The organism is Arthrobacter halodurans, assembly GCF_041877255.1.
GTDB lineage: Bacteria > Actinomycetota > Actinomycetes > Actinomycetales > Micrococcaceae > Arthrobacter_N > Arthrobacter_N halodurans.
The window spans coordinates 57,502-114,634 of the sequence record NZ_JBHDLJ010000003.1 but is presented as its reverse complement, the minus strand read 5'-3'; the positions used below and the strand labels follow the sequence as shown (position 1 = coordinate 114,634).

Annotated in this window: 48 protein-coding genes (1 of these 48 cut by a window edge); 35 read left to right on the top strand and 13 right to left on the bottom strand. The window is 71.1% G+C overall.

The features are described from left to right. Positions 1-195: 195 nt before the first annotated feature. Complete coding sequence (gene galE, locus ACETWP_RS05035; RefSeq protein ID WP_373971123.1) at positions 196-1,239, bottom strand: UDP-glucose 4-epimerase GalE; 1,044 nt, start codon at positions 1,237-1,239, stop codon at positions 196-198. Between the two features lie 599 nt (positions 1,240-1,838). Between galE and ACETWP_RS05030 the strand changes: the two genes are divergently transcribed. Both ACETWP_RS05030 and ACETWP_RS05025 read left to right on the top strand, forming a co-directional pair. Beyond that, positions 1,839-2,819 (top strand): LCP family protein, encoded by a 981-nt coding sequence (locus ACETWP_RS05030; RefSeq protein ID WP_373971122.1) that lies wholly within the window; start codon positions 1,839-1,841, stop codon positions 2,817-2,819. 77 nt (positions 2,820-2,896) lie between these two features. Continuing rightward, a complete protein-coding gene (locus ACETWP_RS05025) occupies positions 2,897-3,667 on the top strand; it encodes a response regulator transcription factor (RefSeq protein WP_373971121.1) in 771 nt (256 codons plus the stop codon). 287 nt (positions 3,668-3,954) lie between these two features. Here the strand turns inward: ACETWP_RS05025 and ACETWP_RS05020 are convergent, their stop codons facing one another. After that, positions 3,955-4,077 carry a hypothetical protein gene (locus ACETWP_RS05020; RefSeq protein WP_373971120.1) on the bottom strand — a complete coding sequence of 41 codons (123 nt, stop codon included), beginning with the start codon at positions 4,075-4,077 and terminating at the stop codon, positions 3,955-3,957. 306 nt (positions 4,078-4,383) lie between these two features. Here ACETWP_RS05020 and ACETWP_RS05015 point away from each other — a divergent pair, with 306 nt between their 5' ends. Beyond that, complete coding sequence (locus ACETWP_RS05015) at positions 4,384-6,405, top strand: ATP-binding protein (RefSeq protein WP_373971119.1); 2,022 nt, start codon at positions 4,384-4,386, stop codon at positions 6,403-6,405. A gap of 25 nt (positions 6,406-6,430) precedes the next feature. On the opposite strand, the gene ACETWP_RS05010 is transcribed toward ACETWP_RS05015, so the two are convergent. From ACETWP_RS05010 to ACETWP_RS05000, 3 genes are all read right to left on the bottom strand, one after another. Then, positions 6,431-7,981: a putative bifunctional diguanylate cyclase/phosphodiesterase gene (locus ACETWP_RS05010; protein WP_373971118.1), complete on the bottom strand. Its 1,551-nt coding sequence runs from the start codon at positions 7,979-7,981 to the stop codon at positions 6,431-6,433. Continuing rightward, positions 7,974-8,444, bottom strand: a complete 471-nt coding sequence (locus ACETWP_RS05005; protein ID WP_373971117.1) for a hypothetical protein — start codon at positions 8,442-8,444, stop codon at positions 7,974-7,976. Before ACETWP_RS05005 ends, ACETWP_RS05010 begins: the two co-directional genes overlap by 8 nt. Positions 8,445-8,661: 217 nt before the next feature. Further along, on the bottom strand, positions 8,662-9,651 hold the full coding sequence (locus ACETWP_RS05000) for a tetratricopeptide repeat protein (RefSeq protein WP_373971116.1): 990 nt from the start codon (positions 9,649-9,651) through the stop codon (positions 8,662-8,664). A gap of 190 nt (positions 9,652-9,841) precedes the next feature. Here ACETWP_RS05000 and ACETWP_RS04995 point away from each other — a divergent pair, with 190 nt between their 5' ends. The 4 genes from ACETWP_RS04995 to ACETWP_RS04980 all read left to right on the top strand — a co-directional run bounded on the left by ACETWP_RS04995 (position 9,842) and on the right by ACETWP_RS04980 (position 12,176). Then, positions 9,842-10,000 carry a hypothetical protein gene (locus tag ACETWP_RS04995; protein ID WP_373971115.1) on the top strand — a complete coding sequence of 53 codons (159 nt, stop codon included), beginning with the start codon at positions 9,842-9,844 and terminating at the stop codon, positions 9,998-10,000. A 173-nt stretch (positions 10,001-10,173) separates the two neighbouring features. After that, entirely contained in the window at positions 10,174-11,313 is a 1,140-nt protein-coding gene (gene alr / locus ACETWP_RS04990) for an alanine racemase (protein ID WP_373971319.1), read from the top strand. Further along, complete coding sequence (tsaE, locus tag ACETWP_RS04985; protein ID WP_373971114.1) at positions 11,306-11,842, top strand: tRNA (adenosine(37)-N6)-threonylcarbamoyltransferase complex ATPase subunit type 1 TsaE; 537 nt, start codon at positions 11,306-11,308, stop codon at positions 11,840-11,842. The genes alr and tsaE overlap by 8 nt, the downstream gene beginning before the upstream one ends. Positions 11,843-11,954: 112 nt before the next feature. Then, entirely contained in the window at positions 11,955-12,176 is a 222-nt protein-coding gene (locus ACETWP_RS04980) for a hypothetical protein (RefSeq protein ID WP_373971113.1), read from the top strand. A gap of 594 nt (positions 12,177-12,770) precedes the next feature. Here the strand turns inward: ACETWP_RS04980 and ACETWP_RS04975 are convergent. Beyond that, positions 12,771-15,152 (bottom strand): glycosyltransferase family 2 protein, encoded by a 2,382-nt coding sequence (locus tag ACETWP_RS04975; protein ID WP_373971112.1) that lies wholly within the window; start codon positions 15,150-15,152, stop codon positions 12,771-12,773. A gap of 205 nt (positions 15,153-15,357) precedes the next feature. Here ACETWP_RS04975 and ACETWP_RS04970 point away from each other — a divergent pair, with 205 nt between their 5' ends. The 6 genes from ACETWP_RS04970 to ACETWP_RS04945 all read left to right on the top strand — a co-directional run bounded on the left by ACETWP_RS04970 (position 15,358) and on the right by ACETWP_RS04945 (position 22,327). Next, positions 15,358-17,007, top strand: a complete 1,650-nt coding sequence (locus ACETWP_RS04970; protein ID WP_373971111.1) for a chitinase — start codon at positions 15,358-15,360, stop codon at positions 17,005-17,007. A 107-nt stretch (positions 17,008-17,114) separates the two neighbouring features. Next, positions 17,115-17,390, top strand: coding sequence for a hypothetical protein (locus ACETWP_RS04965; protein WP_373971110.1), 276 nt, complete (start codon positions 17,115-17,117; stop codon positions 17,388-17,390). Between the two features lie 660 nt (positions 17,391-18,050). Further along, on the top strand, positions 18,051-19,406 hold the full coding sequence (locus tag ACETWP_RS04960; protein ID WP_373971109.1) for an FG-GAP repeat domain-containing protein: 1,356 nt from the start codon (positions 18,051-18,053) through the stop codon (positions 19,404-19,406). A gap of 114 nt (positions 19,407-19,520) precedes the next feature. Continuing rightward, a complete protein-coding gene (locus tag ACETWP_RS04955) occupies positions 19,521-21,005 on the top strand; it encodes an amidase (protein ID WP_373971108.1) in 1,485 nt (494 codons plus the stop codon). 111 nt (positions 21,006-21,116) lie between these two features. Further along, positions 21,117-21,947: an SGNH/GDSL hydrolase family protein gene (locus ACETWP_RS04950; RefSeq protein ID WP_373971107.1), complete on the top strand. Its 831-nt coding sequence runs from the start codon at positions 21,117-21,119 to the stop codon at positions 21,945-21,947. A 44-nt stretch (positions 21,948-21,991) separates the two neighbouring features. Beyond that, complete coding sequence (locus tag ACETWP_RS04945; protein ID WP_373971106.1) at positions 21,992-22,327, top strand: GIY-YIG nuclease family protein; 336 nt, start codon at positions 21,992-21,994, stop codon at positions 22,325-22,327. Between the two features lie 208 nt (positions 22,328-22,535). Here ACETWP_RS04945 and ACETWP_RS04940 read toward each other — a convergent pair whose 3' ends face one another. After that, positions 22,536-23,384: an IclR family transcriptional regulator gene (locus ACETWP_RS04940; RefSeq protein ID WP_373971105.1), complete on the bottom strand. Its 849-nt coding sequence runs from the start codon at positions 23,382-23,384 to the stop codon at positions 22,536-22,538. Between the two features lie 221 nt (positions 23,385-23,605). Here ACETWP_RS04940 and ACETWP_RS04935 point away from each other — a divergent pair, with 221 nt between their 5' ends. The 9 genes from ACETWP_RS04935 to ACETWP_RS04895 all read left to right on the top strand — a co-directional run bounded on the left by ACETWP_RS04935 (position 23,606) and on the right by ACETWP_RS04895 (position 33,210). Further along, positions 23,606-24,619: a TRAP transporter substrate-binding protein gene (locus ACETWP_RS04935; protein ID WP_373971104.1), complete on the top strand. Its 1,014-nt coding sequence runs from the start codon at positions 23,606-23,608 to the stop codon at positions 24,617-24,619. A 119-nt stretch (positions 24,620-24,738) separates the two neighbouring features. Then, on the top strand, positions 24,739-25,254 hold the full coding sequence (locus ACETWP_RS04930) for a TRAP transporter small permease (RefSeq protein ID WP_373971103.1): 516 nt from the start codon (positions 24,739-24,741) through the stop codon (positions 25,252-25,254). Position 25,255: 1 nt separating this feature from the next. Beyond that, positions 25,256-26,560 (top strand): TRAP transporter large permease, encoded by a 1,305-nt coding sequence (locus tag ACETWP_RS04925; protein ID WP_373971102.1) that lies wholly within the window; start codon positions 25,256-25,258, stop codon positions 26,558-26,560. After that, complete coding sequence (locus ACETWP_RS04920) at positions 26,557-27,309, top strand: GntR family transcriptional regulator (RefSeq protein ID WP_373971101.1); 753 nt, start codon at positions 26,557-26,559, stop codon at positions 27,307-27,309. Before ACETWP_RS04925 ends, ACETWP_RS04920 begins: the two co-directional genes overlap by 4 nt. A 54-nt stretch (positions 27,310-27,363) precedes the next feature. After that, entirely contained in the window at positions 27,364-28,380 is a 1,017-nt protein-coding gene (locus ACETWP_RS04915) for a zinc-dependent alcohol dehydrogenase (RefSeq protein ID WP_373971100.1), read from the top strand. Positions 28,381-28,414: 34 nt separating this feature from the next. After that, positions 28,415-29,176 carry an SDR family oxidoreductase gene (locus ACETWP_RS04910; protein ID WP_373971099.1) on the top strand — a complete coding sequence of 254 codons (762 nt, stop codon included), beginning with the start codon at positions 28,415-28,417 and terminating at the stop codon, positions 29,174-29,176. Beyond that, complete coding sequence (gene eda, locus ACETWP_RS04905; RefSeq protein WP_373971098.1) at positions 29,173-29,844, top strand: bifunctional 4-hydroxy-2-oxoglutarate aldolase/2-dehydro-3-deoxy-phosphogluconate aldolase; 672 nt, start codon at positions 29,173-29,175, stop codon at positions 29,842-29,844. The genes ACETWP_RS04910 and eda overlap by 4 nt, the downstream gene beginning before the upstream one ends. Continuing rightward, on the top strand, positions 29,841-30,932 hold the full coding sequence (locus ACETWP_RS04900; RefSeq protein ID WP_373971097.1) for a sugar kinase: 1,092 nt from the start codon (positions 29,841-29,843) through the stop codon (positions 30,930-30,932). Before eda ends, ACETWP_RS04900 begins: the two co-directional genes overlap by 4 nt. Before the next feature lie 163 nt (positions 30,933-31,095). Continuing rightward, positions 31,096-33,210 carry a hypothetical protein gene (locus ACETWP_RS04895; RefSeq protein ID WP_373971096.1) on the top strand — a complete coding sequence of 705 codons (2,115 nt, stop codon included), beginning with the start codon at positions 31,096-31,098 and terminating at the stop codon, positions 33,208-33,210. A gap of 112 nt (positions 33,211-33,322) precedes the next feature. On the opposite strand, the gene kduI is transcribed toward ACETWP_RS04895, so the two are convergent. Both kduI and rfbA read right to left on the bottom strand, forming a co-directional pair. Then, a complete protein-coding gene (kduI, locus tag ACETWP_RS04890; protein ID WP_373971095.1) occupies positions 33,323-34,153 on the bottom strand; it encodes a 5-dehydro-4-deoxy-D-glucuronate isomerase in 831 nt (276 codons plus the stop codon). A gap of 388 nt (positions 34,154-34,541) precedes the next feature. Further along, complete coding sequence (gene rfbA, locus ACETWP_RS04885; RefSeq protein ID WP_373971094.1) at positions 34,542-35,405, bottom strand: glucose-1-phosphate thymidylyltransferase RfbA; 864 nt, start codon at positions 35,403-35,405, stop codon at positions 34,542-34,544. Between the two features lie 52 nt (positions 35,406-35,457). Here rfbA and rfbB point away from each other — a divergent pair, with 52 nt between their 5' ends. From rfbB to ACETWP_RS04870, 3 genes are all read left to right on the top strand, one after another. Further along, positions 35,458-36,456 (top strand): dTDP-glucose 4,6-dehydratase, encoded by a 999-nt coding sequence (gene rfbB / locus ACETWP_RS04880; protein ID WP_373971093.1) that lies wholly within the window; start codon positions 35,458-35,460, stop codon positions 36,454-36,456. An 89-nt stretch (positions 36,457-36,545) separates the two neighbouring features. Continuing rightward, positions 36,546-38,072: a sugar nucleotide-binding protein gene (locus tag ACETWP_RS04875; protein ID WP_373971092.1), complete on the top strand. Its 1,527-nt coding sequence runs from the start codon at positions 36,546-36,548 to the stop codon at positions 38,070-38,072. A gap of 153 nt (positions 38,073-38,225) precedes the next feature. Further along, positions 38,226-39,602 carry an NAD(P)/FAD-dependent oxidoreductase gene (locus ACETWP_RS04870; protein ID WP_373971091.1) on the top strand — a complete coding sequence of 459 codons (1,377 nt, stop codon included), beginning with the start codon at positions 38,226-38,228 and terminating at the stop codon, positions 39,600-39,602. A gap of 25 nt (positions 39,603-39,627) precedes the next feature. On the opposite strand, the gene ACETWP_RS04865 is transcribed toward ACETWP_RS04870, so the two are convergent. Together ACETWP_RS04865 and ACETWP_RS04860 are read right to left on the bottom strand one after the other, a co-directional pair. Then, a complete protein-coding gene (locus tag ACETWP_RS04865; protein ID WP_373971090.1) occupies positions 39,628-40,974 on the bottom strand; it encodes an MFS transporter in 1,347 nt (448 codons plus the stop codon). 4 nt (positions 40,975-40,978) lie between these two features. After that, complete coding sequence (locus ACETWP_RS04860; protein WP_373971089.1) at positions 40,979-42,388, bottom strand: MBL fold metallo-hydrolase; 1,410 nt, start codon at positions 42,386-42,388, stop codon at positions 40,979-40,981. A 149-nt stretch (positions 42,389-42,537) separates the two neighbouring features. Here ACETWP_RS04860 and tsaB point away from each other — a divergent pair, with 149 nt between their 5' ends. The 3 genes from tsaB to ACETWP_RS04845 all read left to right on the top strand — a co-directional run bounded on the left by tsaB (position 42,538) and on the right by ACETWP_RS04845 (position 44,924). Next, positions 42,538-43,236 (top strand): tRNA (adenosine(37)-N6)-threonylcarbamoyltransferase complex dimerization subunit type 1 TsaB, encoded by a 699-nt coding sequence (gene tsaB / locus ACETWP_RS04855; protein ID WP_373971088.1) that lies wholly within the window; start codon positions 42,538-42,540, stop codon positions 43,234-43,236. 86 nt (positions 43,237-43,322) lie between these two features. Then, positions 43,323-43,799 (top strand): ribosomal protein S18-alanine N-acetyltransferase, encoded by a 477-nt coding sequence (rimI, locus tag ACETWP_RS04850; RefSeq protein ID WP_373971318.1) that lies wholly within the window; start codon positions 43,323-43,325, stop codon positions 43,797-43,799. 84 nt (positions 43,800-43,883) lie between these two features. After that, positions 43,884-44,924 (top strand): D-alanyl-D-alanine carboxypeptidase family protein, encoded by a 1,041-nt coding sequence (locus ACETWP_RS04845; RefSeq protein ID WP_373971087.1) that lies wholly within the window; start codon positions 43,884-43,886, stop codon positions 44,922-44,924. A 6-nt stretch (positions 44,925-44,930) separates the two neighbouring features. On the opposite strand, the gene ACETWP_RS04840 is transcribed toward ACETWP_RS04845, so the two are convergent. Then, complete coding sequence (locus ACETWP_RS04840) at positions 44,931-45,452, bottom strand: hypothetical protein (RefSeq protein ID WP_373971086.1); 522 nt, start codon at positions 45,450-45,452, stop codon at positions 44,931-44,933. Between the two features lie 250 nt (positions 45,453-45,702). Then, positions 45,703-46,977: a PucR family transcriptional regulator gene (locus tag ACETWP_RS04835; RefSeq protein WP_373971085.1), complete on the bottom strand. Its 1,275-nt coding sequence runs from the start codon at positions 46,975-46,977 to the stop codon at positions 45,703-45,705. Positions 46,978-47,074: 97 nt separating this feature from the next. Here ACETWP_RS04835 and ACETWP_RS04830 point away from each other — a divergent pair, with 97 nt between their 5' ends. The 7 genes from ACETWP_RS04830 to ACETWP_RS04800 all read left to right on the top strand — a co-directional run. Beyond that, complete coding sequence (locus ACETWP_RS04830) at positions 47,075-48,139, top strand: ferredoxin reductase (RefSeq protein WP_373971084.1); 1,065 nt, start codon at positions 47,075-47,077, stop codon at positions 48,137-48,139. Positions 48,140-48,153: 14 nt separating this feature from the next. Next, positions 48,154-49,323: a fatty acid desaturase family protein gene (locus tag ACETWP_RS04825; RefSeq protein ID WP_373971083.1), complete on the top strand. Its 1,170-nt coding sequence runs from the start codon at positions 48,154-48,156 to the stop codon at positions 49,321-49,323. 232 nt (positions 49,324-49,555) lie between these two features. Continuing rightward, a complete protein-coding gene (locus tag ACETWP_RS04820) occupies positions 49,556-51,139 on the top strand; it encodes a sugar transferase (protein ID WP_373971082.1) in 1,584 nt (527 codons plus the stop codon). After that, positions 51,140-52,420: a lipopolysaccharide biosynthesis protein gene (locus ACETWP_RS04815; protein WP_373971081.1), complete on the top strand. Its 1,281-nt coding sequence runs from the start codon at positions 51,140-51,142 to the stop codon at positions 52,418-52,420. 11 nt (positions 52,421-52,431) lie between these two features. After that, entirely contained in the window at positions 52,432-53,760 is a 1,329-nt protein-coding gene (locus ACETWP_RS04810) for a glycosyltransferase family 4 protein (RefSeq protein WP_373971080.1), read from the top strand. Further along, a complete protein-coding gene (locus tag ACETWP_RS04805; protein ID WP_373971079.1) occupies positions 53,757-56,036 on the top strand; it encodes a glycosyltransferase in 2,280 nt (759 codons plus the stop codon). Before ACETWP_RS04810 ends, ACETWP_RS04805 begins: the two co-directional genes overlap by 4 nt. Further along, positions 56,033-57,133: the 5' portion of a hypothetical protein gene (locus ACETWP_RS04800; RefSeq protein ID WP_373971078.1), read on the top strand. It continues 912 nt past the right edge of the window; the window shows 1,101 of its 2,013 coding nt (coding positions 1-1,101); its start codon is at positions 56,033-56,035; its stop codon lies beyond the right edge, outside the window. Before ACETWP_RS04805 ends, ACETWP_RS04800 begins: the two co-directional genes overlap by 4 nt.

Sequence of the window (57,133 nt, the reverse complement as noted above, 5' to 3'; positions counted from 1 at the left end):
AACTGCCGCTATCCGCCACTCATGCCGCCACAATGCGCGAGACTGGCGTTGTTGCGGTCATGAAGGGGCGTTACCCGCAGCGGTACTAACCGTTCAGATCAGATGAGCGTCGTGGTAACACGAATCTGAGAGGTCGCAACCATTTCAGTTATCTAACCAGCGCGTCGGCCGGACACCTCTGAGAGCCGCTCAATCTCACCCTTCGTCTTCGATTGCAGGGCATTGTTCAGGCTTGTACCCAATCGGGTTCTGCGATTGCCAGTTCCAAGTGTCTGCCACCATTTGTTCCAAGCCTCGCTCAGACTTCCAGCCGATTTCGCGTCGTGCTGCAGTGGGATCCGCGTAAGAAACGGCAACATCGCCTGTCCGTCGCTCAACAATCTCATAAGGAATGTCGCGATCCGCTATCCGGCTGAATGATTCGATTACTTCAAGCACAGAGGACCCTTGTCCCGTTCCCAAATTCCACGCATGAAGCCCGCCGTTGTCTACAAGGTAGTCCAGAGCCGCAAGGTGCCCGGAGCTGAGGTCGACGACATGGATAAAGTCTCGGACCCCCGTCCCGTCCGGGGTCGGGTAGTCTCCTCCGAATACCTTCACACGCTCGCGGTGGCCGACGGCTACTTGTGCAATGACTGGAAGCAGATTGTTGGGAACGCCCTGCGGATCTTCACCGATCCGCCCAGAAGCGTGTGCGCCAACAGGGTTAAAATATCGAAGCTTTGCAATCGCCCACCTCGGGTCCGAAGCTGCCAGGTCGTCAAGCATTCGTTCGACATGCAATTTAGTGCGGCCATACGGGTTGGTCGCCGACAGTCTTTGATCCTCGGCTATAGGCTGGTGCGTCGCGTCACCGTATACCGTAGCCGACGAACTAAAGACGAGAATGCGAACATCGTGGCGTTCCATGACATCCAGTAAGTTAAGCGTCCCGGCAACATTATTTTGATAATACTTCAACGGCTCTGCTACAGACTGTCCAACCGCTTTTAGTCCGGCGAAATGAATCACGGCCTCGGGATCCCAGGATGCAAAGATTCGCTCGAGGGAATCCGGTTTCAGGAGGTCATCGGTATGCAGGGCTACAGATCGCCCCGCAAGTTCTTCGACGCGACGTAAGCCTTCTCGTTCCGAATTACAGAGGTTGTCGATTACCTGCACGTCATGGCCCTCAGTCAAGAGCTGGAGGACCGTGTGTGTGCCAATGTAGCCTGCTCCACCGGTGACGAGAATACGCATTGGATCAGCTTAGATGCCCCAAGCGCTACGACTCCAAATCACCCGGAGGATCGGGTGTCCTAGAGCGGTTTCGAGGCGTCTAATTCGCCGATTTCCTGATTGTGCAATGGTCGGGATGCGATCAGCGCTGGTTGCGACCGGTTTCCCCGAAAGACTCATTGGCAGATTTTATGCATGTCGTAGACATGTCGTAGATAGGCCGCAGTCGACACTGGACATCTTTCAATATCAATGTTGGGCGGTGTGTGGGACTTGGTCCTCGATCACGCGTTCCTATTCAAGCGCCAGCCAGTCCGCTGGATGCGGAGCCGTCTTCCCAGCGGTGTTTGATGAAATGCAATGCTGCGTCGGGACAGTGTGCCCCGGTGAAATTGATGCTTCGACTCACCGAGGAGCGCCAACATTTGGGCACTTTTCTGGATGTCATCCGCGACCGCAACACCATAGGGGCTTACACAGAAGCACCAGCGTGTCGCGGAAGGCCTGGCCCGGGCGCTCGGAACGTAGAATCGGACGCTCAGCCGCCGTCTCCAGTTCGTAGGGACGAGCCAGTTTACGATCAACCCGGAGTAGCAATGGAACCAAAGCGCAGACATCCCGTGAGGGCAACCATCCTTACGCTTTCCGGGATCTTGATAGTAGCTGGCGTGGTGGCGGGTGGATACCTGCTCTCCCTAGCGAACAGCTTCGACTCGAAATCGGAGACGATTACTGAGGCGTTTCCTGCGGAGACTGCACGACCGGCGGTTCAGGAAACGGCGTCCGACGCCACGAACATTTTGCTCCTTGGCAGCGATGAACGGGGAGGTTCAGGTGAAACTGAGAACCTCGTTGGTGTGCCGAACGCCGGCCGGGCCGATTCGATGATGCTGGTGCATATCCCAGGCAATCGCGAAGGCGTCTATGCGGCGTCTCTCATGCGGGACATGTGGGTGGGCGTCCCCGACCGCGGGGAGCATAAGCTTAATGCCGCCTACTCGTTCGGAGGAGTGCCGCTGACCGTCCAGACCGTAGAGTCCTTGCTTGACACGCGGATTGACCACGTCGCGTCGATCGACATGGAGGGCTTCGAGGGCCTTACAGACGCCATAGGCGGAGTAGACATCAACGTGCCTATTGCCTTTGAGCCGCGGCACTTGGACGGGCATTTTTTTGAGGAGGGCGCCCAACACATGAATGGTGAACAGGCACTCGCGTTCGTTCGCGAAAGGTACGCTTTCAAGGACGGCGATTACCAGCGTGTGCGCAACCAGCAGCTCTTCGTCAAGGCCGTGCTCGGCAAGCTGCTGGACCGCGACACCCTCACCAACCCGGGCCGTGTTGCGTCGGTGGTGGACAGCCTGTCGCCGTATGTCGGCGTGGACAATTCGCTGAACGCCGCCAAGCTGGCCCAGCTGGGCGTCGGTCTCTCCGGCGTCCGCAAGGACGACCTCCACTTCTTCACCCTGCCCACCGCGGGCGTCGGCCGGTCCGCGGACGGTCAGTCGATCGTCCTGCCGGACACTGAAGCTATCGACGCGCTCGGCGAGGCCCTGTCCACGGACGAGGTCGCGGCCTACATGGCGGCCAACGATCTCTGACTGACACGGTCGCACAGCCCTTCACCCGTGTCGGCCGCGCCTAGTATGACTAGGGACTACTGAGAAGGGTGGGGACAATGGGGGAACGCCGCGTCGCGGTTGTCGTCGAGGACGACGAGGACATCAGGAGCCTGCTCGAGGCGGTCCTCCAACAGTCGGGGTTCGAGGTGCACATCGCCGCGACCGGTGAGGTGGGCGTTGAGCTGGCGGAGGCCCACCGGCCGGACCTGGTGACCCTAGACCTGGGGTTGCCGGACATCGACGGCTTCGAGGTTGCCCGCCGCATCCGCCGTGTCTCCGACGCGCACATCGTGATGCTCAGTGCCCGCGCCGAGGAAATCGACACGATCCTCGGCCTCGAGACCGGTGCCGACGACTACCTCACCAAGCCCTTTAGGCCCCGGGAGCTCCGCGCCCGCGTCGAGGCCATGATGCGACGCCGCACTGCGTCCAAGGCGTTCGGGACCACCGCTTCCGAGGACGCGTACCCTTCGACCGGGACGCTGCCCGTGCAGCAGTTGACCGTGTTGGAACTCAATGGCTTGGTCCTAAACCCGGCCACCCACTCGACCATGATCGACGGGACCGAGGTGGCGCTGACGCCGACGGAGTTCATAATCCTCAACTCGCTGCTGGAAGCCGGCCGCGTGGTCCTCACGAAGTCGGATCTGGTGCGCAGACTCCGCGATGAGGACTTCGACGCCGGGACCTACGTCTCGACGTCGGACGAGCGTTCCGTCGAGGTGCACCTGGGGAACCTGCGCCGCAAACTGCGCGACGATGCCCGCACACCACGCTGGATCGAGACGGTCCGCGGCGTCGGATATCGGTCCGCGCCGCGCGTCTAGCCCGGCGGTCACTCCCTCCTCACCCGTTGGGTCGCGAAGACCACGTAGGAGGCCGGCATGAGACGTCGCCGTCAGACTTTCGCCAAACTTGGCCCGAATCACGGCGCAACCTTGATTTTACGCGCACAGAATCGTGCACTGCACGGGGAAACCGTGCGCGATGCCGCGGACGCGAGCAGCCCTTTCTCTGTTCGCGTCCGCCCGGCGATGCCGGCCGCCCGAACGCACACGCAGGCGCCCACCGTCCCTGGGGACGATGGGCGCCTGGCGGGCGGTGCGTTCGAACGTTAGAGCACTTGGAGCGCGAGGATAACCACGACGACGGCCGCCATCACGAGGACGATGGCTGTGCCGACGCGCTGGCGGAGCCGGCGGCGGCGCTCTGCGACGTAGTAGTGGTCTGTCGACATGATTTCCCCCAGAGATCTCAACAACGTATCCGGCCTAGCCTGTCGGTGTGGAACGAGTGTAGGTACTCGTTCGAGGCCGGGCCAGACCTTTGTGACAATTTTCCTACAATGAACGGACAAACTCGGCATAGCGCGGATTCGGCACGTCACGCGCGCGTCATACGGCTGGCGCGAGCCTACCGAGCGAGGCTCAAGATTCCCGCAAGACGACGGCAAGTTTGACTGGCGGGTTCCTGCTCACGGAGCTGCGCCACCCGCCGAATCACACCGGTATCACACGCCCCAGCGGGTAAGGTTCACGATGTGATGAAATCCTCGGCGCGGACCCGTGCGGCGTGGCCGCACGCGGTGTTCGCCGCGGCACTGGCCCTGTTCGCCCTACTGGGCCGGGCGACCCAGCTCCCCGGCACCGGCGTGGCCCTCGTGTGGCCCGCCGCCGGCGTCGCGCTCCTGTGGTACCTCTGGGCCGCCAGGCGCCCGGGCCACCGCGTGCCGACGCTTGCCGCGATCCTCGCCATCACCGCGGGATTCAACTACGCCACCGGTTTGCCGCTGCAGCGCGCCCTGCTCTTCGGCGTGGTCACGGCGGTGCAGGCGTTGATCGCCCACGCGGTCCTGCGGCGCTGGGCGCCCCCGCGCCAGACCACGGTGCGCGCCTTCTTCGTCACCGCCTGCGCCGCCATCGCCGCGGCCGCGGTCGGCGCCGGCATCGTGGCGTTGGCTATGGCCGCCGTCGGTGCGCCGGACATGGGCGCCGCGTTCGTGGCCTGGCTGGTCCGCAATGGGATCAGCCTCTGCACCGTAGCCAGCCTGGGGCTAGTCGCCGCGGAGTCCCTGCCCGCCCTCCGCAGGTCCCCGCCCGCGCGCCTGGCCGAGGGCGCCGCGCTGGTGGGCCTGACCGCGGCGGCCTGCGCGGTGGGTTTCGGCCGGGACGACGGCGTGCCGCTCTTCTTTGTCACTCTGCCCTTCGGCGTCTGGGCCGCCCTGCGCTTCAGTGCGCTGTCCGCCTACCTCCACGCGATCGCCACGGGCGCCGTGCTGGTGGCCATCACGCTCACCGGCCACGGGCCCTTCCGCGAGCTGCCGCCGTCCACCGCCGCCTATACCGCCCAGTTCTACCTCTTCGTGGTCTTCGTGGTCACCGCGCTGCTGGCCGTCAACCGGGAGGAGAGCCGGCGTCTGCTCGCGGACCTGCAGCGCTCCGGCGTCCAGGCCCGCGACGAGGCCCGGTTGCGGGACGTGGTCATCAAGACCATCACCGAGGGCATCATCGTGGTCGGCTCCGACGGGCGCTTCATCCTGCAGAACCAGACCAGCCGCGACTGGCTGGGCCCCATCCCCGAGGACGTCGGGCAGTGGGGCGACGAGATTGGCGTGACCACCGCCTCGGGGGAGAAGCTGCGGGGCGAGGACCTGCCGCTGTCCCGAGCCCTCCGCGGGGAGATCGTCCAGCGGGCGGAGATGACCATCCCGCGCCCCGGCGGCGGGGAGCGCCACCTGTCCGTCGACGCCGTGCCGCTGGCGCTGCCCGGGGAGGACAGCCACGGGGCGGTCGCCGTGTTCCGCGACATCACCGAAGACCGGCGCCAGCGCGAGCACCTCACCCGCTTCGCCTCGGTGGTGGCACACGACCTCAAAACGCCGCTGACCGTCTTCGACGGCTGGCTGGAGCTCCTGGAGGAGGAGGGCCGGGACGCGGTGGCGCGCGAGCGGGCCGTGGCCAGCATGCAGCGCGCTAGCGGCAAGATGAACCGGCTCATCTCCGACCTCCTCACCTACAGCCTGGCGCGCAACGGCGACAACCACCCCACCGTGATCGACGTTGGGGCCATGGCCTACGCCGTCGCCGAGCCCGTGGTGGTGCTGGCCCGCAAGCGCGGGACGCCGGTCCGGCTGGACGTCAGCGCGCGCGGGCTGGTGTACGCGGACCGCAAGCTCCTGGAGCAGCTGTTGGCCAACCTGCTGGGCAACGCCGTGAAGTACGCGGACCCGGACCGCCCCGTGCAGATCGAGGTGGCCTCGCGGCCCGCGGACGAACCCGGCTGGATCGCCGTCCAGGTGTCCGACAACGGCATCGGCATCCCCGACGGCGAGCTGGAGGGCGTGTTCGACGAGTTCCGACGCGCGTCCAACGGGATGGCCCGCGCCTCCGGCAGCGGCCTGGGCCTGGCGATCTGCCGGCGGATCGTGCAGGGCCATGGTGGCACGATCACCGCGCGGCGCGGGGATCCCCACGGCAGCGTCTTCGAGTTCACGCTTCCCGCCGAGCCCGACGTGGACGAGGACGGGCCGCGCCCGGCCGCGCGCGGGAGCGCGGCGATCAGCTAGTGGGCCGTCGTCCCGGAGCGTCTGGCTAGGAAACGGCTCCCGCGCCGAAGCGCTCGACGAGGCCGGCCTCCAGCTCGGCGGCCGGGATCGGACGGCAGTAGAAGTAGCCCTGCGCGTGCCGGAAACCCATCCGGACCAAGGCCTCGGACTGCTCGGCGGTCTCCACGCCCTCGACGATGCACTCCAGGCCGCAGGCGTTGATCAGGCCGAACACGGCCTCCACGAGGTCCAGCTGCTGGGTGTCGTTGGGGATGCCGTCGATGATGGAGCGGTCCAGCTTCACGCCGTCCACCGGCAGCTTGTTCAGGTAGCTGATGGAGGAGTAGCCGGTGCCGAAGTCGTCGATGTTGGTGTGCACGCCCATGCGGTCCAGGGCCAACAGGGAGTAGCGGTCCAGCGAGTCGCCGGAGAGCATGTTGTGCTCGGTGATCTCCACGCCCAGCGACTCCGGCGGCAGGCCGTGGCGGCGCAGGGCCGTGCGGATCAGGTCCGGGAAGTTCAGCATGTGCAGCTCGGCGGGCGTCACGTTGACGTGGACCACGAAGGAGTCCGGCACCACGCCGGCGGAGCGCCAGCGGGCTAGGTCGCCCAGGGCGGCGTTGAGCACCTGGTCGGTGAGCCGGGGCAGGAGCCCGGCCTCCTCGGCGAGCTCGAGGAACTGCAGGGGCATCACCACGCCACGCTCGGGGTGGCGCCAGCGCACGAGCGCCTCCGCGCCCACCCAGCCGCCCGTCGCAAGGTCTACGATCGGCTGGTAGACCGGGTAGATCTCGGACGTGCCGAGGGCCTTGCGCAGGTCGGCCAGCAGGGCCGCGCGCTGCTGGCGCTCGTAGAGCATAAACGGCTCGAACTCCTGGACCTTGTCCCGGATCTGCTGCTTGGCCACGTACATGGCCGTGTCCGCCTCCTGGAGGAGCAGGTCGGCGTCGTGCCCGGGGGTGGCCTCCGCGATGCCCATGCTGGCGCCGGGGGAGACGGGGATGGATTGGACGTCCACCTCGGTGTTGATCAGCTGCAGGAGCCGGCGCCCGAGCTCGAGCGGTCGTGGCGTGCCCTGCGCGAGCAGGACGGCGAACTCGTCGCCGCCGAGGCGGGCGATCACGTCGCCGTCGCGCAGGCCGCTGCGGAGGCGTTCGGCCACGATCTGCAGGACGCGGTCGCCGATCGCGTGGCCGTGGGTGTCGTTGATGCTCTTGAACGCGTCCAGGTCCAGGAGCATGAGCACCGGAGCGCGCTCGCCGCGGCGGTGGCGGTCCAGGCTGTGCTCGATTTCGCGGATCAGGGCGGTGCGGTTGGCCAGCCCGGTCAGGGGGTCGGAGTAGGCCAGGACCTGCATCTTGTCGCGCGCTTGCTCCAGCAGGGCGGTCCGCTCGGCGACGCGTTCGTCCAGGTCGCGGTAGGTGCGTTCGAGTTCGGAGGCCATGGAGTTGATGCCCACCATGATGGCGTCGATCTCGTCCCGGCAGGGACCCGGCTCAAGCCCGGTGTCGAACCGTCCGTCGGCGATGCCGAGGATGGCGCCGACGATCTGCTCGATGCGTGCGTCGGCCTCCGGGGGAACGGGGATGTCAGACATAACCGCCAAGGTACTCGAAGGCGGCGGCCCGGTCTTGGAAGTAGTCGATGGGGACGTTCGTGCCGCCCGCCATCGACGTCATAAAGAAGCGGGCCAGGACCTGGTCCGCGGGACCGTAGCCGATGAGCGCGAGGCGGCTGACGCCTTCGACCTTGCGGAACTTGGCGGCCGCAGCCGGCTCGACGCGGGCGAGACCGGAGACGTCGATGAGCACGCGCACCGGCGGGTTCTCCATCAGGCCGCCAACCCCGTGGGCGACCTCGTTGACGATGTCGGCCTCCAGCACGCATCCCGAGCCGAAGGAGACCTCCACGAGGTCGTGGGAATGCTTCCAGACGCCGGCGCTCGCGCTGTTCCAGTCGGGGGTGCCCCGTTCGGGCGCCTCGCGCGGGCCGGCCACCGCGATTTCCGGCGGGGGAGCGGCATCCAATATGGAGCCGTGGTCGTCCGCGGGTGCCTGCATGCTAATGGTTGACAACGGCCCGCCTCCGATCCGGAATGTTCCTGCAATGCCTAGCGGCTACGGTCTTGCTAGCCATGGATTTCCCCCCGGAAATGAGAACGTCGCGCCATGTCAACCGCCCGTTTACGCGTGGTCGCTGCCGCTCAATGGTGAAAGTGTATCCCAGAGGGGCGCATGAGCGAGTGGAATTGATCACTACCATTCGGTAACCTCATGCTCAACTTAGGTTTGCCGCGGCGATGCCCTCGATGCGGTTGGCCTCGGCCCGCTTATCGGCCGCGTCAGTGGGCCTTAGGGCGTCCAGAATCTCCGCCCACAGGCGGTATGCCGGTACCAAATATGCCGCATCAGAATCCTCCAAAATGGCCGTGGCCTCCGCGAGGACAGAATCCGCGGCTGATAGCTGACCGACCGCCAACCCCCATCTCGCGCGCGTCTCGGCGAGGCCGATTCTGTCCATCTCCGTTGGCTCGGTGACTTCGTGAGCCATGAGGGCGCGATCGATACAGTCTCGAGTCTGGTCGACGGCGATACCTGCCTGCAATTGAAGATCCGCTGAGGCGCGATTGAACCGGGCCCAGAGCTGGATGTCATTCGCCGGTGACAGCAGCCGAGAGGCACGCGCGTGGTAGTCCAGCCCCATGTCGCTCTCGGTGACGAAGAACGCGAGGTTTCCCAGAGTCCAGAAACCCTTGCCGGCTGTCTGGTCGTCGAGTTCCAGATCCAGCAGTGAGGCAAGTTCCTGGTGGTGACTCCACGCCTCGTCGGATCGCCCGGCCTGCACCAGCGCAGCGATCAGAGTCTGATATGCCTTGGCGCGAGTGGCCGCGTGCTCCGGGATTGGCTGCAGCAGATCAAGCGCCCGCTGTGCGGCTGACAGCGCAGGACCGGTCCGTCCCTGGCAACGTTGAGCGGTCGCCTCCATCGTCAAGGAACGCGCATGAATGACGTTATCTCGAGCCGACACGGCCGAATTTCCCATGCTCCGTGCAAGATCCAGCAGTTCGCGATACCGATCGAGGGCATGAAGGGCTTCGGCCGCGGCAAATTGGAATTGCCACTCCGCCCGTCCATCGCCTGTTTGTCTGGCAGCCTCGACGCCACAGGTTGCAGCCTCCAGTGCGGCGGCCTGATTCCCAGATCCCAATGCGCGCCGAATCGCGGACTCGAATGCTCGCAAGTCGTGAAGAGGCGGACGGTGGCTCATGGGGTCAATTATGCGGCATGTGCCGAGGCCCCTGAATAACTTTGCCAAGGGGCGCAAACTTTTTCGCAGTTTACTTTCTTCACACTAGAAACAAGTGCCATACTCAAATGGGGGGGTGACTAGGCCGGGCTTGACCCCCGGACATTTTTTGCCTGGCGTACTCGCATCATCGACATCCAAAGGTGTTCACGTGAAGAAGTTCATCACCAAGACCGCTGCGGCCGTAGCTGTCGCTGCCGCCGCACTGACCATCGGAGCCGCTGTCTCCGCCGACACCAACGCCGATTCGACCGCGGGAGGCCTGTGGCCCTACTCGGTGACCGTTCAGGGTGGTCTCTGGCCGTACTAAACCACGGACCAGCCACGATCGGCTGACGGCGGCCGCCGCTCCCCACCGGGGGCGGCGGCCGCTGCCGTTTGCGGTGCGGAGGGGGCTTCCGGACCGGATGGGAGAATGGACGGGTGACTTCACAGACCGACCCAGCCTCCGACGTCGTACCCCCAGACCACACGGGTGATCACCTGTCCTGGGAGCGGCGCGCCGAAATCGACCTGTCTGCCATCCGGCACAACGTCCGCCGCGTCGCCGAACTGGCCGCGCCCGCCCAGGTCATGGCGGTGGTCAAGGCCGACGCTTACGGGCACGGCGCGCTGCCCGTGGCCCGCGCGGCGCTGGAGGCCGGGGCGACTTGGCTCGGCTTCGCGCATGTCTCCGAGGCGCTCGCGGCGCGCGACGCCGGGTTCACCGCCCCGGCGCTGGCGTGGCTGCACACCCCGGACACCGCGTTCTCCGAGGCGATCTCCCGCAACATCGACCTCGGGGTCTCCGGCTGGGAACTGGACCGGGTCGCGGCGGCGGCGGAGAGCGCCGCGCGGCCGGCCCGCGTGCACCTCAAGATCGACACCGGCCTGGGTCGGAATGGCTGCACGCCGGAGAACTGGGAGGCCCTGCTTGGTGCGGCCGCCGCCTACCAGGAAGACGGCCTGCTGCGCGTCGTGGGTGTGTTCTCCCACCTGTCCGTCGCCGACGAGCCCGACCGCGTCGAGACCGACCAGCAGCTGGATGCGTTCCGCACCGCCGTGGCGCTCGCCGAGAACGCCGGGTTCGATCTGGAGGTCCGGCACACCGCCAACACCCCCGCCATCCTGTCCCGTCCGGACACGCACTTCGACATGGTCCGGCTGGGGCTCGGCATGTACGGGCTGAGCCCGTTCCGCGACCAGACCTCCGAGGACCTCAGCCTGCGCCCGGCGATGCGGCTGGTGGCGCGCGTCGCCAACGCCAAGACCGTCCCCGCCGGCCAGGGCGTCTCCTACGGGCTGACGTACCGCACCGGGCACCCCACGCTGCTGGCGCTGGTCCCGCTGGGTTACGGCGACGGCGTCCCGCGCTCCGCCACGAGCGGGCCGGTGCACATCCGCGGGCGGCTCTTCCGCTCCTGCGGGCGGGTGGCGATGGACCAGTTCGTCGTGGACATGGGACCGGACGAGGACATCGCGGGGCTGGTGGGGGCCGAGGTGGTGCTGTTCGGCGACGGAGGCCCGTCCGCCGACGAGTGGGCCGAGTCGGCCGGGACCATCAACTACGAGATCGTCACCCGCGTCTCTCCGCGCGTGCCCCGCGTCTACGTCGAGGGCAGCTGGGGCGAGACCGGTGAGTGAGCCGGCCGGCGGCGGGCCGGAGTGGACCGCCGAGCTGACCGCCGTCGACGCCGAGTCCACGCAGAACCTGGCCTCCAGGCTGGGCGCCGCGCTGCGCGCCGGGGACCTGCTGGTCCTGACCGGCGAGCTGGGCGCGGGGAAGACGACGTTCACGCAGGGCCTGGGCGAGGGGCTCGGCGTGCGCCCGGGCATCATCTCGCCCACCTTCGTGCTGGTGCGCGTCCACCCGTCGCTCGTCGGCGGGCCGGACCTGGTCCACGTGGATGCCTACCGGCTGGGTTCGGCCGAGGAGCTGGACGACATCGATCTGGAGTCGACCATGGCCTCGTCCGTGACGGTGGTCGAATGGGGCCGCGGGAAGGTGGAGCACCTCTCCGACTCGCGGCTGGAGGTCTCGCTGCTGCGCGAGACCGGAGGCGACGCGGTTGGGGAACTGGTCCTGGACTTCGACGAGACGGGCGACGACGAGCCGCGGATCATCCGGATCGAGGCGTTCGGGCCGCGGTGGGACAGCGGTCCCGTTTTGTGACCCTGCAGTGCCACGCATGCCTCTTCGCGAGAGGGCCGATTCGACTTTGAGATGGCCTGATTGCAGCGTGGCTAATCAAACCTCCATTACGACAAACGGTAGGGTTACCGGCATGACCCAGATCGCCGACGAGAACGAATTGTTTCTCCTAGATGTGGCCCACGACCGGGCATATGAAACGGAATTCGATTTCGTGCTTTGCGAGCAGTGCTTCCACGCCTACATGCGTCTGCCAGGCTGTTCGAACGTCGCCCACACGTGCCGCGACGTTGGGACAGAGGGTGCAGCGGGCTCATTAAACCGAAAACCCGCCGTCCACCCCGACGCTCACTAGGTTCTAGCTCAGTGCCGATTGCGCTCAGGGTCAATCACCGTTGGGCCGGTCAAATCGATCCACACGCAGGTGCAGATGTGTGACCTTGGTCGGTGGTTGGTGGTATCCGCTGGCCTGACTTGCGACGGCGCGTCTGAGCTGTATTCTTCCATCGTTCTCTCCCAAGATTCCCAAGCGTTCCCCAACGCCCCCCAGCTATGCGTGCCACGTTTGCCGTGGCGGGGTTCGCTTGGAAGGCATTCGCGAATTGTTGCACTGCCCTAGGTTCTGGGAATGCAATGGGCGGGCCTTGAAGCCTCCGCTCGGATGCGATGCTCAAGCAGACCGAATCTCCCAATGGCTCGATGCGCCGCACGCCTTACCCCCGCGCAATTGGGTTCTGGCCTGCCTGTTCCGCGGACCAAGACCTGGCTCGCAGGGACCAGGCATCGTGGCGGTCTCCGGCTAGCCGCGCAGCAGTAGCGGCTGCGCACCGATTCGCCAAACGGCACCGGTCATGACGGCGGCCTCGCTGTGTGAGACGTTGAGTTCCGCATGTCGGCCATTTTCCAGCGGGTTTCCGCAAGTCTCGACATGCTCGACCAGCGGTTTGCCTCAGTTGACCCCGATGCGGCGGCGGCGGTCCTTCTTGCCGCGGAGGTCGCGGTTGAGCCGGCGGTCGCCCTGGTAGAGGATCGTGGACCAATCCGTGGTCTCGGGCGTGGCCTCCGGCAGCGGCTCCGGTGCGGCCTTGCGCTCCCGCGGGTGGACGAACAGCCAGTCGACCACGCCCAGCGCCATGTCCACCAGCGAGTTCTTGATGCCGATGTAGGCGCGGATGGCGTAGGCGGCCAGCGCTGCGTTGATCGCCGCGAACGCCGCGTTCCCCCAGTTCTGGCCCTGCACGTCCCGCCACAGCGTGAGCAGCGAGAACGCGACGATCAGGTACGGCACCGCCACGTACAGCGCCGGCGCCGCCGTGCGGTCGCGGACCTTCGGGGTGCGGGCGAAGGGGATCTTGTCCCCGGTGAACGCCTGCTGGATCGACTTCAGGACCCCGGCGATGTTCACCGGCAGCAGCACCAGGTTGAACCCGTAGATGCGGAAGATGTCGGTGAAGCGGTGCCCGCAGTCCCGCAGGTCGCTGCCCATGCACAGGAAGTACGGCAGCGCCGCGGCGAAGATCAGCGGGCTCAGCAGCCGGCTGTCGTAGGGGTAGGCCAGCAGGAAGCACAGCCCCAGGCTGGCCCACGCGATGGACGCCATGTAGTTGACGCGCAGCAGGACCTCGCGCAGCGGCACCGGGTCCCGCCGGAAGCGGCGCTCCCGCAGCTGCTTCCAGAACTTCGGCAGGATCAGCAGGCCGCCGTTCGCCCAGCGGCGCCGCTGGACCACCAGTGAGCCGAAGTCCGGCGGCGTGGCGCTGTAGCTCAGGCGCTCAGGGTAGTTGGAGAGCCCCCAACCGTGCGTCCCGAGGTCGATGCTGGACTCCGTGTCCTCGATGACGGTCCGGTCCTGGATGTAGGTGTGGATCTCGTATCCGCCGACCGTGTGGACCTCCTCGATGTCGTCGAGGGCGCGCTTGCGGATGATCGCGTTCGCGCCCACCCAGAACGTGGCGCCGTAGCGCGTCTTGCCCTGGTGGAGGATGTGCTGGATGTCCGTCGTTGCCCCGGCGATGCGCTCGATCCGGGTCGGCGCCCCGCGGAACGAGGAGTAGGGGGTCTGCGTGACCGCGATGTGCGCGTTCTCCTCCGACTCCAGGAAGTACACCAGGCGCAGGCAGTAGTCGCGCAGCAGCAGGGAGTCGGCGTCGAGCGTGAGCAGGTACTCGCTGTCCGGGATCCGCAGCGCGCCCTCCGGCAAGCCGGGCGCGGCGCCCGGCGCCCCGGCGTCGTCCGCGTCCCCGATCTCCCGCAGCACCAGCGCGTCCCCGCGCTGGTCCGGCAGCCAGGTCTTGCCCATCAGCGAGATGAAGGAGTTCAGGTTCATGGCCTTGTTGGCCTCCTGCGAGAGGCTGGCGTAGCGCTTGCGCTCGAAGTGGTCCAGCTCCGCGCCGAACAGCCGCGCGAGGCGCAGGTGCAGCTCCTCCATCCGGTCCGTGTCCGGCGCGGTGCCCTGCGCCTGCGCGGCCCGCAGCGCCAAGAGCGTCAGCCGCAGCTCGCGCGCCAGGCCCATGATGACCGAATCCACGAAAAACTCGTCGACGTGGTCGTTGACCGGCTCGTTCCCGGCCATGCGCTCCAGCCACTCGGCCGCGGCCAGGTAGCCGCCGGCGAGCCCGCCCAGCAGCTCCGACGCCGGCGCGCCCTCGTCCCGGCGCCGCCGGAACGACGCCAGGTCCATCACCGCGCGGGCGTGGGGCTCGCGCAGCGCCGCCTCGATCTCCGCGGCGATGGCGCGGGTGGCCTCCAGCTTCGCGAGCACCGCGGGGTCGCTGGGCTCCGGGTTGTCGTCGATCAGCAGGACGATGCGCAGGTTCGGGAACTCCTGCAGGGCGGCGGACCACAGCGTCCCGCGGACCACGGAGGGCTCCTCCGCGTAGCTGGGCACCAGCACGGTGACGGCGGCGTCGTGGTCGCGGAAGTGGCGGTCCAGCTCCCCGCGCGGGGCGCGCCGGTGGGCGGCGAAGCGGTTCAGCGCCGCCTGGCGCGCCGTGAGGTACATCAGCGCGGAGAACGTCAGGAACGTGACGACCAGGAGGTAGAGGATGGCCTCGAACTGGAAGCGGAATCCGGCGTCGGGGTTGTTGGCCAGCTGCCGGAGGATGGTGGACACCACGTAGGCGGCCCAGAAGACGACGGTCGCCGTGATGGCCACGCGCCCGAGCGCCAGCTTCCGCTTCGATGGCGCGGGGTGGATGATCGACAGCGGCTCGGACCGCTTCTCCGAACCCCACTGCCTCCGGCGCGGCGCCTCGTCGTCGAGCGCGGGGCCGGCGTACGGGCCGGGTGCCTGCCGCGCGCCTAGGGCGTCGTCGACGGAATTTATAGCCATTGTTTCCCCAACTCAGACCCGGAATTTCTTCACTGTGCCGACCTTCCGGAGCGGAATTAGTCCGAGTGTAACCCACGGCCTTATGCTGGCGATGTGGCGCGTCGAACACGACACGCACAGGCGGGCCAACCGGGGGCGGGACGGCCGAACGCGCAGGAATCCGCCTCGCCGGCGGTCGCTCCGCCGGGGGACGCAGGGGGTTCTTGTGGCGCATCGATTCCAGGGCCGGCGGCTGTCGCCGCTGCGGCTGTTCGTGGTCCTCGCCGTGGTCGGCACGCTGGTCGCCGGTTCGACCATGGCCTACGGCCGGGTCCGCGACGCGGCGTTCGCCGGCAAGCAACAGCAGTGGTTCGGGTCCTACGTCGACGCGACCTCCACTCCCTTCTACGACATCGGCACCGGCGTCGCACCGGGAGAGCGCGTGGTGCTGGCCTTCGCGGTGGCGCACCCCGAGCGCGCGTGCGAACCCTCCTGGGGCGCCTACTACACCCTCGACGAGGCCGCCGCGACCTTCGACCTGGACCGACGCGCCGCCCGCGTCCGCGACGCCGGCGGCGAGATCGTGATCTCCACCGGCGGCCTGCTCAACGACGAGCCCGCGACCGCCTGCGACGACACCGCACGGGTCAAGGGCGCGTACGCGTCCCTGCTGGACCGGTACCAGTCCAGCACCCTGGACCTCGACATCGAGGGCGACGACCTGTCCGACGCCGTCTCCGGCGAACGCCGGGCCTCCGCCGTCGCCGCCCTGCAGAAGGACCGCGACGACGCCGGGGCCGCGCTCGAGGTGTGGCTGACGCTGCCCGTCGCGACCGGCGGCCTGACGGCCGAGGGCCTCGCCGAGGTGCGCCGCATGCTGGACGCCGGCGTCGACCTCGCCGGGGTCAACCTCATGACCATGAACTTCGGGGAGTCCCGCGCGGCCGGGCAGAGCATGGCCACCGCGTCCATCCAGTCCGCGCGCAGCACCCACGCCCAGCTGACGGACCTCTACGCCGAGGCGGGGCAGAACCTCGGCGCCCAGAGCCTGTGGCGCAAGATCGGGCTGACGCCGATGATCGGGCAGAACGACCTGCTGGGCGAGGTCTTCGGCCTCGACGACGCCGTGGCGCTGAACGCCTTCGCGGTGGAGACCGGCGTCGGACGGATGTCCCTGTGGTCCGCGAACCGGGACAACGACTGCGGGCCCAACCACCCGGACCCGGAGCGGGTGTCCAACAACTGCAGCGGCGTGAAGCAGGCGTCCCGCGACTTCGCCCAGCGCCTCGCGGCCGGGTTCGACCCGGCGTCGACGGCGTCCGCGGCATCCGCCGCCGCCTCCGCGCCGCGCGCCAGCGAGGAGCCGGCCCCGAAGGAGACGGCAATCGTCGACGACCCGGCGACCAGCCCGTATCCCATCTGGAACGACGAGGGCGCGTTCGTCGAGGGCGACCGCGTGGTCTGGCGCGGCAACGTCTACGAGTCCAAGTGGTGGAACCAGGACACGCCCCCGGACTCGCCCGTGGCCGACGGCGGCGCGACGCCGTGGACCCTGGTCGGGCCGGTCCTGCCCGGCGACAAGCCGCAGCCGGTCGTGACCGCGCCCGCCGGCCTGTATCCCGTCTGGTCCCCGGCCGCCGTCTACACCGAGGGCGACCGGGTCCTGCACGAGGGCCGCATCCTCGAGGCCAAGTGGTGGAACAGCTCCGAGAGCCCGGAGGCCGCGCTGCGCGGCGCGCCGACGTCGCCCTGGAAGCTGTTCACGAACGTGCAGGCGCAGCGGATCATCGATGCGGCGGCGAAGAAGGGTGCGTCGGCGACGCCTTCGGCCACGCCGAGCACCTCGCCCACGCCGTCGGCCAAGCCCACGCCCTGAGGCGTGCGAGCGCACCCGGAGGACATCCGGTAGACCGTGGGCCGTGGCATTTCCGGGTTGCGCGGGTAGGCTTGTCCGATCCCCACCCCTGTGCCCGAAAGGCGTCCGTGCTACCTGACACCCTGTTCATGAACCCGTTGGCCGGATCGGCCCCTCTGGTGAGCCCCGCCTCGCCGGAGACGGTCGCTCCGCCGGCCGTGTTCGACGCCCCGCCGGCGCCGGACGTCCTTGACGAGGACTGGGTGGAGCCGGAAATCCCGCTCCGGCCGGAGCCGTCCGGGCAGCAGCGTCCCGCGCAGCGGAATGGCCAGCGCTCTGGCGGTCGCCAGAACCGCCAGGGTTCCGGCGGGCGCGGCAAGGGCAACGGCCGCCGGTCCTTCTAGCAAAATTCCGCGGCGAGCGTCCGGGCCTGGCCGACATCGGGTGCCGGAATGCTTGTGCGGCACGGGCCGCTCCAGGGCCGACCCTCCCGGTGAACGGCGGGAATTCACCGCGACCTTACCCTGGGCCTCGTTGGACTTTACTTGCTGCCTCCCTGTCGCCTCGATCCTGTCGAATTGCTCGGCAAGAGGCTAGTGCCAACAACTTTGGCTGTCATGATTTGGGGGCAATCCCGTGGACTTTTCCTGGGGCCGCGACCATGCTTGGCGTACCACCAAGTGCGACGATATTTGGCACACCACCAAGAGTTCGGAACCGTGAGACGGTTCAATCCTTCAGGCTGCCGCCCCCGTACGACGTCGTCAGCGTGTCCGCGTACCTTCCCGTCCTCCGGGACGGAAGTCAGCTCCGGCACCTCCGCCGGGGATCGCTACTCCTTCGTAGTCTCTGATGAGTTGGTCGCCGCTTCGCTACGGAGCGGCATCCGCCGGCAACCCCTTGAAGTTGCCGTTGCCGGTGCTCCCCATCATCGCGGGAGACGAGATATCGGTTCTCTCGCCGATGGTGCTTCCCTCCTCTACCCGTCATGGCGCCCTACGGCCCCATGACCTCTAGACGAGAAGAACGTTCGCGTCAATCGATTTCCACCCTGAGGGATTCCGATGAAACATCTCAACTCGATACGCCTTCTTGCAGCTGCCTCGACCACGGCCGCCCTGTCCGTCACCCTCGGGGGCGCGCCGGCGTTTTCCGACGTCGATCAACCCACCATCAGCACCCACTCCATCGAGCAAGGTGACCTTGCGTCTTCTCCTTCGCTGAGAAGGGACGTGAACGGTGACGGGCGGGCGGACATTGTGGGCTTCGGCAACGACGGGGCGTATGTCTCGCTAGGTCAAAGCAACAGCACGTTCACCCAGCCTGTCTTGGCGGTGAACAACTACGGCTACAACGCCGGCGGCTGGCGGGTGGAGCGCCATCCGCGCCACCTTGCGGACGTGAACGGTGACGGGCGGGCGGACATTGTGGGCTTCGGCAACGACGGGGCGTATGTCTCCCGAGGCCGCACCAACGGCACTTTCACCCAGCCTGTCTTGGCCGTGAACAACTATGGCTACAACGCCGGCGGCTGGCGGGTGGACCAACACCCACGGCTCCTGGCTGACGTCAATGGCGACGATCGGGCGGACATTGTGGGCTTCGGCAACGACGGGGCGTATGTCTCGCTAGGTCGCAGCAACGGCACGTTCACCCAGCCGGTCCTGGCCGTGAACAACTACGGCTACAACGCCGGCGGTTGGCGGGTGGAGCGGCATCCGCGCCACCTCGCGGACGTGAACGGCGACGATCGGGCGGACATTGTGGGCTTCGGCAACGACGGCGCGTATGTCTCGCTCGGTCAAAGCAACGGCACGTTCACCCAACCGGTTCTGGCGGTGAATAACTACGGCTACAACGCCGGCGGTTGGCGGGTTGAGCGGCATCCGCGCCACCTCGCGGACGTCAATGGCGACGGGCGGGCGGACATTGTGGGCTTCGGCAACGACGGCGCGTATGTCTCCCGAGGCCGCAGCAACGGCACGTTCACCCAACCGGTTCTGGCCGTGAACAACTACGGCTACAACGCCGGCGGTTGGCGGGTGGAGCGGCATCCGCGCCACCTCGCGGACGTGAACGGCGACGATCGGGCGGACATTGTGGGCTTCGGCAACGACGGCGCGTATGTCTCGCTCGGTCAAAGCAACGGCACGTTCACCCAACCGGTTCTGGCCGTTAACAACTACGGCTACAACGCCGGCGGTTGGCGGGTTGAGCGGCATCCGCGCCACCTCGCGGACGTCAACGGCGACGATCGGGCGGACATTGTGGGCTTCGGCAACGACGGCGCGTATGTCTCCCGAGGCCGCAGCAACGGCACGTTCACCCAACCGGTTCTGGCCGTGAACAACTACGGCTACAACGCCGGCGGCTGGCGGGTGGACCAACACCCACGGCTCCTGGCTGGGGACACGGACTAGGTGTTTCGCGTCGTTGGATGGACATGTGGAGGAGCCGCCTCTGAGTGACGCGGACATCGGGTGAAACGTCGCGAACCCCTTCCCCGACCGCCGCGACTAGGGAACAGTGAACCCATGGCCATCACACGACCCATCGAAGAGCTGACCATCGCCCAAGTGCACGCGGCTTTCCTCGGCGGTGAATTCACCGCCGAGGAACTCGTCAGCGACTATCTGGACCGCATTGAACGGATCGACCGGTCGGGGCCGGAACTCAATTCACTGATTTCCGTCTCGGGGAACGCGCTGGACGAGGCACGCAGGCTCGACCAGAAACTCGCCGAAACGAGCCAGCTGGTGGGGCCACTTCACGGGGTGCCGATCGTCGTCAAGGATCAGATCGAGACCGCCGACCTGCCCACGACGTTCGGCAGCATCGCATCCGGTGACTATCAGCCCGCGCAGGACGCAACCGCCATCGCAAAACTCCGTGCTGCGGGTGCCATCATCCTGGGCAAGACCACGCTCCCCGACTTCGCGACGTCCTGGTTCTCGACCTCCTCCCGCAGCGGAGTGACCAAGAACCCCTACGACCTGGCCCGCGATCCGGGAGGTTCCTCCAGCGGGACCGCAGCCGCCGTGGCGGCGAATCTCTCCCTTGTCGGCGTCGGAGAGGACACCGGAGGCTCGATCCGCCTCCCCGCGTCCTTCTGCGGCCTCGTCGGGCTCCGTGTCACCCCCGGACTCATCAGCCGCGCCGGGATGTCGTCCCTGGTGAAGCCCCAAGACACGGCCGGGCCGATGGCCCGGACCGTCGAAGACGCCGTCCGGCTCCTTGACGTCATGGTCGGCTACGACGACGGCGACGACTACACCGCCGCCGCCGTCATCGCGGGCCACGAGGAGCCGTACGCGGCCGCACTCCAGGACGCGACACTCTCCGGCAAGCGAATCGGGATCCTCCGCCAGGCGTTCGGCGACGACTCCGACCCGGACGGCGCCAAGGTCAAAGAGACCATCGAACGCGCGCTCTCGGACCTGCGCGAAGCCGGCGCCGAGCTCGTCGACATCACCATCGACAACCTCGACGACCAGGTCGGTTTCACCTCGCTCTACACCACGCGGTCCCAGTCGGACATGGACGAGTTCGTCGGCGCCCGCCCCGCGGTCGGGATACCGTCCATGCGGCATCTGATCGAGACCAAGCAGTACCACGAGAAGCTGGACCTGCTCGAAGCGATCGTGGCCGGCCCGGAACAGCCCACCGACGATCCCCAGTACGCGCAACGCCTCCTCGCGCAGACCGCGTTCCAACGACAGGTCGTCGGCATCATGGCTCGGAACCGCCTCGACGCCATCGCCTTCCCGGACGCCAAACTTCCGGCACCAACCCGCGTGGACATCTTCGCCGACCGCTGGACCTGCCTGACGTACCCGACCAACACGGTCATCGCCTCCCAGCTCCTCTTCCCCGCGATCACCATCCCGGCGGGGCAAACGGATGATGGGCTGCCCGTGGGCCTCGAGTTCATGGCCGTCCCCTACGGCGAGCGGGCCCTACTGGCACTCGTCGCCGCCTCCGAGGCAACCCTGCAGGGACGATCGTCCCCTGACGTGTAGGACACCATGGATGGGACGACGGCGTGCTGGGACACCCCGGCCGCGGAGGTCGACCCGGCGTCGCGGCGTAGGATCCGACCGGAAGCGGCGTCGAATCTCGAGGTGGCCAGCATGCGGACGGATCGATTCACGCGGGGAATTGTGTCCCAGCGCCCGCTGCGGTTGCGGGCGCCATCGATCCTGCTGCTGGCCGTGGCGGCCGTGTTCGCGCTGGTGTCCTGCGGCCCAGCTGCCGGGCCAGCCGCTACAACCACCACCACCGCCACCACCACCGCGTCCGGCTCCGCGTCGGATCCGGACTCCGCGTCCGGCGCGGTCACGACGGCACCCGGGTCCGGCACGGGTCCCGGCATAGCCCCGGGCAGCGACGGCGAAGCGCGGGCGCTGTTCATCGGCGACTCCTACACGGAGGGCTGGGGCGCCGAACCCCACGAACGCTGGACGTCCGTGCTGTCCGCGGACATGGGCTGGGACGAAGTCAACGAAGGCCGCGCCGGGACCGGCTACGTCAACGTCCCCCTTGGCCTGCCCTGCGGCCGGGTCTCCTGCCCGGCCTACCCCGAGACCGTCCGGGCGCTCGACGCGGACGGATACGACGTCGTCGTGATCGCCGGCGGGCAGAACGACTTCGGCGCCTACTACGACCCGGCCCGGCGCGAGGCGCTGTTCGCCGGCGTCCGCGAGACCTACGCGCTCGCCGGGGAGCGCTGGCCCGAGGCGCGGCGCATCGCCGTCGGGCCGTCCACGCCCAGGGAGCCGGACGACGCGGCCCGCGCCATCGACGCGGCCGTGCGCGAGGCGGCGGCGGAGACCGGCGCCGAATACGTCAGCCTGCTGGAGCCGAACGTCCTGACCCCCGCGCTGGTGCTGCCGGACGGGACGCACGTGGGGCCGGAGGGCCACCGGGCGATCGCGGAGCGGATCCGGGAAGCGCTCCGCTGAGCTATCCACAAACCCGGGACCGGCCGGCCGCTGGTCCTCGCCGCGTGCCATCGACGAGCATGGCCTACATGTACATCCTCGAATGCTCGGACGGCAGCTTCTACGTCGGGAGCACGCGCGACCTCGAGAAGCGGCTCTGGGAGCACAACACGGGGCACGGGGCGAGGTACACGCGGTCGCGGCTGCCGGTGCGCGTCGCCTACTGCGAGGAGTACGACCGCATCGACGACGCGTACTACCGGGAGAAGCAGGTCCAGGGGTGGAGCCGGGCGAAGCGGAAGTGCCTGATCGAGGGCCGGTTCGAGGATTTGGTGGGGTTGAGTCGGTCTCGACGGGCTCAGTCTCGACAGGCTCGACCTGCTGAGGGTGGGCTCGAGTAGCTCGGTCTCGACGGGCTCGACCTACTCTGGGGTCTCGACAGGCTCGACCAACCTACGCTCGGTCTCGACAAGCTCGACCAACTCTGGGGTCTCGACAGGCTCGACCAACCTACGCTCGGTCTCGACAGGCTCGACCTACCCATGCTCGGTCTCGACAAGCTCGACCTACTGAGGGTGGGTCTCGACGGGCTCGACGGGCTCGACCTGCTCAGCGGGTCTCGGGGGTGGGGTAGCCCATGGCTCTTGAGATCGCGTCCGCCGTCGCCCGGACCTTGCGGCCCAGGTCGGCCAGCCCCGCGCGGTCGAAGCGGGACGTCGGCGTCGACAGGCTCAGCCCGGCGATGACCCGGCCGGCGTGGTCGAAGACCGGGGCGCCGACGCAGCAGATGCCCGGCTCGTTCTCCTCCAGGTCCGTGCTGTACCCCTCGCCGCGCACGCGCTCGCTCTCGGCGAGGACCGTCGCGAGGTCGGGGGAGCCGTCGTGCTCGTGGGCGGCCGCCTGGACGGTCCGCTCGACGAGCTCGCCGGAGGAGTGCGCCAGGATCGCCCGGCCGATCGCCGTGGTCAGGGCCGGGCCCGTGCCGCCGATGGAGGAGAACATGCGCACGCGCTGGCGGCTGTCGAGCTTGTCGATGTAGACGATCTGGCTGGACGCCAGCACGCCCAGGTGGCAGGTCTCGTTCGTGTCGTCCCGCAGGGCCGTCAGGTGCGGCCGCGCCTCGGAGCGCACGTCGACGCCGTCCAGGAACGCGTTGGCGAGGATCAGCGAGGTGACGCCCAGCGCCTGGCGCCCGGACGGGGTCTCCCGGACCAGGCCGCTCTTGCGCAGGGTCGCGAGGATCCGGTGCGCGGTGGTCAGCGTGATGCCGGCCTCCCGCGCCAGGTCCGCGAGGCTGACGCCCTCGGGGTGCCGGCTGAGCGCGAGCAGCAGGGTGACGGTCCGGTCCACGGCCCGGAGCCCGTCCGGACCCTTGGCCGCCTTCTCCCGCGCCGGGTCTCCCGGGGCCGGGGCGTCGCTGGAGGGTGCGGCGTCGTCGTCGTTCTGCGCGTCGGTCATGGCCCCCAGCCTAGCCCGGCGGCGCCCGGGGCGGCACATCAACGGGGGTCGGCAGCAGGAGCGGTCTAGGGTGAATCGACCTATTGCGGAATGCCCTTTCAAAAGCTACAGTGAAGATCTAGTTGTGAGGCGCGGCACATGGGTGTGACGCAGCAGGCGGGCCCGCGGGCCACCGGCCTCCCTCCACAAGCCATTTGAGAATTTCAAGGAAGAGGTTTGCCATGAAGCTTGTCCAAGGAGCCGGTCTGGCCCTGTGCGCGACGCTGTCCGTTTCGATGCTCGCCGCCTGCGGCTCGGCCGCCGGGGGAGAGGACGGAGGGGCCACCAAGACCCTCAAGGTCGCCTTCAACCAGCCCGAGGGCCACCCGCAGTTCGTCGCCATGGAGGAGCTGGGCGAGAAGCTCAACGAGCGCACCGGCGGCGCCTACGACATCCAGGTCTTCCCCAACGAGCTGCTGGGGTCCCAGCAGGAGACCATCACCGGCGTGCAGTCCGGCTCGATCGACATGTCGATCGTCGTCGGCAGCCTGATGGAGAACGTGAACCCCGACTTCGTCGCGTTCGACCTGCCGTACGTCTTCGAGTCCAGCGAGCAGCAGATGTCCGTCCTCAACGACCCGGAGATCACCGGGGACCTGTACTCCTCCATGGAGGAGCAGGGCATCCACGTGGCCGGCGCGTTCCACAGCGGCGTCCGCAACGTCTACACCAAGGACAAGGCCGTCCCGACGCCCTCCGACCTCTCCGGCCAGAAGATCCGCGTCATCCAGAACGACACCATGGTCGAGATGATGAACCTCATGGGCGGCGTCGGCACGGCGATGGGCCAGGGCGACGTGTACACGGCGATCCAGTCCGGCGTGCTCGACGGCGGCGAGAACAACGAGCTCATCTACAACGGCCTGAAGCACGACGAGGTGGCCCCGCACTACACCTACACCCAGCACCTCATGGTGCCGGACTACCTGATCGTGAACTCCGACCTCTACGAGGGCATGTCCGAGGAGCACCGCGCGGTGTTCGAGGAGGAGTTCGCCGCCGCCGTCGACTCCGAGGTCGCCCTGTGGGAGACGTCGGTCGAGGAGGCCAAGGCCGCCGCCGAGGAGGCCGGCGCCGAGTTCCACGAGATCGACACCGCCCCCTTCAAGGAGGCCGTCCAGCCGCTCGTCGACTCCAAGCTCGAGGGCTCGGACGAGGCCCGCAAGCTGTACGACGCCGCGCAGGCCGCCAAGTAGCCCGCGTCCCGCGGGCGGGCCACGCCCGCCCGCGGGACCCCCCATCCACCCCCTCCCGACAGGATCTCCCGCATGGACAGCACCCGCCGCGCCCGCGCGGCCGCCGGAAGCCGGCTGCCGTGAACACCCTCAAGAGAATCATCGACACCCTCCTGGCCGGCGTGTGCGCCGTGCTGTTCGCGTCACTCGTGCTGCTGGTGACGTGGCAGGTCTTCACCCGCTTCCTGCTGGACAACCCGAGCGCGTTCTCCGAGGAGCTCGCCACCTACTGCTTCGTCTGGCTGGTCCTGTTCGGCACGGCCCTGGTGTTCGGCGAGAACGGCCACATGGCCATGGACTTCATCAAGAACCGGTTCCCGCTGCGGCTGAAGATGGCCGTCGAGATCGCCATCCAGCTCTGCGTGATCGCCTTCGCCGCCATGGTGATGGTCCGCGGCGGCCTGAGCTCCGCGTCGCTGGCCTGGAACCAGGCCACCGGCTCCATCCAGATCCCGCTGGGCATCCTCTACCTGGCCCTGCCGATCAGCGGTGCCCTGATCATCTTCTACAGCGTCTACAGCATCCTCCAGATCGTGCGCCTCGGGCGCCCCCTCGAGGACATCCCGGGCGCCGTCCGACCGGAGGTCGCGGAATAACATGGACATCGCCACCACACTCGCGCTGGTGCTGCTCTTCGGAGTCGTCACCCTTCTGGCGCTCGGCGCCCCGATCGCCATCGGCATCGGGCTCGCCTCCGCCGCCGCCATGATGGTGGGCCTCGGCCCCGAGAACGGCATGCAGACCTCCGCCCAGCGGATGTTCACCGGCACCACGTCCTTCACGCTGCTGGCCATACCCTTCTTCATCCTCGCCGGCGTCATCATGAACAACGGCGGGATATCCCGCCGGCTCGTGGACGCCGCGAAGGTGCTCAGCGGCCGGCTGCCCGGCTCGCTGGCCCACACCAACGTCGTCGCCAACATGATGTTCGGCTCGATCAGCGGCTCCGGCGTCGCCAGCGCGGCCGCCGTCGGCGGGACCATGGGCCCCATGCAGGCCAAGGAGGGCTACCGCGCCGAGTTCAGCGCCGCCACCAACATCGCCTCCGCCCCGGCCGGGCTGCTGATCCCGCCGAGCAACACGCTGATCGTGTACTCGCTGGTCAGCGGCACCTCGATCGCCGCGCTGTTCCTGGCCGGCTACCTGCCCGGCATCCTCTGGGGCCTCGCGACCATGGTGGTCGTCGCGGTCTACGCGTGGCGCCGCAAGCTCAAGGCGCAGAGCCCGGGCAGCCTCCGCGCCGGCCTCAAGGTCCTGCTCGACGCCGTGCCCAGCCTGCTGCTGATCGTCATCGTCATCGGCGGCATCGTCGGCGGCGTCTTCACCGCCACCGAGGGCTCGGCCATCGCGGTGGTCTACGCGCTGCTGCTGTCCTTCGTCTACCGGACCATCAAGGTCCGCGAGCTGCCGTCGATCCTCATCGAGTCGACCAAGATCACCGCGGCCGTCATGATCCTCATCGGCGTCTCCTCGATCATGTCCTGGGTGATGTCCTACGCCGGGATCCCGGACCTGATCGCCTCCACGCTGCTGGGCATCACCGACAACACGGTGATGATCCTGATCCTCATGAACATCGTCCTGCTGCTGGTGGGCACGTTCATGGACCCGACGCCGGCCGTGCTGATCTTCACGCCGATCTTCCTGCCCATCGCGCTCGGGTTCGGCATGGATCCCGTGCACTTCGGCATCATGATCGTCTTCAACCTCTGCATCGGCACCATCACCCCGCCGGTCGGGCCCGTGCTGTTCGTCGGCGCCCGGATCGCCGGCCTGCGGATCGAGTCCGTGATCCGCAGCCTGCTGCCGTATTTCGCGGTGCTCGTGGCGACGCTCATGGTCGTGACGTTCGTCCCCGCGCTCTCGCTCTGGCTGCCGGGCGTGGCGGGACTCATGCCATGACGGACCACCAGATGACCGCCCGCCCCGGGGAGGCCGGCGGTGCGCGCGAGACGAAGTACGGCCGGATCGCCAAGGTCCTCCGCCAGCGCTGCGCCCGGCTGGAGGACGGCCAGCAGCTGCCCTCCGAGAAGGAGCTCGCCACGGAGTTCGGCGTCAGCCTCATGACGCTCCGCCGGGCGCTGGACCTCCTCGACGAGGAGGGGATCGTCCGCCGGGTCCTGGGCCGCGGGACGTTCGTGCAGCGCCGGATCGTCGCCAAGGGCGACGTGCTGACGTCCTTCTCCGAGGACATGCGGATGCGTGGGCTGACGCCCTCGAGCCGCCTGATCGGGATCGAGGTCCTCGAGCCCGCGGAGGACGTCCGCAAGGACCTGCTGCTGGGGCCGCAGGAGAGCGTCGTCGCGCTGGAGCGGCTCCGTCTGGCCGACGGCGAGGCCATGTGCCTGGAGACCGCCCACCTGGCCGCCCGCTTCACCGGGGTGCTCGAGGCCGACAGCCTGGAGGGGTCCCTGCACGAGCTGCTGGCCTCCCGCGGGCACGTCCTGGAGAACGCGGTGCGGCGCATCCGCGCCGTCGCGGCCGACGAGCGGCAGGCCCTGCTGCTCGGCCTGCGCGCCGGCGAGCCGGTCCTGCAGATCATCCAGGTCTTCTACGACGCCAAGGGCACCGCGATCCAGCGTTCCTGCGCGCACTATCGGGCCGACCGCTACGAGGCCTTCACCAAGGTCCGCCGCGCGCCGGCCGGCTGAGCCCGCCGCCCCACGACACCCCAGACACCCGCACGACCAGTCAAAGGACACCCCATGAAAGCAGCACAGTACCTCGGCGCCGAGTCCTTCCGGATCGCCGACGTCGAGCCCGCCGCTCCCGCCGCCGGCGAGGTGCGCATCGCCGTCGCCTACACCGGGATCTGCGGCACCGACCTGCACGTCTTCCACGGGCACATGGACGCCCGCGTCACCACCCCGGCCGTGATCGGCCACGAGATGTCCGGGACCGTCGAGTCCGTCGGCGACGGCGTCCGGGACTGGGCCCCGGGGGACCGCGTGACCGTTATGCCGCTGGACTGGTGCGGGGAGTGCCCCGCCTGCCTGCGCGGGCACCAACACGTCTGCCAGAAACTGAACTTCATCGGGATCGACTCCGCCGGCTCGCTGCAGCAGCTGTGGAACGTCCCGGAGCGCTTCCTGGTCCGCCTGCCCGCGGACCTGCGCCTGGACCACGCGGCGCTCGTCGAGCCGACCGCGGTCGCCGTCCACGACGTCCGCCGGGCCGGGCTGGTCCCGGGGGAGAAGGCCGTGGTCATCGGCGGCGGGCCCATCGGGGTCCTCATCGCCGTGGCCGCGCGGCACTTCGGCGCCGACGTCGTGGTGCTCGAGCTCGACGCCGGGCGCCGCGCCGCGGTCGAGGGGCTCGGCTTCGCCACCGTGGACCCCCGCGCCACCGACCCCGCCGCCTGGGTGGGGGAGTGGACGGGCGGCGCCGGCGCCGACGTCGTCTTCGAGGTCTCCGGGGCGGCGGCCGCCATGCTCGGCGCCACCGACCTGGCCCGCGTCCGCGGACGCGTCGTCGTCGTCGCCATCCACCCGCAGCCGACGCCGGTTAACCTGCACGCCATGTTCTGGAAGGAACTGACGCTGATCGGCGCCCGCGTCTACGAGCGGGCCGACTTCGAGACCGCGATCGAGATGGTCGCTGGCGGCACCGTCCCCGCCGAGCTGCTCATCACCCGGATCGAGCCGCTGGCCGGCATCCCCGACGCGTTCGGGGCGCTCGCCGCCGGGCGCGCCATGAAGATCCTCGTGGACTGCCAGAACTAGTCCGCGCCCCACGCCACCACCCGAGGAGACACCCATGAACACTTCCCCCTTCGACCTCACCGGCCGGACCGCCGTCGTCACCGGAGCCAGCCGCGGGATCGGCCTGGCCATGGCCGAGGGCCTCGCCGCCGCCGGCGCCGACATCATCGGCGTCAGCGCGTCCATGCCCGCCACCGGCAGCGAGGCCGCGTCCCGCGTCGAGGCGCTGGGCCGGACGTTCACGCCGATGCGCGTGGACTTCTCCAGCCGCGACGAGGTCGGCGCCCTGGGCGAGGAGCTGGCCGGCCGCGGCGTCGACATCCTCGTCAACAACGCCGGCACCATCAAGCGCGCGCCGGCCGCCGAGCACTCCGACGAGTTCTGGGACGAGGTCGTCGCCGTGAACCTGTCCTCGCAGTTCGTGCTCAGCCGCGCCGTCGGCCGGTCCATGCTGGAGCGCGGGCACGGGAAGGTCATCTTCACCGCGAGCCTGCTGAGCTTCCAGGGCGGCATCAACGTGCCCGGCTACGCGGCCGCCAAGTCCGGCATTACCGGCCTGACCAAGGCCCTGTCCAACGAGTGGGCCGGCCGCGGCGTCACCGTCAACGCGATCGCCCCCGGCTACATCGCCACGGACAACACGCAGGCCCTGCAGGACGACCCGGACCGCTCCGGGGCCATCCTGGAGCGCATCCCGGCCGGCCGCTGGGGCCAGGCGTCCGACCTCGCCGGGGCCACGGTGTTCCTGGCCAGCGCGGCCTCCGACTACGTCACCGGCGTCACCCTGCCGGTCGACGGCGGATGGATGGCCCGGTGATCCCCGCGCACGAGGCGGCGTTCGCGACCCTGTCCCGGGTCGGGATCGTGCCCGTCGTCGTGGTCGACGACCCCGCCCGCAGCTCCGACCTCGCCGACGCGCTCGTCGCCGGCGGCCTGCCGATCGCGGAGATCACCTTCCGCACGCCGGGCGCCGAGGCCGCGCTGCGGACCTTCGCCGACCGCCCGGACATGCTCGCCGGGGCCGGAACCGTGCTCACCGCCGACCAGGTGGACCTCGCCGCCGAGGCCGGGGCGCGCTTCATCGTCAGCCCGGGCTTCAGCACCGCGGTGGTGCGCCGCGCACAGGAGCTGGGGCTGCCCGTGCTCCCCGGCGTCGCCTCCGCCAGCGACCTGCAGGCCGCCGTCGCGGAGGGGATCGAGCGCGTCAAGCTGTTCCCGGCCAACCGACTCGGCGGCCCGGACATGATCGCGTCGCTCTCCGAGCCGTTCCCCGAGATGGGCTTCCTGCCCAGCGGCGGGGTGGGCCCGGGCAACGCGGCCGCGTACCTCGCGCAGCCGTCCGTGTTCGCGCTCGGCGGCAGCTGGATGGTGCGCCGCGATCTCGTCGCCGCCGGCGACATGGCGGCGGTGGCGCGGCTGAGCGCCGAGGCCGTCGCGCTAGTCGCGTCCCTGCGGGCCGGCGCCGGCACCGGGGTGTCGGCGTGAGCCTGCCGCCGGTCCTGCCCGCCGCGCAGTGCCGGTACGACGCCGTCGCGCTCGGCGAGGTCATGCTGCGGCTGGACCCGGGTGCCACGCGGATCCGCGCGGCGCGCAGCTTCGACGTCTGGGAGGGCGGCGGGGAGTACAACGTGGCCCGCGCGCTCTCCCGCACCTTCGGGCACCGCACGGCCGTGCTCACGGCGCTGGTGGACAACGAGGTCGGGCGGCTGCTCGAGTCGCTCATCATGGCAGGCGGCGTGGACCCGTCCTGGATCCGCTGGCGGGACTTCGACGGCACCGGGACCGCCACGCGCAACGCCCTGAACTTCACCGAGCGCGGCTTCGGGGTCCGCGGGGCGCTCGGCGTGTCCGACCGCGGCCACAGCGCGGCGTCGCAGCTGGGGCCGGCCGACTTCGACCTCGAGGAGCTGTTCGGCGTGCGCGGCGTCCGCTGGCTGCACACCGGCGGGATCTTCGCGGGGCTGTCCGCGTCGGCGTCGGCCTGCGCCGGCGCGGCCATGGAGCGCGCCCGCGCCGCGGGCGCGGTCGTGTCCGTGGACCTGAACTTCCGGCCCAGCCTCTTCCGGGGCGACGGCGGGGCGGAGCGCGCCCGCGCCACGTTCCACGGCCTCGCCGGCGGGGCCGACGTGCTGGTCGGCGGGTTCCAGGACTTCGCGGACCGGCTCGGCGTCCACGCGCCCGACGCCGCCGCGCCGGAGGCCGAGCGCTTCGCCGCGGTCGCCGAGCTGCTCATGGAGCGCTACCCGCGGCTGCGGGTGGTCGCCTCGACGGTGCGCCGCGCGACGTCGGCCTCCGTCAACGACTGGGGCGCGCGGGCCTACGCGCGCGGGGGCGGGTACGCGGAGTCGCGCGTGTTCCGCGACCTGGCGATCTTCGACCGGGTGGGCGGCGGCGACGGGTTCGTGGCCGGCTTCGCCCACGCGGTGCTCGACGGCGGGGACCTGCAAACGGCGCTCGAGTATGGGGCCGCGCACGGCGCGCTGGCCATGACGACGCCGGGCGACGGATCCATGGCCTCGCTCGCCGAGGTGCGCAGCCTGGCGGCGGACGCCGGGCACGGCGAAAGCCGGTAGCCCCGGACGGGCGCGGCGCGCGGGGACCTGTGGCGCGCCGCGCGCCGCGCCGCACCCCCGCCGCAACGTGCCGGAGGGGCATGTGATTCGCGCAACACGTTTCGGAGGGCATAGCATTCCCTCGTTGGGCGCATCACTCCGCCCACTGAACCGGGGGAATGACATGCGTGGAAAAGCGCTCAAGGCTGCCGTTTTCGCCGCCGTTTCGGCACTCGTCCTGTCGCTCGCGCCGACGGCACAGGCGGCCGGGACCGTGGACGAGGCCGGGCCCGAACTGCTCTCGGCCACGAGGACCACCGGCGACGTGATCTCCGCGGAAGCCCCGGACGCCCGGGTCGCCGTGCAGGCCACCGACCCGAGCGGGGTCCGGTGGATCGGCGTCTGGATTGCCACGGACAGCACCGCGGCGCCCGGCGAGTGGGAGTTTTCCAGCGGCATCGAGCCTGCCTCCACGACGCGGAGCGAGGTGCCCGTGTGGTCCTACCCCGAAGACGACCGCGCGAACCCCCAGCCCCAGACGCTGACGGTCACGCGCATCGAGATGCTCGATACCCTGAACAACCGAAGCGTGGTGACCGACCGCGCGATCCTCGATCCGCTGGGCTACCGTGTCGACAACCCGATGTACGACGGCGATGCCCCGGTGGTCGAGTCCATCGATGTCGAGCCCGACGTGGTCCGGCCCGGCGGAGAAGTCGTCGTCACCGCGGTCGTGCGGGACGACAGCGCGGTCCACTATGGGAGCCTCACTCTCTGGGGTGACCAGTTCCTGAGAACGCCCCTCGACACGGTGGAGAGCGAGGTCGTCCGCGGCGAGGGAACGTCAACGATCCGGACCGTCTTCCGTGCCCGCCAGGACACTCCTTACGCGAGCTACCCCGTGAAGATCCACGCCTACGACAGGTTCTCCAACGCCCTCAAGGGCGCTGCCGGTGTCTCGATCGTCGTCGACGATCCCGAATACGCGGCCGGGACGGTCAGGATCGACGGAGACCGGCAAGTCGGCCAGAGCCTGTCCGCAGTGGCCGTGGACTGGGATCCCGCGGTATCGCTCTCCTACAGCTGGAGGAGTCGGGGTAGCGATGTGGCCTCCGTCGCGTCGGTCCCACTGGGAGCCCCCATGTTGTGGGACGACTTGTTGCTGGTTGTCACGGGGACCTGGCCGGACGGCACGGTTCGGTCCCGTGAGAAGTGGAGCGGCGCCATTCACCAGGGGGTGCTGGCGATTTCACCGCCGGAGATCGGCTCCACGGGTGCCGTAGGAAGCCCCATGACGTTCCACCAGGAGGTTCCCGACATGGCGTGGGCGCCGGGCGACCGTCTGGTCTATTGGCTGCGCGACGGAAAGCCGATCGAATATGCCTCCGCGGCGTCGTATGCGCCGACCGCCGCGGACCTGGGGCACCGCATCTCGGTGCGGACAATCCACCGCCCGCGCGGATACGTCGAGCTGGTCCAGGAGTCCGCGCCCGTCGTCGTCGGCCACGGGACGCTCACGGCCCCGAACCCGACCGTTGGCGGTTCCGTCTGGCGCGTCGGCCGGGTCCTGACCGTCTCCACTGGCGTGTGGACCACCGGAACGCAGCGGAGCTATCAGTGGCAGCGCGACGGCAAGAACATCGCCGGCGCCCGGTACCGCTCCTACACGCCGACGGCGGCCGACCGGGGCGCCCGGCTGGGAGTCCGCGTGACGGGAACGAACCCCGGCTACACGAGCGTCAGCCGTTTCTCGAACGTCAAAACCGTGGGCGTCGGCCTCCTGGCGTCGACCGCGCCGAAGGTCAACGGCACGTCCCGGGTGGGAGGCCGGCTGACCGCCGTCGCCGCCGGCTGGACCGACGGGACCTCGTTCAGGTACCAGTGGCAGCGCGATGGCCGGAACATCCCCGGTGCGACGGGGAGCACCTATGTTCCTGGCGCCGCTGACCTCGGCAAGAAGGTTCGCGTCCACATGGTCGGCAGCAAGGCCGGCTACACCTCCGTCGCCCGCACCTCCGCGCCGCGGTGGGTCGGCTACGGCGTCCTGAAGAGCTCCATCCCGACGTTCTCCGGGACGCCCAAGGTCGGCTCCCGCGTGACGGTCTCGCCCGGGACGTGGACCCCGGGAACCACGCTGACCTACCAATGGACGCGTGACGGCGCGAAGATCGGCGGCGCCACCGGCCGCGTCTACACGGTGCGCGCGGCGGACCGGGGCCGCGCCCTGTCCGTGTGGGTCACCGGTTCGAAGCCCGGCTACAGCCGGGTCGGCTACGAGGCGTTCGTTCGGGTCCGCTGACCGGCGCGGCCCCGCCGTCGTATCGACGCGTTTTGTCCGTGGGCCGAACGACGACGGCCCCCTTCCTCGCGGAAGAGGGCCGTCGTGATTCCCGTGGTTGTGGGTCCCGTGGTCAGCGCAGTTCGGACGGCTGCACGTGGTCCATGTCGTCGAACGCCTGGTTCTCGCCGGCCATGGCCCACACGAACGAGTAGCTGCCCGTCCCGAAGCCGCAGTGCAGGGACCAGCTCGGGGAGATGACGGCCTCGCGGTCCGCGACGATCAGGTGGCGGCTCTCGGTCGGCTCGCCCATGATGTGGACAACGCGGTGCTCGGGGGCGACGTCGAAGTACAGGTAGCACTCCGTGCGGCGGTCGTGGGTGTGCGCGGGCATGGTGTTCCACATGCTGCCCGTCTGCAGCTCCGTGACGCCCATGACAACCTGGCAGCTCCTCACGCCGTCGGCGTGGATGTACTGGTTGATCGTGCGCTCATTGGAGGTCTCCGACGAACCGAGCTGGCGGCGCGTGCCCTCGCCGGCGCGGGTGAGCGTGGTGGGGTAGCTGGCGTGGGCCGGCGCGGAGAAGACGTAGAACGCGGCCGGGTCCCCGGCGGCGTCGCTGGCGAAGTCCACCTCGACCGCGCCGCGGCCGACGTAGAGGCACGAGCCCTTCTCCATCGGGTGGCGCTCGCCGTCGACGGTGACGGAGCCGGACCCGCCGACGTTCACGATGCCGGCCTCGCGGCGCTCGAAGAAGATCTCGGTACGCAGCTGGTCGAAGCTGGTCATCCGGATCGCGGAGTCGGTCGGGACGGCGCCCGCCAGGACGATCCGGTCCTCGTGCGTGTAGGTGGCCCGGAGCTCGCCCGCGGCGAAGAGGTTGTCCACGAGGTAGTTCTCGCGCAGCGCGGCCGTGTCGAACGTGGGGACCTGCGTGGGGTGGGTGGCGTGCCGGAGTTCCATGTGGTGCCTTTCGGGCTGCTGGACATCTTTATGGAATGGGTTTCCATTTAGTTCCATAGTGATATACATCCTGCGCAAAGGCAACAGGCCATGCGGTCGCTCCCGCTGGTCGGGCTTGTCGGGGCGCCCGGGTGGCCTCGGCGTCGACAGGGTTGTTCCCCCGCTGGTCGAGCTTGTCGAGACCCCCGGGTGGGCTCGGTCTCGGTCTCGACAGGCTCGACCTACTTTTGGCTGGGTCTCGACAGGCTCGACCTACTTTTGGCTGGGTCTCGACAGGCTCGACCTACTTTTGGCTGGGTCTCGACAGGCTCGACCTACTTTTGGCTTGGTCTCGACAGGCTCGACCTACTTTTGGCTTGGTCTCGACAAGCTCGACCTACCGGACGGCCTACGCCCGGGTCAGGGCCGAGAGGTAGGAGCCGTAGCCGCTCTTCACCAGCGGCTCGGCCAGGGTGGTGAGGTCCTCGGCGCCGATGTAGCCCATGTGCCAGGCGGCCTCCTCCGGGCAGCCGATGCTCATGCCCTGGCGGGTGGAGAGCGTGCGGATGAAGTTGGACGCGTCGTTGAGCGACTCGAAGGTCCCCGTGTCCAGCCAGGCCGTGCCGCGCGGCAGGACGCACACGCTCAGCGCGCCGGCCTCCAGGTAGGTGCGGTTCACGTCGGTGATCTCCAGCTCCCCGCGGGGCGAGGGCGCGAGGCCCTTGGCGATCTCGACGACGTCGTTGTCGTAGAAGTACAGGCCCGGGACGGCGTAGTTGCTCCGCGGGGCCGCGGGCTTCTCCTCGAGCGAGACCGCCCGCCCGTCGGCGTCGAACTCCACGACGCCGTAGGACCGCGGATCCGCGACGTGGTACCCGAAGATCGACGCGCCGTCGACGTCGGTGAGCTTCTGCAGCTGTGTCCCGAGGCCGGGGCCGTAGAAGATGTTGTCGCCCAGGACCAGGGCCACCTTCTCCGCGCCGATGTGCTCCTCGCCGATGAGGAAGGCCTGCGCGAGGCCGTCGGGGGAGGGCTGGGACCGGTACGTGAGGTTGACGCCCCACTTCCGGCCGTCGCCCAGCAGTCGCCTGAACTGGTCGGCGTCCTGGGGCGCCGTGATGATCAGGATGTCCGTGATCCCGGCCAGGATGAGCGTCGACAGCGGATAGTAGATCATCGGCTTGTCGTACACCGGCACCAGCTGTTTGCTGATCCCGAGCGTGATCGGATGAAGCCGCGACCCAGTGCCCCCCGCAAGTATGATCCCCCGCATGGCGCGACTTTACAGCTTTTCAACTGAAAAGAAACTAGTTAGCCTCAGACCCATGCAGACCATCTTGGTCACGGGGGGTGCCGGCTTCATCGGGTCCAACTTCGTGCGCCACCTCCTCGAACGGACCGACGCCCGCGTCACGGTGCTGGACAAGCTCACCTACGCGGGGAACCTCGCGTCACTGGACGGCCTGGACCCCGCCCGCCTCGAGTTCGTGCGTGGCGACGTGTGCGACGCCGGACTGGTGGACACGCTCGTGGCCCGGGCCGACGCCGTCGTGCACTTCGCGGCCGAATCGCACAACGACAACTCGCTGGAGGACCCCCGCCCGTTCGTGGACACGAACATCCTGGGGACCTTCACGCTGATCGAGGCCGTTCGCCGCCACGGGACCCGGTACCACCACATCTCCACGGACGAGGTCTACGGCGACCTCGCGCTCGAGGACCCGGCCCGGTTCACGGAGGAGGCCCCGTACGCGCCCTCCAGCCCGTACTCGGCGACGAAGGCCGGATCCGACCTGCTGGTCCGCGCCTGGGTCCGGTCCTTCGGCCTGCTGGCCACCATCAGCAACTGCTCCAACAACTACGGCCCGCACCAGCACGTCGAGAAGTTCATCCCGCGCCAGATCACCAACGTGCTCGACGGCGTCCGGCCCCGCGTCTACGGCGAGGGGCGCAACGTGCGCGACTGGATCCACGCCGCCGACCACTCCTCGGCCGTGTGGGCGATCCTGCGCGGCGGCCGGATCGGGGAAACGTACCTGATCGGCGCGGACGGGGAGCGCAGCAACCTCGACGTCGTCCGCGGCATCCTGGGGATCATGGGCCAGCCCTCCGACGCCTACGACCTCGTCGCGGACCGGCCGGGCCACGACCTGCGCTACGCGATCGACCCCACGAAGCTGCGCACCGAGCTAGGGTGGGCCCCGGAGTACCCGGACTTCGCCGCCGGGCTGGAGGACACCGTCCGCTGGTACCGCGACAACGAGCCGTGGTGGCGGCCGCAGAAGGAAGCCACCGAGGCGCGGTACGGCGCTCGCGCCGGGTAGCGGCGGCGGGACGCCTGCCCGGACGAACGCCCGGGCACGACGGCGGGGCACCCGTCCGGCGCGGCCGGACAGGGACGACAGGGGGGCGCATGGAATTCTCGCGGGAACTGGCGGTGACCGCCGTCGGGCCGATTCCGGGGCTGGCGGTCGTGGACCTGCCCGTGCACGGCGACGGCCGGGGATGGTTTAAGGAGAATTGGCAGCGGTCCAAGATGGTCGCGCTCGGGCTGCCGGACTTCGGGCCGGTCCAGAACAACGTCTCCTTCAACGGGGCGGCCGGCACCACGCGCGGGATCCACGCCGAGCCGTGGGACAAGTACGTCTCGGTGGCGGCGGGCCGCATCTTCGGGGCGTGGGTTGACCTGCGCGAGGGCCCCACGTTCGGCAACGTGTTCACCGCCGAGCTGGACCCCTCGCGCGCGGTGTTCGTGCCGCGCGGCGTGGGCAACGCCTTCCAGACGCTCGAGGACGCCACCGCCTACACGTACCTCGTGAACGACCACTGGTCTGCCGACGCCCAGGCGCGCTACACCTACCTCAACCTGGCCGACGCGACCGCCGCCATCCCGTGGCCCATCCCGCTGGAGCGGGCCGAGCTCTCGGACCGCGACCGCGGGCACCCGGCGCTCGCCGACGTCGTGCCCATGGCCCCGCGCCGCACCCTGGTCCTCGGGGCCGGCGGCCAGCTCGGTGCGGCGCTGCGTGGCGCGTTCGCCGGGAACGGGGCGGTGGAGTTCGCCGGCCGGGACGACCTCGACCTGGCCGATCCCGCGGCCTTCGCGCGGCGCGACTGGTCGGCCTACACCGCCGTCGTCAACGCCGCCGCGCACACGGCCGTCGACGCGGCCGAGACCCCGGAGGGGCGGCGCACGGCGTGGGCGGCCAACGTCGCCGGGGTGTCCCGGCTGGCCCGGGCGTGCCTGGAGCACGGCATCACGCTGGTGCACGTCTCCAGCGACTACGTGTTCGACGGCGACGGGGTCGACGAGAACGGTGGGATCGGCGGGAACGGCGGCGACACCGGCCACGGGGAGGACGAACCGCCCTCGCCTCTGGGCGTCTACGGACAGACCAAGGCCGCCGGCGACGCGGTGGTGTCCGTGCTGCCGCGCCACTACGTCGTCCGCACCAGCTGGGTGGTGGGCTCCGGGGCGAACTTCGTGCGCACCATGGCCGCGCTCGCCGACCGCGGCGCCGAGCCCCGGGTCGTGGAGGACCAGACCGGGCGGCTGACCTTCGCGGACACGCTGGCGGCGGGCATCGCGCACCTGCTCGACTCCGGCGCACCCTACGGCACCTACAACATCACGAACGACGGCGGCGCGCTGAGCTGGGCGGACGTCGCGCGCGAGGTCTTTGCCGCCCGCGGTCGCCCGCGGTCGGCCGTGCGCGGGGTCAGCACGCGGGAGTACGACGACGGCGTGGCGGCCGCCGCCGACAGAGCGAGCGCCGGCGCGAACAGCGCGACCGGCGATGGCGCGGGCGCCGGGGGAACCCGCCGGGCGCCGCGGCCCGCCCGGAGCCTCCTGCGCCTGGAGAAGATCAAGGCCGCCGGGTTCGACCCGCCGGACCAGCTGGACGAGCTCCGCCGGTACCTCGAGGCGGGGGAGGGGTAGACCCATGGGTTCGGTCTCGGTCTCGACAAGCTCGACCAGCGGCTCGACCAGCGGGTTTGTGGGCTCGGGCTCGGGCTCGGGCTTGGTCTCGACAGGCTCGACCAGCGGATCGACCAGCGGTTTGTTCACCTATGCACCGGGAAGAGGTCTCACATGACTGTTAATGGACAGGTGTCCTTCTGGTACGCCGCCACCGGCGTGCCCACCCCGCGTCCGCCGCTGCCCGGGGACCTGGACGCGGACGTCGCGATCGTGGGCGCCGGCTACACCGGGCTCTGGACCGCCTACTACCTCAAGCGCGCGGAGCCGTCGCTGAACGTCGTCGTGCTGGAGTCGCGCTTCGCCGGGTTCGGCGCGTCCGGGCGCAACGGCGGCTGGCTCGCGAACACCATCACGGGTGGGCGCTCCGGGTACGAGCGCACCCACGGGCGCGCCGCCGTCGGGCGTTTCCAGACCCTGCTCAAAGAGACGGTGGACGAGGTCATCGCCGTCGCCGCGGCCGAGGGCATCGACGCGGACGTCGCCAAGGGCGGCGAGCTGCTGGTGGCCCGGAACCCCGCCCAGCTGGCGCGCCTCGGCGAGCTCGCCGCCGAGGAGGCGCGCTGGCCCGAGGACGACGCGCGGCTGCTCTCCGCCGCCGAGGCGCGCGAGCGCGTCAACGTCGCCGGAACGCTCGGCGGCCTGCACATCCCGCACTGCGCGCGGATCCACCCGGCGAAGCTGGTCCGCGGGCTGGCCGACGCTGTCGAGCGCCTCGGCGTGCCGATCTACGAGGACACCGAGGTCACCGAGATCCTGCCCGGGGAGGCCCGCACGCGCCGCGGCAGCGTGTTCGCCCGGCACATCCTGCGCGCCACCGAGGGGTTCACCGCGAACCTCAAGGGGCTGCACCGCGAGTGGCTGCCGATGAACTCCTCGATGGTCGTCACCGAGCCGCTCGCCCCGGCGACGTGGGACGGGATCCGGTGGGACGGGCTGGAGACGCTCGAGGACCTCGCCCACGCGTACGTGTACCTGCAGCGCACGGCCGACGGGCGGATCGCGATCGGCGGCCGGGGCGTCCCGTACCGCTTCGGCTCCCGGACGGACATGGACGGCGCCACGCAGGAGCGCACCGTCGCCCTGTTGACCGGGATCCTGCAGGACATGTTCCCCGCGCTGCGCGGTACCCGGATCGACCACGCGTGGGCCGGTGTCCTGGGGGTCCCGCGGGACTGGAAGGCCACCGTGGGCTACGACCCGGCCACCGGCCTGGGCTGGGCCGGCGGGTACGTGGGCACCGGCGTCACGGCCACCAACCTCGCCGGCCGCACGCTCACGGACCTGGTCCGCGGGGAGTCCACCGAGCTGACCGCGCTGCCGTGGGTCAACCGCCGCATCCGCCGCTGGGAGACCGAGCCGGTGCGCTGGCTGGGCGTGCAGGCCATGTACGCGCTGTACCACCGGGCCGACCGGAGCGAGCGGACCGGGCGGGCGACCACCTCCCCGCTGGCCGTGTTCGCGGACAGGATCTCCGGGCGCGGCCACTGACCGCGCACGACGCCGGCGCGCCGGCCTACGCCCGGCGGGCCTCGGGCCCGTGCGTCTCGTACATCCGCACGGCCACGAGCGTCGCGGACACCGCGCTCACCCCGGCCGCCGCCCACACCGCGGCGTGCAGGCCCAGCGCGTCGGCGACGATGCCGCCCAGGACCGCGCCGACGGCGTAGCCGAGGTCGCGCCAGACCCGGTAGACGCCGACGGCTCGGCCGCGCCACGCCGGGTGGGCGACGTCGCCGACGACCGCGAGCAGGGTCGGGTAGACCATCGCGGTGCCGGCGCCGAGCAGGACCGTGCCGACGGCCCAGGTGCCGAAGCCGTCGCCCAGGGCGATGACCACAAGCGCGGCGGACTGGAGGGCCATGCCGGCCGTGATCAGGTGCTTGCGGCCGATCCGGTCGGACAGCGCGCCGGTGACCAGCTGGCCCACGCCCCACACGCCGGGGTAGAGCGCGAAGAGCAGCCCGATCTGGGCCACCGGCAGGTGGGCGGTGGCGAAGAGCAGCGGGAACAGCCCCCACGAGAGGCCGAAGTTGAGGTTGTTGACCAGCCCGGCCTGGCTGGCGGAGGACAGGGCGGGCTCGCGCAGGCTGGTGAGCGCCACGATCTGCCGGTCGGTCAGGTCGGCGCGCAGGGGCGGGTTCGCGGTGTCCGCGCGCGGGAGCACACCAGGATTGGCCGCCGGCGCGGCGTGCGGGGCCGCCTTATGCAGGGCCGCCTCGAGCCGGGCGTGGCCGCGGGTCTCGCGGATGAAGACCCCGGAGAGCAACAGCGCCAGCGCGGCGTAGAACAGGCCCAGCAGGAAGGGCGCGGGGCGCAGGCCGTAGTCGGCCGCGAGGTAGCCGGCGAGCAGCGACGTCACGGCCACCGCCCCGTAGCCGGCCGCCTCGTTCAGTCCCATGGCCAGGCCGCGCTGCCGCGGGCCCACCAGGTCGATCTTCATGACGACGGTGGTGGACCAGGTCAGCCCCTGGTTGATGCCCAGCAGCACGTTCGCGGCGACCACCCAGCCCCAGCTCGGCGCGAAGATCAGCATCAGCGGCACGGGGAGGGCGAACAGCCAGCCGACCAGCAGGACGGGCTTGCGCCCGTAGCGGTCAGAGAACGTCCCGGCGAAGTAGTTGGCGATGGACTTGGTGATCCCGAAGGCGGCCACGTACGTGAAGATGAACGTGTAGCCGGTGAGGCCGAACACCGACTGGGCGAGCAGCGGCAGGACCGTCTGCTGCTGGCCGACCATGCCGCCGACCAGGGCGTTGACGGCCACCAGCAGCGCGAACTGCGCGGCGTTGGCGCCCAGTCCCAGGCGAATCGGGCGCACGGGGGCGGACACCGCCCCGCCGGTGGGTGGGGCGGTGTCCATGGCCTTAGCGGGCGTCGGCCGTCTGGCGGGCGCCGTCGAAGGCCTCCCAGGCGGCGTAGCTGCCGTCGAGCTCGACGACGTCGTAGCCGGCGCGGCGCAGCGCGCTGGCGGTCACGGAGTTGCGCACGCCGCTCTGGCAGTAGGTCACGATGGTGCCCTCGGCCGGGAGCTCGTCCAGGTGCCACAGGGCGCGGCCGCCGCTGAGCTGGTGCGCGCCCGGGATGTGCCCGGCCGCGAACTCGGTCTTGTTGCGCACGTCCAGGATCATCGCGGCGTCGAAGCCCTCGAGCTCCTCCGGCTGGATCAGCCGCGGGGTCTCCATTGGCAGGCCGGCGAGGTCGGTGACGTAGCCGGAGACCTTGTCGATCCCCACGCGGACCAGGTGGTCCCACATGTCCTGCGCGTGCTCCTGGTCCCGGGCCAGCAGGACCAGCGGGCGGGAGTCGCGCTCGGGGTCGATCACCCAGGCGCCGTAGCTGGCGACCGACTTGCCGGCGGGGACGTTCACGGAGCCGGCGACGGTGCCGTGGTGCACGTCGTCGTGCTGGCGGGTGTCCACGAAGGTCACGGTGTCCGCGGCGAGGTCGCGGGCGACCTCCCCGGCGGGGAGCTCGGCCAGCGGGGCGCGCTCGCCCATGACGGCCGGGCCCTCGCGGTTCTCGCGCTTCATGCGGCCGAAGTAGGCGTGGGCGTCCGGCTGCCCGTCGAGGAGCTCGTCGATGAAGCCCTGCTCGTCGTTGGCCTCGAGGAACGGGCCCCACCAGGAGTAGAGGCGCTCGTAGCCGACGGTGCTGGACGGGATCGCGCCGAGCGCCTTGCCGCAGGCGCTGCCCGCGCCGTGGGCCGGGTAGACCTGGACGTAGTCGGGCAGGGTGAGGAACTTGTCGCGGAGGCTGCGGAAGAGCTGCTTGGCGCCCTCGAAGCGGGTGTCGATCCCGCCGGCGGCCTCGTCGAGCAGGTCCGGGCGGCCGAGGTCGCCGGAGAACACGAAGTCGCCGGAGAGCAGGTAGCCGGGCTGGTCGCTGAACGCGCCGTCGGTGACCAGGAAGGACAGGTGCTCCGGGGTGTGCCCGGGGGTGTGGACGGCCTGGACGGAGATGTTGCCGATGGTGATCGCGTCGCCGTCGTGCAGCCGCTCGCCGTCGAACCCGTACTGCCAGTCCTCCCCGCCCTCGCCGGAGACGTAGATCTTCGCGCCGGTCGCGGCCGCGAGTTCGCGGGTGCCGGAGAGGTAGTCGGCGTGGATGTGGGTCTCGGTCACGGCGACGATCTTCATGCCGTTCTTCTCCGCGAGCGCCTGGTAGCCCGCGATGTCGCGGCGGGCGTCGACCACTACGGCCTCGCCCTTGCGCTGGCAGCCGATGAAGTAGCTGGCCTGGGCGAGGTCCTCGTCGTAGATGCGTTCCAGAAGCATGTTCTCTCCTTCGGTGCGATGGTGGTTCGGAATACCCCTGGGGTATCCCTCTGCATCTAACGATAATACCCTAGGGGGTATGTGGCAAGTCCCCGCGGCCACCGGGCGCGGCGGGACCGCCCGACTGCGCCACCGCCTAGACTGGGCGCATGCTGGTCCTCGCCATCGACACCTCCGCCGTCGCCTCCGCCGCCCTGCTGAAGTCGCACGGCGACGACGGCCGCGCCGAGGTCCTCGAATCCTTCTCCTCCGCGGAGACCAACACCCACGCCGAGGTCCTCGCCCCCGCGATCGAGGGCATCCTCGCGCAGGCCGGCGTCGCGGGGGCGGACGTCGACCGGATCGTCGTCGGCGTCGGGCCCGGCCCGTTCACCGGGTTGCGCGTCGGCATCGCGACCGCGCGCACGCTCGGCTTCGCGTGGGGCGTGCCGGTCGACGGCGTGGCCAGCCTCGACGCCGTCGCCTGGGACGCGGCGTCCGATCCCGCGGGCGCGCCGCGCGGCGACTTCACCGTGGCCACCGACGCCCGCCGCCGGGAGCTCTACTGGGCGCGCTACGCCCCGGACGGCGGGCTGCTCGACGGCCCCCACGTCTCCGCGGCGGAGTCCCTGCCCGCCGGCCCCGTCTACGGCCGCGGGGCCGGGCTCTACGCGGAGCGCCTCGCCGCCGTCGGGGCGACCGCCGTCGAGGCCTTCGCCGGGCGCCAGCCGCACGCCGCGTCGCTGGGCGCCTCCGCGCTCGCCCGGCTGGCCCGCGGCCGCGAGCTGCTGCCCACGACGCCGCTGTACCTGCGCGAGTCGGACGCGAAGGTCCCCGCCGCGATGAAGCCGCGGGGCCTCGCGCCGTGACCGGCTCCGTGAGCGGCGCCGAGCCCGGCTCCGAGCCGGGCGCCGAGTCCGGTTCCGAGGCCGGCGCCGCGACGGGCGGATGGGCGATGCGCGACATGACCGCGGCGGACATCCCCGCCGTGCACGCCCTGGAGGTCCGGCTCTTCCCGTCCGACGCGTGGCCGGAGCGGATGTTCCGCGAGGAGCTCGCCCAGGCCCGGACCCGCGCCTACTGGGTCGTCGAGGACGACGGCGGGATCGTGGCCTACTGCGGCCTGATGTGCGTGCTGCCGCTGGCGGACGTGCAGACGATCGCCGTCGTGCCCGAGCGCGAGGGCCGGGGGATCGGGACCGCGCTGCTGAACCGGCTGGTCGCCGAGGCCGGAGCCCGCGGCGCCGAGGACGTGCTGCTCGAGGTCCGGGCCGACAACCCCCGCGCCCAGGCGCTGTACGTGCGGTTCGGGTTCGAGCAGATCCACGTGCGCCGCGGCTACTACCCGGGCGGGGTGGACGCGCTGATCATGCGCAAGACGCTGCCCGGCGCATCGGACGGGGATAGCGGCGGCGGGCACGTGTCCGCGTAGCCGTCGGATGCGAGTTCGTTTCCTTGGGCTACTATGGGCGCCACAGGCGTCTGATGGGGGTGCCCGGGACAGAATCGACGGCCTATGCTGCATCGCGGACACCGATACTCACGATCCACCGCCCTCCTCGGCGCCGCCTTGAGCCTGGGCCTCGGCGCGGGACTCGCGCTCGGGGCCGCGGCGCCGGCGTCGGCCGCCTACCCGGCCGCGTGGCCCGCGGCCCCCGCCCTGCCGGCTGGAACCGCGCTGTCGGTGGGGACCGCGCTGTCGGCGGGAACCGCGCTGACGGTGGGGATCGCGCTCCCGGCGGGAACCGGCGTCGTGCCGGCCGCGTCCGCGCATGCCGTGCCGGCGGCCGCGGCGGGGCTCGCGCCCGCCCACTGGTCGGCCGGAGCGCTGCTGGTCGCGGTGCCCGCCGCGCCCCCGCGGAACCCGGCGGGCGTCGGCGTGCTCGTGAACCGGCAGCATCCCCTGTCGCCGAAGACCTACGTGCCGCGCCTGCAACGCGTCGCCGGCACGTCGGTCTACCTGCAACCCACGGGGGCGGGAGCCTACGCGAAGATGGCGGCGGCGTCGCGCAGGGCGGGCGTCACCCTGCGCGCGACGTCGAGCTACCGCTCCTACGCGGCCCAGCGGACCCTCCTGGCCAACTACACGCGGTGGTACGGGGCCGCGTACGCGAACCGCGTCGTGGCGCCGCCGGGAACCTCCGAGCACCAGACGGGCCTGGCCGTGGACGTCAGCACCGCCGGCGGCGCGGGCGCGTGGCTGGCCCGGAACGGCCACCGCTACGGCTTCATCCTGCGCTATCCGCGCGGCCAGGAGGGGGTGACGGGCTACGCGTACGAGCCCTGGCACTACCGCTATGTGGGGACGGCGATCGCCTCCGCCATGAAGAGCCGCGGCACGCCGACCCTGGAGCACCACTACGGCGTGGCGCGCGGCACGACGGCGACCACCACCGCCAACCTCAACCTGCGCGTCGCCGCCAGCACGACGCAGCGCGTCCTGCGGGTGATCCCGCGCGGCGCGAGGGTGGCCCTCACCGGAAAGAGCAGCGGCTCGTGGCACCAGGTCAAGTACGGCTGGGCCACGGGGTGGGTGTCCGGGGCGTACCTGCGGTAGGCGGCGTCAGCTCGCCCGGCCGAGGCTCCTCGGCAGGACGCCGGTCGGCGCCAGCGACGGCACCGCGGGTGCCGGCCCCCCAAGGGCCGGCACCTCCGCGGTCCGCGCCCGCAGGTCCCCCGCCAGCCCGCGCAACGCGGAGACCGTCCGTTCCCCAAGAACGTCCAGCTCCGCCAGCAGGGCCTCGGCGGCGGCCCACGACGCGTCCGGCCCCAAGCCGGTCGCCGTGGTGGTCGCCGCGCCGCGGCCGATCAGCGCGTGCAGGCGGTCGCCCGCGCCCGCCAGCGGGAGCGCGCCCGCCATGCAGGCGCCCGACTTCAGCGACAGCGCGGCATCGAGTCCCTCGGCGATGTCGCGCCGGCCGATCGCACCGCGCAGGCGCTCCCGGCGGGCGGGCCACAGGGCGACGAACCGTTCGAAGAACGCCAGCGCCGCCTCGGGTCCGACCGTCTCCACCAGCTCGCCGACGACGGCGGCGCTCACCAGAGCGTTGCCGTGCGGCGGGGTGCCGGAGGTGCGGGGATCCATGTGTCGATTGTGCGCCGGGCCGATGCGGGGGCCGCGCAAGGTCCCCGCAAATTCGCCACAAACCGGGCGCGGGCACGCTGCGGCGATCTTGAGCAAAAATTGCGTTGACGCTGATCTTGATCTTGCGGATCGGCCTGCAGGATGGGGCCACGGCCGGACGGCAACCCGGCCCGTGACGCAACGGCTGGACGGCAACCCAGCCCGTGACGTTGACCGTTCGGAACTTGCCATGGGGGCCTGTTCCGCACGGTCAGTCGCGTTTAACGGCCGTTTCGCCCGGCTGGACCCGCTGCGCGGCCGCGGCCGCGGCGGCCCGGGTGGCGGGCGTGCGGGCCGCGCGCAGGGCAAGCTCCAGCTCGAAGCGCGTGCGCGGGTCCTCGAGCTCCTCGCCGAACAGCTCGCGCAGCTGCGCCACCCGGTATCCGACCGTCTGCGCGTGGATGCCCAGCTCCTCCGCCACGGGGGCCCGCTGCCCCCAGTGCCGCAACCAGCTCAGGAGCGTCTCCTCCAGGCGCTCGCGCTGCGTGGCCCGCAGTTCGCGGAGCGGTTCCAGCCGCTGCGCGGCCAGCTCGGCGATCGCCGTCGGCTCCGCCCCCAGGACGATTTCGCTCAGGTGCTCGTCCGCCCAGACCGGCAGCCCGTCGGCCACCTGTTCGGCCGACGCCGCCGACGCCGCCAGCACGGCCAGCCGGAGGGAGTCCGCCACGCGGCCCCAGTCGGCGGGCGGCCCCACCACGGCCCCGCGGCCGTGCAGAGCAGACGTCAGTTCCGCGCGGGCCGTCAGGGTGCCGCGCGCCGGCACGAGGGCGACGACGTCGGTCTCGCGCTCGACCACCAGGGCGCCGTTGCCCAGGCGCATGCGCAGCCCGGGGGAGTTCTCCACCGGGACCGTCACCACCAGCATCCGCGCCGGCAGCACCCAGTCGGCCATCGCGGCGGCCTGGCGCAGCGAGCTCTCCTCCGTCTGGCCCGTGAGCAGCAGGCCCAGCAGGTCCTTGCGTCGGCGCTCCACCTCCCCGGCGCGCTCCGACTGCTCGAACGCGTACGCCTCGGCGCTCACGGCCGAGAGCTCGTCGATGTAGGCGAGGATCGATTCGCCCAGGTTGACGACCACGCTGGACCCGAGGTCGTTGTCCATGGAGATCTTCGAGAGTTCTCGGAACGTCACGCGCGCCCCGGAGCGGTAGGCCCCCAGCAGGGCGTCCATGCTGCGGCCCTGCCGGAACTCGCCGCTGCCCAGCCCCGCCACCAGCAGCCGTGTCTCGGGCGAGAGCGCGGGCATCGAGGTGCCGGGCAGGTCCAGGAAGCGGTCCAGCGCCCCCGCGACCCCGCGGCGGAGCCCGCGGCCGAAGCGGCCCTCGATGGGGCGCGCGTAGGCGGGGACGAGCTGCGGGACAGCGTTGATGATCGATTCGACGACGGCGGGCAGGAACGGGCGCAACACGTCGCTGACCTCGCGCGGGAGGGCCAGCCAGGGCGGGTCCACGGTGCTGAAGTACGGTTCGGGGGTGGTTCCGTCCGCCATCACAGAACCCTTTCTTTGTCTCGGTTGAATAGTTTCCGCGGTCCAATCGTATGCTCGGCAAGGAGAAATATGACGCGTGCCGTCATATGATTGATACATGATCCGGCTACGTTCGCTGGCTCAAGCCGCATCCGTCCTCACACACCCGCTCACCGCGGAGGATGTTCTTTCGCTGTTTGACCCGGTGTTTTCCCATCGACAACTCCGCGGAGTCGTCACGCTCGTCGTGCGCGAGACCCCCAACTCGTCGACCATCTACTTCCGGCCCGGCCGCGGGTGGAAGGCCCATGAGGCGGGGCAGTGGGCGCGCATCGGCGTCGAGCTCGACGGCGTCCGCCACTGGCGCTCGTACTCCCTCAGCGCCGCCGCGGGCCAGGACCCGGCGATCACCGTGACCGACGCCGGTTCCGTCTCCGGCACGCTGGTCCGCGAGACGAAGCCGGGCGACATCCTGTTCCTGGCGCCGCCGCAGGGCGACTTCACGCTTCCCGAGCACCCGCGCCCCCTCCTGATGCTCACCGCGGGCAGCGGCATCACCCCCGTGATGTCGATGATCCGCACGCTCGTCCCGCGCCGGCCCGACGCCGACGTGGTGCTGGTCCACTCCGCCCGGAGCCCCGAGGACAGCCTGTTCCTGGAGGAGCTGCGCGAGCTGGCCGACCAGTTCCCGAGCTTCCGGTTCGTCGAGCGGTTCACGGCCGAGTCCGGCCGGCTGGACCTCGAGACCAGCGCGGAGCTCGACGAGCTCTGCCCGGACTGGAGCGGGCGGGCCGCCTACGCCTGCGGCCCCGAGAGCTTCCTGGACGCCACCGAGCGCCTGTGGGAGTCCGCCACCGGCACCTCGGGCTCCACGGACCTGATCATCGAGCGCTTCAGCACCGACCTCGCCGGCGGCGAGGGCCAGGAGGGCGGACTCGTCACCTTCGAGGCGTCCGACCGCGAGATCGAGGCGCCCGGCGACGCGACGTTGCTCGATGTCGGCGAGGATGCCAATATCCTGATGCCTAGCGGATGCCGCATGGGCATCTGCCACAGTTGTCTCACCCCGCTTCGCGCCGGGAAGGTCCGTGACCTCCGCACCGGGGAGGTCCACGGCGAACCCGGCGAACTGATCCAGACGTGCGTCTCGGCTGCCGCCGGACCCGTCAACCTCGACCTCTGAGGAGAGCACACCGCATGACAACCACAGCAAACCGCCCCGCCCCGCACGCCGAGGCCCCGGCCCGCCCGACGACGGCGAAGCCCCGCCCCGGCGCCCTCGCCGAGACCGGCTCGCCGAGCGTGCGCCCGCCGTCGGCCGCGCACCTCACGGACGAGCAGGTGGCCGAGCTCGGCCGCGAGCTCGACGCCGTCCGCGACGAGGTGCTGGCCAAGCGCGGCGCCGCCGACGCGGCCTACATCCGCCGCGTCATCAAGCTGCAGCGCGCGCTGGAGATCGGCGGCCGCGTGGCCCTGCTCGGCTCCCGCAACCGGGTCGCCTGGGTCGCCGGCACCACGATGCTCAGCTTCTCGAAGATCATCGAGAACATGGAGATCGGACACAACGTCCTGCACGGCCAGTGGGACTGGATGCGCGACCCGGACATCCACTCCACCACCTGGGAGTGGGACTTCGTGACGCCGGCCCGCGCCTGGCAGCACACGCACAACGACCTGCACCACCGGTGGACCAACGTCATCGGCAAGGACCGCGACGTGGGATACAACGTCCTGCGCGTGGACAAGGACCAGCCGTGGAAGCCCGCGAACCTGCTCAACCCGTTCATCAACGCCGGTCTGGCCCCGGTGTTCGAGTGGGGGATCGCGCTCTACGACCTGGAGCTGGACCGCGTGAAGTCCGGCGAGAAGTCCAAGGAGGAGCTGCGCAAGGACCTCAAGGCCCTGGGCCGCAGCGCCCTGCACCAGTTCACCAAGGACTACGCGGCCACCCCGGCCGTGGCCATGCTCACGGGCTCCGGCAAGCAGGCGCTGATCGGCACGATCACCGCCAACGCCGTCCGCAACGTCTGGGCGCACGCCGTCATCTTCTGCGGCCACTTCCCCGAGGGCGCCGAGACGTTCTCGGAGGAGATGGTCGAGGGCGAGACGCGCGGCGACTGGTACGTGCGCCAGATGATCGGCTCCGCCAACATCTCCGGCTCCAAGTTCATGCACTTCATGACGGGCAACCTCTCGCACCAGGTCGAGCACCACCTGTTCCCGGACCTGCCGTCCAACCGGTACGCCGAGGTGGCGCCCAAGGTCCGCGACATCTGCAAGCGCTACGGCCTGCCCTACAACACGGGTCCGTTGCTCAAGCAGGTCGGCTCCACCTGGGGCAAGATCTTCCGCCTGGCCCTGCCGTAACCCGCGGGCGCGGAGCGGCGGCGCCAGCCGCCCACGCCGCGCACCCAGGACGACACAGATGCCCCCACCGGATTTCGGTGGGGGCATTTGTCGTTGCCGCAGACGTCCCCTTCCGAAGACTCTTTGGGATTTTTCTGGTCAACAAGAACTTCAGGTCACATACTGGTCAAGCGGGCAGCACGCTCGCAGGGGGACCGCGTGGGGACGCGGGTTGGGGGGAGGTGAACCGGCCATGGCGCATGATCTGGCCGCGGGCGAGGTTGCCCTGCCGGCGATGCTTCAGACGCGGGTCCGCGACCGCCGGAGGGATTGGCGGGAAGCGACGACGCGGCGCCTGAGGGCGTCCGACGCCGCCGCGCTCGCCGCGGCGGCCCTCGGCGCACACCTCCTGGTCGGGGCTCCCGACGCCGCCGGCCAGACGTCGGCCCGCATGGAGGTGGCCGTTCCCGCCGCCGCGTACTGGGCCGTGGTCTGCGCCTTCCCGGTCGCCTGGTGGTTCATGTTGGGGCTCTGGGGCGCCCGCGACGCCCGCAAGGTGGGGGCGGGCCGGCGCGAGGGCAAGCGGATCGTCCTCGCTTCCACCTACCTGCTGGGCGCCGTGTCGGTCGCCTCCTACGCCTGGGGATGGGACGTGGCCCACGCCTACGTCCTCGCCGTCTGGCCCCTGGGGTTCGCCCTCCTCTGCGCGACGCGGCTCGCCCAGCGCCGGCGGTTGGCCGCGCTCCGGGCCGCGGGGTCGGCCGTGTGCCGGGTCGTCCTGCTGGGCGGGTCCGCCGAGGTCGCCCACCTGCGGCACTGCCTGTCCTCGCCGCCGCACTCCGGCTACCTGCCGGTCGCCGGGATGCTGCCGTTCGGTGCCGGGTCGCTCACCCCGCCGACGGCCGGCGAGCACGCCGCCGGATCGCACGCGACCGGTTCGCACGCCGCCGCGCCAACCCCGGGCGCCGCGCCGCCGGGGCTGCCCCTGTTCCGGACCGGCGGCGGCATCGAGGACGTCCTGGGCCTCGCCGCGGAGCGGCGGGCGGACGCGGTCGCCGTCACCGGCGGCAGCGGGCTGGACCCGGGCGCGCTGCGCGAACTGGGGTGGAGGCTGGCCGAACGCCACATCGACCTGATCATGGCGCCCGCACTGGTCGACGTCGCCGGGCCGCGCATCCACGTGGAGCCGCTGGCCGGGCTTCCCCTGATCCACGTGGGCGCGCCCCGGCTGGAGGGCGGTCAGGCGTTGGCCAAGCGGGTGTTCGACGTCGTCGCCTCCGGCGTCGGCCTGGTGGTCTTCGCGCCGCTGATGCTGCTGGCCGCGGTGCTGGTGCGGCTTGAGAACCAGGGCGGCGCGGTGTTCCGGCAGCAGCGGGTGGGCCGCGCGGGGGAGCCGTTCACCATGCTGAAGCTGCGCTCCATGGTGGCGGACGCCGAGGGCCTGCTGCCGCACCTGCTGATGTTCGACGACGGCAACGGCGTCCTGTTCAAGATGCGCCGCGACCCGCGGGTCACCCGCGTCGGCGCGTGGATCCGCCGCTACAGCATCGACGAGCTGCCGCAGCTGTGGAACGTGTTCGTCGGCGACATGAGCCTGGTGGGGCCGCGGCCGCACCTGGTCGCCGAGACCGGCCGGTACGGCGGCCACGTCCACCGGCGGCACCTGGTCAAGCCGGGGATCACCGGCCTGTGGCAGGTCAGCGGGCGCTCCCGGCTGTCCTGGGAGGAGAGCGTCAGGCTCGACCTCTACTACGTGGAGAACTGGTCGCTTCTGCAGGACGTCTCCATCCTGCTGCGGACCGTGCGCGTGGTCCTGACCAGGGACGGTGCGTACTAGGTGCCGGCCGCAGCGATCCGCCGCCCCCTCCTGATCCCGGACCGGCCCTCGTCCATCCTCGTCGGCCGCATTGCGGCGAGCGCGCTCGGCCTGGTCAACGCGCCGCTGGTGGCGCGCGCGCTCGGGCCGGAGGGCCGCGGGGAGACGGCCGCGGCGCTGGCCGCCTTCTACCTCGTCCCGATCCTGCTGTCGATGGGCCTGCCGCTGGAGGTGCGCCGGCTGGCCGCGGGCGGCGACTACGCCGCCGTCGTCCGGTCCGCGCGCTGGGCCGCGGCGGCGCTGGTGGTCCCGGCCTTCGCCGTCGGGCTGCTCTGCGCGCGCTACCTGCTGGTCGGGTTGAGCCCCGGCGAGGCCGCGGCGGCCGTGGCCGGCATCGCGCTGGCGCCGCTGATGGTGGTGTGGATGTGCGACGAGAGCGTCCTGCTGGCCCGCCAGTCCTACGCCGGCGTGGCGCTCATGCAGCTCACCCTGCCGCTGGCGAACACCGCCCTGCTCGTCGCGGGGGCGCTGCTGCAGCTCATGAGCGTCTCCTGGGTCATGCTCTCCTACGGCGCCGGAACGGTCCTCACGGCGTGCGTCGGCTGGGCGTTGGTGCGCGTCCGGCTCCGGGGCCCGGTGTACCCGCTGCGCCGCCTCGTCCGCGGCGGGGCCTCGTTCGCGGGCGGCTCCGCGGCGGAGGCCGCGTCGAACCGGGCGGACCAGCTGATCGCCCTGCCGCTCATCGGCGCCGCGCAGGCGGGCTACTACTCGGTCGCGGTCACGATCGCCTCGATCCCCGTGGGGCTGGCCCACGCGCTCGGCGCCAGCGAACTGCGGCGGCTCGCCGAGACCCCGCCGGAGCTGCTGCTGGCCGCGCAGCAGGCGGCCGTCCGGCGCGCCGTCGCGATCGGCGCGGCCCTGTGCGTCCTCCTGGCCGTCGCCACACCGGCCGGCCTGGCCATCCTCTTCGGCCCGGAGTTCGCCCCGGCGGTCCCGGCCACGTGGATCCTGCTCGGCGGAGCGGTGCTCGCGGTGCTGAACTACGTGGCCTCCACGGCGCTGCTCGTGGGCAACCGGGGGCGCGCGATGACCTGGGCGCAGGCCGCCGGCGCGGTCTCCGGCGTCGTGTTCCTGCTGCTGGCCGGTCCGCTGTGGGGCGCCGCGGGGGCCGCCGCGGCCGCGGGGGCGTCGTCCGCCGTCGCGGGCGCGCTGCTCCTCAGGTCGCTGGGCGGCGGCTGGCGGCCGTACGTTCCCCGCCCCGAGGACCTGCGCCTCGCCTGGACCAGGCTGGTGGCCCGGTGAGGCGGGCCGGGGTGCGCGCCCCGCTCACGGGGGACCGGGGGCCGAGGCCGCTGCGCGTCCTGTTCGAGGGACTGTGGTGGTTCGACGGGCCCGATTCGAACCGGCAGGTGCTGCGGGACATCGTGCGCGCCTGGGCGGAGGCCTTCCCGGACGACGAGGCCCACCTGGTGGTGCCGCGGCGGCAGGCGGAGCGCGTGCGCGCCGAGGCCCCGCCGGCGGTGACCGTCCACGGCACGCGGTTCTCGCAGCACGGGCTGGGGTGCCTGCTCGGCGTGGGGTGGCTCGCCCGCAGGCTCCGGACCGACGCCGTGCTGACGCACAACTTCCCGACGCTGGTGGGGCCGCGGCCCACGGTGTTCCTCCACGACCTGATCTTCGAGTCCAACCCGGAGTGGTTCACGCGCGCCGAGCGCGCCTACCTCCGCGTCATCTCGCTCACCATCGGCCGCGCGCGCTCCGTCGTGACCTCCTCGGGCACGGAGGCGGCGCGCATCCGGCGCCTGCATCCCGGGCTCGACGTGACGCCGGTGGGCCTGGCCGCGCCGTCGGACCTGACCGGAGCGGAACCCCGGCCCCCCGCCGGCGGGCCCCTGCCCGGGGTCCAGTTGTCCGGGGGACCCGCGAGCGGCCTGCGGCCCGGGGGCTTCCACCTGGCCGTGGGGCGGCTCAATGCCCGCAAGAACCTGGGCTTCGCGATCCGGGTGGCCGACGCCGCTGGATGGATCACCCCCGACCGGCCGCTGGCCGTGGTGGGCAGCCGCAGCGGCCTGGCCGAAGACGCCTGCCCGGTCGAGGCGGGTGGCCCGGCGGACGGGACCGGCCGGGCGGACGGCCGCGGCCCGGTAAACGGGGCCGGCCCGGCGGACCACCGCCACCCGGCGGACGGGCTCGCCCGGCTGCGGGAGCTGCGCGACCGGGGCGCCGTGGTCTTCCTCGGGCGCGTGGATCCGGGCGAGCTCGCGTGGCTCTACCGCGGCGCGCTGTCCCTGATCTACACGTCCCGCGACGAGGGCTTCGGGATGCCGCCGGTGGAGGCGATGGCCTTCGGTTGCCCCGTCGTCGCCTCCGACATCCCCGTGCTGCGCGAGGTCACCGGCGGCCACGCCGCCGTCGTCCTGCCGCTCGGGGACGAGGCGGCCGCGGCCGCGGCCCTGCGCGCCGCGGGACCCGAGCACCTGCGCGCCGCGGGCACCGCCGGCCGGGAGCACGCGCTGCGGTCCTACGCGTGGGAGGACACGGCGCGGCGGATCCGCGCCGCCATGGTGCGCGGCCTGGGGGACGACGGCGCCGCCCGGCCCGCGCCGTTGGCCGCCGGCGCGCGGGAAGCGGGGACGCCGTGACGGTCCACGTCCTGCTCGTCGCCCACAATAGCCGGGCCGTGATCGCCCGGGCCATCGAACCCCTCGCCGGCGCGGACGGCGTCGAACTGACGGTGGTGGACAACGCGTCCGACGACGGCACCGCCGGATGGCTGCGCACCGCGTTCCCCGCGGTGCGGGTCATCGACAACGCGGCGAACGACGGCTTCGCCGCCGCCGCGAACCTCGCGGCGGCGAGCACCAGCCCCGCCCCGGGCGACTTCTTCCTGCTCCTCAACCCGGACGCGCGGCTCGGGGCCGGGGCGCTGCGCGAACTCGTCGCCCGGCTCGAGGCCGACCCCGGGGCAGCCATCGCCGCACCCCTGCTCGAGACCCCGGGCCTGCGCACCCTGAACGCCGGCCACCCCCCGACGATCCGGCGCATGGCCGCGCACGCCAGCGGCGCGTCGCGGCTGGCCCGGATCCTGCCCGCGCTCGCCGGGCACTACCTGATGGCGGGGCCGGGCACCGCGGCGGCGAACCCTCCGGGCACCGAGCCGGGCGGCACGGCGGACGGCCCGCCCGCGCGCCCGGGGTCGGGGCCACCCGAACCCACGGGGGTCCCGGTCGGTTGGGTGACCGGCGGGTGCCTGCTGGTGCGCTCCGACGTGTGGGCCCGGCTCGGGGGCCTGACCACGCGCTGGTTCATGTACGCCGAGGACGTCGACTTCTGCCTGCGGGCGCGCGACGCGGGGTGGCGCGTGCTGTTCTTCCCGGACATCCGCGCGCACCACGCGGTCGGCGGCAGCTCGCGCGGCGTCGACGGCCGGGCCGCGTCCGCCTGGGTCGTCCACCTCTACGAGCTGTACGTGCTGCGCACCGGCGCCGGGCCGCTGCGCCGCGGCCTCTGGAAGGGCGCGACGGCGGGCGGGTTCCTGGCCCGGGAGCTCGCCTACCGCGCCCGCGGCGCCGCCGGCGTCGGCACCGCCGACCACGCCTACCAGGCCGCCCGGTTCCGCCGTTTCCGGACCGATCTGCTGGCCGCGGTGCCGCCCGGGCGCACGGACTGCTACCGTGGCCCCCAAGGCACGGCGCGGGGGGCGTCGGACCGGAAGCGCAGGGGGGTGTCCGGGGGGACCATGCAGATCCGCATCATTCCCGAGCTGCGTGCCGCGCACGTGGAGCGGAACCCATCACTCACGCCCGCCCGGACCCTGTATTTCGGCCGGATGTACGACCTCGCCGGCGAACCCCCCGCCACCTTCGAACGCGTCCGGCTGGCGCCCGCCGCATGGCTCCTGCTCCGGTCCGACGCCTCGGTCCTGGAGGTTCCCGAGCCGCTGTGGCTGCGGTTCCTTCCGCGCACCGCGGTCCTCGTCGCCGCGTGGCGGCTCGGCGGCGCGCTCGCCGAGGTCCGCGGCGGGGCCCTCGGCGGGACCCGCGGCGGACGTCGCGGCGGCCGGCACGTCGTGACCTACGCGATCGAGAACAACGACCCGCGGCTGCTCCTGCGCACAGGCATCCCCGGCCGCGCGGCGGCCGGCGCGCTCGCGTGGCTGATCGGGTGGTGGACCGCCCGGAACATCGACCGGATCGCCTACGGCAGCGCCGGGGCGCGCGCCGCCTACGCGGCACTGCCCGGGGCGGACCGCGTCCCCGCCCGGACACTGCCGGAGCTGCCCGCACCGCGCGCCGCCGTTGCTCCGCGCGCCGCCGCCGCCCCGAGTGCCTCCGCCGCCCCCCGGAGCGCCCCGTGCGGCGCCGGCGCGGCGCCGCGCGCGGTGTTCGTGGGCGACCTGTCCGCGCGCAAGGGCGTGCCGGAGCTGCTCGCGGCGTGGGAGCGCGTGGAGCCCCTGCTCCTGGGGGCCCGCCTCGACGTGGTCGGCGGCGGCGCCCTGGCCGCGGACGTCGCCGCGTGGGCCGCCGCCGCGCCGCGCAGCCGGCGGTTCCGCGGGCTCCTGCCCCACGACGAGGCGCTGCGCGTCCTGGGGGAGTCCACCGTCCTGGTCGCGCCGTCGCGCCGACACGGCCGTTGGCGCGAGCAGATCGGGCTGCCGATCACCGAGGCACTCGCGCTGGGCCTGACCGTGGTCACCACCGACGAGACCGGCCTGGCCGACTGGCTGCGCGCCGCCGGCCACGGGGTGCTGCCGTCCGACCCGCCGGGCGGTCCCGCGGACCCCGGGGCGCTCGCCGACGCGGTCGTCCGCGCGCTGCGTGAACCGCTCCCGCGCGACCGGGTGCTCGGCAGCCTGCCCGGCGCGGACGCGCGCGCCGCGGCGGACCGGTGGCTCCACGCCGTGGGGGACGCCCCGTGAGCGCGCGCGGGGCGGTGCGCGCCGTCGTGGTGCACCACAACCGCTTCGGGGACATCGCCGCGACGGCCCGGGGGATCGCCGCGCAGGGCATCGCGCCGGAGCACGTGCTCGTGGTCGACAACTCCACCGCCCCGGATGCCGACGGCGTGCTGGCACGCCTGCGCGCCGCGGGCCATCCCGTGCTGACCGTGCCGAACCGCGGCTACGGTGCGGCGGCGAACGCCGGGCTGGACCGCTGGCTGGCCGGGGACCCCACGCCGGAGTTCGTGCTGCTCGCCACGCACGAGACGCGGCTCGAGCCCGGCGCGCTCGCGGCCATGCTCGGCGAGGCCCGGACCCACCCGCGCTGCGCCGTCGTCGGGCCGCTGCTGGCGACGGGCGATGGAGGCGCGACCGTCTGGTCCGCCGGCGGGTACCTGCGGGGGCCGCTCGGGTTGCCGCGGCACCGGGACCACCTCGTGGAGCGTGCCGCGCTCGGCCGGGTGCACTCCCGCGACGTCGAGTGGCTCGACGGCTGCTGCCTGCTGGTGCGCGGCGCCGCGCTGGGCGCAGAGCGCTTCGACGAGGGCTTCTTCCTCTACATGGAGGAGGTCGACCTGCAGCTGAGGCTGCGGTCCGCCGGGTGGACGGTTCGCCTCGCCGGGGACGCCGTGGCGCGGCAGGAGTCCGACGGCGTCCCCGACTACTACGGCGTGCGCAACATCCAGCGCCTGAACCGCCGGGCCGGCCGGCCGGTCGCCGCGGTGGCCGCCGGGCTGTTCCTGGCGGCGCGGCAGGGAGCGCGCGCGCTGCTCCGCGGGCGGGGCGGCGACCTGGGTCCGATCGCGGCGGGCCTCGCCGACGGGCTCCTCGGGCGCGCCGGGCCGGGGCCGCGGGCCGCCGACCGGGCGTCCGGCGTCGTGCTGGTCAATCCGCTGGGCCGGGCGCTGGCCCACTACGCGGAGGCGCTGGAGGAGACGCTGGGCTCGGGGGGAGTCCGGGTGCGCACGCTCTCGGTCCAGGAGCCCTCGGCCTCCGGCACCGGGCGCGCCGTCTGGTTGGCCTCCCACCTGGTGCTCCTTTGGCGGGCGCGGCGCGTGGCGGCCCCCGACGCCCGG

Excerpts from the sequence above, each read along its gene's own strand:
- ACETWP_RS04940 (WP_373971105.1), bottom strand. The coding sequence starts at position 23,384 with ATGACCGACGCGCAGAACGACGACGACGCCGCACCCTCCAGCGACGCC.
- ACETWP_RS04980 (WP_373971113.1), top strand. The coding sequence starts at position 11,955 with ATGACCCAGATCGCCGACGAGAACGAATTGTTTCTCCTAGATGTGGCC.
- ACETWP_RS04875 (WP_373971092.1), top strand. The coding sequence starts at position 36,546 with ATGGAATTCTCGCGGGAACTGGCGGTGACCGCCGTCGGGCCGATTCCG.
- ACETWP_RS04910 (WP_373971099.1), top strand. The coding sequence starts at position 28,415 with ATGAACACTTCCCCCTTCGACCTCACCGGCCGGACCGCCGTCGTCACC.
- ACETWP_RS04935 (WP_373971104.1), top strand. The coding sequence starts at position 23,606 with ATGAAGCTTGTCCAAGGAGCCGGTCTGGCCCTGTGCGCGACGCTGTCC.
- ACETWP_RS05000 (WP_373971116.1), bottom strand. The coding sequence starts at position 9,651 with ATGAGCCACCGTCCGCCTCTTCACGACTTGCGAGCATTCGAGTCCGCG.
- ACETWP_RS04960 (WP_373971109.1), top strand. The coding sequence starts at position 18,051 with ATGAAACATCTCAACTCGATACGCCTTCTTGCAGCTGCCTCGACCACG.
- ACETWP_RS05005 (WP_373971117.1), bottom strand. The coding sequence starts at position 8,444 with ATGCAGGCACCCGCGGACGACCACGGCTCCATATTGGATGCCGCTCCC.
- rfbB (WP_373971093.1), top strand. The coding sequence starts at position 35,458 with ATGCAGACCATCTTGGTCACGGGGGGTGCCGGCTTCATCGGGTCCAAC.
- rfbA (WP_373971094.1), bottom strand. The coding sequence starts at position 35,405 with ATGCGGGGGATCATACTTGCGGGGGGCACTGGGTCGCGGCTTCATCCG.
- tsaB (WP_373971088.1), top strand. The coding sequence starts at position 42,538 with ATGCTGGTCCTCGCCATCGACACCTCCGCCGTCGCCTCCGCCGCCCTG.
- ACETWP_RS04865 (WP_373971090.1), bottom strand. The coding sequence starts at position 40,974 with ATGGACACCGCCCCACCCACCGGCGGGGCGGTGTCCGCCCCCGTGCGC.
- galE (WP_373971123.1), bottom strand. The coding sequence starts at position 1,239 with ATGCGTATTCTCGTCACCGGTGGAGCAGGCTACATTGGCACACACACG.
- ACETWP_RS04895 (WP_373971096.1), top strand. The coding sequence starts at position 31,096 with ATGCGTGGAAAAGCGCTCAAGGCTGCCGTTTTCGCCGCCGTTTCGGCA.
- ACETWP_RS05015 (WP_373971119.1), top strand. The coding sequence starts at position 4,384 with ATGAAATCCTCGGCGCGGACCCGTGCGGCGTGGCCGCACGCGGTGTTC.
- rimI (WP_373971318.1), top strand. The coding sequence starts at position 43,323 with ATGCGCGACATGACCGCGGCGGACATCCCCGCCGTGCACGCCCTGGAG.
- ACETWP_RS04820 (WP_373971082.1), top strand. The coding sequence starts at position 49,556 with ATGGCGCATGATCTGGCCGCGGGCGAGGTTGCCCTGCCGGCGATGCTT.
- ACETWP_RS04920 (WP_373971101.1), top strand. The coding sequence starts at position 26,557 with ATGACGGACCACCAGATGACCGCCCGCCCCGGGGAGGCCGGCGGTGCG.
- ACETWP_RS04915 (WP_373971100.1), top strand. The coding sequence starts at position 27,364 with ATGAAAGCAGCACAGTACCTCGGCGCCGAGTCCTTCCGGATCGCCGAC.
- kduI (WP_373971095.1), bottom strand. The coding sequence starts at position 34,153 with ATGGAACTCCGGCACGCCACCCACCCCACGCAGGTCCCCACGTTCGAC.
- ACETWP_RS04870 (WP_373971091.1), top strand. The coding sequence starts at position 38,226 with ATGACTGTTAATGGACAGGTGTCCTTCTGGTACGCCGCCACCGGCGTG.
- ACETWP_RS04830 (WP_373971084.1), top strand. The coding sequence starts at position 47,075 with ATGATCCGGCTACGTTCGCTGGCTCAAGCCGCATCCGTCCTCACACAC.
- ACETWP_RS05010 (WP_373971118.1), bottom strand. The coding sequence starts at position 7,981 with ATGTCTGACATCCCCGTTCCCCCGGAGGCCGACGCACGCATCGAGCAG.
- ACETWP_RS04860 (WP_373971089.1), bottom strand. The coding sequence starts at position 42,388 with ATGCTTCTGGAACGCATCTACGACGAGGACCTCGCCCAGGCCAGCTAC.
- ACETWP_RS04835 (WP_373971085.1), bottom strand. The coding sequence starts at position 46,977 with ATGGCGGACGGAACCACCCCCGAACCGTACTTCAGCACCGTGGACCCG.
- ACETWP_RS04975 (WP_373971112.1), bottom strand. The coding sequence starts at position 15,152 with ATGGCTATAAATTCCGTCGACGACGCCCTAGGCGCGCGGCAGGCACCC.
- ACETWP_RS04925 (WP_373971102.1), top strand. The coding sequence starts at position 25,256 with ATGGACATCGCCACCACACTCGCGCTGGTGCTGCTCTTCGGAGTCGTC.
- ACETWP_RS05020 (WP_373971120.1), bottom strand. The coding sequence starts at position 4,077 with ATGTCGACAGACCACTACTACGTCGCAGAGCGCCGCCGCCGGCTCCGC.
- ACETWP_RS04845 (WP_373971087.1), top strand. The coding sequence starts at position 43,884 with ATGCTGCATCGCGGACACCGATACTCACGATCCACCGCCCTCCTCGGC.
- ACETWP_RS04955 (WP_373971108.1), top strand. The coding sequence starts at position 19,521 with ATGGCCATCACACGACCCATCGAAGAGCTGACCATCGCCCAAGTGCAC.
- ACETWP_RS04950 (WP_373971107.1), top strand. The coding sequence starts at position 21,117 with ATGCGGACGGATCGATTCACGCGGGGAATTGTGTCCCAGCGCCCGCTG.
- ACETWP_RS04825 (WP_373971083.1), top strand. The coding sequence starts at position 48,154 with ATGACAACCACAGCAAACCGCCCCGCCCCGCACGCCGAGGCCCCGGCC.
- ACETWP_RS04840 (WP_373971086.1), bottom strand. The coding sequence starts at position 45,452 with ATGGATCCCCGCACCTCCGGCACCCCGCCGCACGGCAACGCTCTGGTG.
- ACETWP_RS05025 (WP_373971121.1), top strand. The coding sequence starts at position 2,897 with ATGGGGGAACGCCGCGTCGCGGTTGTCGTCGAGGACGACGAGGACATC.